General features: G+C 44.2%; 40 protein-coding genes (1 of these 40 cut by a window edge). 23 read left to right on the top strand and 17 right to left on the bottom strand.

What is annotated here, in order from left to right; genetic code table 11:
- Positions 1-2,718 (top strand): Calx-beta domain-containing protein (locus tag QTO06_RS09965; RefSeq protein WP_331407693.1); only part of this gene is annotated, 2,718 nt, incomplete at its 5' end.
- A gap of 51 nt (positions 2,719-2,769) precedes the next feature.
- On the opposite strand, the gene QTO06_RS09960 is transcribed toward QTO06_RS09965, so the two are convergent.
- Positions 2,770-3,963, bottom strand: a complete 1,194-nt coding sequence (locus tag QTO06_RS09960) for a class I SAM-dependent methyltransferase (protein ID WP_331407690.1) — start codon at positions 3,961-3,963, stop codon at positions 2,770-2,772.
- A gap of 185 nt (positions 3,964-4,148) precedes the next feature.
- Positions 4,149-5,552, bottom strand: coding sequence for a methyl-accepting chemotaxis protein (locus QTO06_RS09955; RefSeq protein ID WP_331407687.1), 1,404 nt, complete (start codon positions 5,550-5,552; stop codon positions 4,149-4,151).
- Between the two features lie 90 nt (positions 5,553-5,642).
- Between QTO06_RS09955 and yccX the strand changes: the two genes are divergently transcribed.
- Entirely contained in the window at positions 5,643-5,915 is a 273-nt protein-coding gene (gene yccX / locus QTO06_RS09950; protein ID WP_033007078.1) for an acylphosphatase, read from the top strand.
- Positions 5,916-5,960: 45 nt separating this feature from the next.
- Here yccX and QTO06_RS09945 read toward each other — a convergent pair whose 3' ends face one another.
- Complete coding sequence (locus tag QTO06_RS09945) at positions 5,961-6,290, bottom strand: TusE/DsrC/DsvC family sulfur relay protein (RefSeq protein WP_005443942.1); 330 nt, start codon at positions 6,288-6,290, stop codon at positions 5,961-5,963.
- A 395-nt stretch (positions 6,291-6,685) separates the two neighbouring features.
- Between QTO06_RS09945 and QTO06_RS09940 the strand changes: the two genes are divergently transcribed.
- Positions 6,686-7,060 carry a chromosome partitioning protein ParB gene (locus QTO06_RS09940; RefSeq protein ID WP_009706141.1) on the top strand — a complete coding sequence of 125 codons (375 nt, stop codon included), beginning with the start codon at positions 6,686-6,688 and terminating at the stop codon, positions 7,058-7,060.
- A gap of 73 nt (positions 7,061-7,133) precedes the next feature.
- On the opposite strand, the gene QTO06_RS09935 is transcribed toward QTO06_RS09940, so the two are convergent.
- From QTO06_RS09935 to QTO06_RS09915, 5 genes are all read right to left on the bottom strand, one after another.
- Positions 7,134-7,796, bottom strand: a complete 663-nt coding sequence (locus QTO06_RS09935; protein ID WP_005443944.1) for a Bax inhibitor-1/YccA family protein — start codon at positions 7,794-7,796, stop codon at positions 7,134-7,136.
- A gap of 354 nt (positions 7,797-8,150) precedes the next feature.
- Entirely contained in the window at positions 8,151-8,900 is a 750-nt protein-coding gene (locus QTO06_RS09930) for an amino acid ABC transporter ATP-binding protein (protein WP_005443945.1), read from the bottom strand.
- A 23-nt stretch (positions 8,901-8,923) separates the two neighbouring features.
- A complete protein-coding gene (locus QTO06_RS09925; RefSeq protein WP_005443946.1) occupies positions 8,924-10,021 on the bottom strand; it encodes an amino acid ABC transporter permease in 1,098 nt (365 codons plus the stop codon).
- Position 10,022: 1 nt separating this feature from the next.
- On the bottom strand, positions 10,023-11,228 hold the full coding sequence (locus QTO06_RS09920; RefSeq protein ID WP_020197441.1) for an amino acid ABC transporter permease: 1,206 nt from the start codon (positions 11,226-11,228) through the stop codon (positions 10,023-10,025).
- Between the two features lie 80 nt (positions 11,229-11,308).
- Positions 11,309-12,337 (bottom strand): amino acid ABC transporter substrate-binding protein, encoded by a 1,029-nt coding sequence (locus QTO06_RS09915; protein WP_009706139.1) that lies wholly within the window; start codon positions 12,335-12,337, stop codon positions 11,309-11,311.
- 461 nt (positions 12,338-12,798) lie between these two features.
- Between QTO06_RS09915 and QTO06_RS09910 the strand changes: the two genes are divergently transcribed.
- On the top strand, positions 12,799-13,719 hold the full coding sequence (locus QTO06_RS09910) for a precorrin-2 dehydrogenase/sirohydrochlorin ferrochelatase family protein (protein WP_331407681.1): 921 nt from the start codon (positions 12,799-12,801) through the stop codon (positions 13,717-13,719).
- Between the two features lie 136 nt (positions 13,720-13,855).
- On the opposite strand, the gene QTO06_RS09905 is transcribed toward QTO06_RS09910, so the two are convergent.
- Positions 13,856-14,338, bottom strand: a complete 483-nt coding sequence (locus QTO06_RS09905) for a YajQ family cyclic di-GMP-binding protein (protein ID WP_005443962.1) — start codon at positions 14,336-14,338, stop codon at positions 13,856-13,858.
- Between the two features lie 32 nt (positions 14,339-14,370).
- On the bottom strand, positions 14,371-15,423 hold the full coding sequence (locus QTO06_RS09900) for a 3-deoxy-7-phosphoheptulonate synthase (RefSeq protein WP_005446791.1): 1,053 nt from the start codon (positions 15,421-15,423) through the stop codon (positions 14,371-14,373).
- A 396-nt stretch (positions 15,424-15,819) separates the two neighbouring features.
- Between QTO06_RS09900 and QTO06_RS09895 the strand changes: the two genes are divergently transcribed.
- Complete coding sequence (locus QTO06_RS09895; protein ID WP_331407678.1) at positions 15,820-16,311, top strand: DUF4442 domain-containing protein; 492 nt, start codon at positions 15,820-15,822, stop codon at positions 16,309-16,311.
- Between the two features lie 22 nt (positions 16,312-16,333).
- Here the strand turns inward: QTO06_RS09895 and QTO06_RS09890 are convergent, their stop codons facing one another.
- Entirely contained in the window at positions 16,334-17,686 is a 1,353-nt protein-coding gene (locus tag QTO06_RS09890; protein ID WP_005443968.1) for a hypothetical protein, read from the bottom strand.
- A 183-nt stretch (positions 17,687-17,869) separates the two neighbouring features.
- Between QTO06_RS09890 and QTO06_RS09885 the strand changes: the two genes are divergently transcribed.
- Positions 17,870-18,706: a CvfB family protein gene (locus QTO06_RS09885; RefSeq protein ID WP_331407675.1), complete on the top strand. Its 837-nt coding sequence runs from the start codon at positions 17,870-17,872 to the stop codon at positions 18,704-18,706.
- Positions 18,707-19,042: 336 nt separating this feature from the next.
- Here the strand turns inward: QTO06_RS09885 and rsmF are convergent, their stop codons facing one another.
- The 4 genes from rsmF to QTO06_RS09865 form a co-directional block, all read right to left on the bottom strand.
- Positions 19,043-20,479: a 16S rRNA (cytosine(1407)-C(5))-methyltransferase RsmF gene (gene rsmF, locus QTO06_RS09880; protein WP_331407672.1), complete on the bottom strand. Its 1,437-nt coding sequence runs from the start codon at positions 20,477-20,479 to the stop codon at positions 19,043-19,045.
- A gap of 134 nt (positions 20,480-20,613) precedes the next feature.
- Positions 20,614-23,268, bottom strand: a complete 2,655-nt coding sequence (locus QTO06_RS09875; RefSeq protein ID WP_331407670.1) for an MlaD family protein — start codon at positions 23,266-23,268, stop codon at positions 20,614-20,616.
- Positions 23,261-24,508, bottom strand: coding sequence for a paraquat-inducible protein A (locus QTO06_RS09870; protein WP_331407668.1), 1,248 nt, complete (start codon positions 24,506-24,508; stop codon positions 23,261-23,263). Before QTO06_RS09870 ends, QTO06_RS09875 begins: the two co-directional genes overlap by 8 nt.
- A gap of 24 nt (positions 24,509-24,532) precedes the next feature.
- Positions 24,533-26,329: an ABC transporter ATP-binding protein gene (locus tag QTO06_RS09865; protein ID WP_269992590.1), complete on the bottom strand. Its 1,797-nt coding sequence runs from the start codon at positions 26,327-26,329 to the stop codon at positions 24,533-24,535.
- A gap of 92 nt (positions 26,330-26,421) precedes the next feature.
- Here QTO06_RS09865 and QTO06_RS09860 point away from each other — a divergent pair, with 92 nt between their 5' ends.
- The 14 genes from QTO06_RS09860 to rmf all read left to right on the top strand — a co-directional run bounded on the left by QTO06_RS09860 (position 26,422) and on the right by rmf (position 47,847).
- Positions 26,422-26,895: a GAF domain-containing protein gene (locus QTO06_RS09860; protein WP_005446801.1), complete on the top strand. Its 474-nt coding sequence runs from the start codon at positions 26,422-26,424 to the stop codon at positions 26,893-26,895.
- A 98-nt stretch (positions 26,896-26,993) separates the two neighbouring features.
- Positions 26,994-27,620: an RNA chaperone ProQ gene (proQ, locus tag QTO06_RS09855; protein ID WP_005446802.1), complete on the top strand. Its 627-nt coding sequence runs from the start codon at positions 26,994-26,996 to the stop codon at positions 27,618-27,620.
- 17 nt (positions 27,621-27,637) lie between these two features.
- Entirely contained in the window at positions 27,638-29,632 is a 1,995-nt protein-coding gene (prc, locus tag QTO06_RS09850) for a carboxy terminal-processing peptidase (RefSeq protein ID WP_331407661.1), read from the top strand.
- Positions 29,633-29,841: 209 nt separating this feature from the next.
- Entirely contained in the window at positions 29,842-30,507 is a 666-nt protein-coding gene (locus QTO06_RS09845) for a hypothetical protein (protein WP_009706130.1), read from the top strand.
- Positions 30,508-30,739: 232 nt separating this feature from the next.
- Entirely contained in the window at positions 30,740-33,346 is a 2,607-nt protein-coding gene (pepN, locus tag QTO06_RS09840; RefSeq protein WP_331407659.1) for an aminopeptidase N, read from the top strand.
- A 66-nt stretch (positions 33,347-33,412) separates the two neighbouring features.
- Positions 33,413-33,631 carry a DUF2835 domain-containing protein gene (locus QTO06_RS09835; protein WP_078607003.1) on the top strand — a complete coding sequence of 73 codons (219 nt, stop codon included), beginning with the start codon at positions 33,413-33,415 and terminating at the stop codon, positions 33,629-33,631.
- 199 nt (positions 33,632-33,830) lie between these two features.
- Positions 33,831-38,672 carry an NAD-glutamate dehydrogenase gene (locus tag QTO06_RS09830; RefSeq protein ID WP_331407656.1) on the top strand — a complete coding sequence of 1,614 codons (4,842 nt, stop codon included), beginning with the start codon at positions 33,831-33,833 and terminating at the stop codon, positions 38,670-38,672.
- Between the two features lie 551 nt (positions 38,673-39,223).
- The gene (gene pyrD / locus QTO06_RS09825; protein WP_331407653.1) at positions 39,224-40,234 is read left to right on the top strand and encodes a quinone-dependent dihydroorotate dehydrogenase; all 1,011 of its coding nucleotides are present in this window, start codon (positions 39,224-39,226) and stop codon (positions 40,232-40,234) included.
- A 164-nt stretch (positions 40,235-40,398) separates the two neighbouring features.
- Positions 40,399-40,941, top strand: a complete 543-nt coding sequence (locus QTO06_RS09820) for a cell division protein ZapC (RefSeq protein WP_005426674.1) — start codon at positions 40,399-40,401, stop codon at positions 40,939-40,941.
- A gap of 511 nt (positions 40,942-41,452) precedes the next feature.
- Positions 41,453-43,576 (top strand): bifunctional 23S rRNA (guanine(2069)-N(7))-methyltransferase RlmK/23S rRNA (guanine(2445)-N(2))-methyltransferase RlmL, encoded by a 2,124-nt coding sequence (gene rlmKL, locus QTO06_RS09815; RefSeq protein ID WP_331407651.1) that lies wholly within the window; start codon positions 41,453-41,455, stop codon positions 43,574-43,576.
- Positions 43,577-43,594: 18 nt separating this feature from the next.
- Positions 43,595-43,846 (top strand): glutaredoxin family protein, encoded by a 252-nt coding sequence (locus QTO06_RS09810; RefSeq protein WP_331407649.1) that lies wholly within the window; start codon positions 43,595-43,597, stop codon positions 43,844-43,846.
- Positions 43,824-45,743, top strand: coding sequence for an ABC transporter ATP-binding protein (locus tag QTO06_RS09805; RefSeq protein ID WP_038894160.1), 1,920 nt, complete (start codon positions 43,824-43,826; stop codon positions 45,741-45,743). The genes QTO06_RS09810 and QTO06_RS09805 overlap by 23 nt, the downstream gene beginning before the upstream one ends.
- 7 nt (positions 45,744-45,750) lie before the next feature.
- The gene (locus QTO06_RS09800; RefSeq protein ID WP_331407647.1) at positions 45,751-47,502 is read left to right on the top strand and encodes a DUF3466 family protein; all 1,752 of its coding nucleotides are present in this window, start codon (positions 45,751-45,753) and stop codon (positions 47,500-47,502) included.
- Positions 47,503-47,673: 171 nt separating this feature from the next.
- Positions 47,674-47,847 carry a ribosome modulation factor gene (rmf, locus tag QTO06_RS09795; protein ID WP_005532367.1) on the top strand — a complete coding sequence of 58 codons (174 nt, stop codon included), beginning with the start codon at positions 47,674-47,676 and terminating at the stop codon, positions 47,845-47,847.
- 135 nt (positions 47,848-47,982) lie between these two features.
- Here rmf and fabA read toward each other — a convergent pair whose 3' ends face one another.
- The gene (gene fabA, locus QTO06_RS09790) at positions 47,983-48,498 is read right to left on the bottom strand and encodes a bifunctional 3-hydroxydecanoyl-ACP dehydratase/trans-2-decenoyl-ACP isomerase (protein WP_010647877.1); all 516 of its coding nucleotides are present in this window, start codon (positions 48,496-48,498) and stop codon (positions 47,983-47,985) included.
- Between the two features lie 70 nt (positions 48,499-48,568).
- Complete coding sequence (locus tag QTO06_RS09785) at positions 48,569-50,209, bottom strand: Lon protease family protein (RefSeq protein WP_331407646.1); 1,641 nt, start codon at positions 50,207-50,209, stop codon at positions 48,569-48,571.
- A 211-nt stretch (positions 50,210-50,420) separates the two neighbouring features.
- Between QTO06_RS09785 and matP the strand changes: the two genes are divergently transcribed.
- The 3 genes from matP to QTO06_RS09770 all read left to right on the top strand — a co-directional run.
- Entirely contained in the window at positions 50,421-50,870 is a 450-nt protein-coding gene (matP, locus tag QTO06_RS09780) for a macrodomain Ter protein MatP (RefSeq protein ID WP_005440054.1), read from the top strand.
- Positions 50,871-50,880: 10 nt separating this feature from the next.
- Positions 50,881-51,192: a DUF3634 family protein gene (locus QTO06_RS09775; RefSeq protein WP_331407645.1), complete on the top strand. Its 312-nt coding sequence runs from the start codon at positions 50,881-50,883 to the stop codon at positions 51,190-51,192.
- A gap of 115 nt (positions 51,193-51,307) precedes the next feature.
- A protein-coding gene (locus tag QTO06_RS09770; RefSeq protein WP_331407644.1) for a hypothetical protein crosses the window boundary here: on the top strand, positions 51,308-51,332 show its 5' end (the start). 299 nt of this gene lie beyond the right edge of the window; only the first 25 of its 324 coding nucleotides appear in the window; its start codon is at positions 51,308-51,310; its stop codon lies beyond the right edge, outside the window.

The raw sequence follows: 51,332 nt of genomic DNA, 5'->3' as shown, positions 1-51,332 counted from the left end.
GTGCCTGCCAACGACACCACATACAGCATCACCGTTAGTACAACAGATGATGACTTGTTCGAAGGCCCTGAGACCTTTACGTTGTCCGGTGCAACGGCCGTACAAACTACGCCGGCAGAGGGTACAGGTACGATTGTTGATGATGGCAGTGGTCCTGGTCCCAATCCAGATGATGACCGTCCTACCGTGGCATCGATTAGCTCAACCACGGTAAACGAAGGCGACCCAGCGACACTTGATGTGACCATGAGTAATGCAAGTACAACAGATACTGTTGTCAGCATGACGCTCGCCGATGGCACCGCAGACGGTGGCGTGGATTACGCCGATACACAGGTGACGATCACTTACGCCGACAACAGCACTGAAATTGTCGCGGTAGACCCTGATGGCTCGTTCGATGTAACGGTTCCTGCCAATGACACCACATACAGCATCACCGTTAGCACAACAGATGATGACCTGTTCGAAGGCCCTGAGACCTTTACGCTGTCTGGTGCAACTGCTGTTCAGACCACACCAGCAGAAGGTACAGGTACGATTGTTGATGATGGTAGTGGTCCAGGTCCCGATCCAGATGACGACCGTCCAACCGTGGCGTCGATTAGCTCAACCACGGTTAATGAAGGTGATCCTGCGACACTTGATGTGACCATGAGTAATGCGAGTACAACAGATACTGTTATCAGCATGACACTCGCCGATGGCACCGCAGACGGTGGTGTGGATTATACCGATACACAAGTGACGATCACTTATGCGGACAACAGCACCGAAGTTGTCGTGGTAAATCTTGATGGTTCGTTTGATGTAACGGTTCCTGCATTGGATACGACATTTAGCGTTACGATGGAAACATTAAATGACGATATCTATGAAGGTGATGAAACATTCACACTATCGGGTTCGACGTCTGTTCAAACTACACCTGCGGTTGGTACGGTAACGATAGATGATGAAGCGGATCGACCAAGCGTTGCAGATATCACAGATATACAAGTTACCGAGGGTGAGGACGCGACCTTTAATGTCACATTAAGTAATGCGAGTACGGTCGCGATCTTAGTCAGCATGTCATTACTTGATGGAACCGCTTTAGCAGGGGATGATTTTAATGCGACATCCGTGACAATTACTTATGCTGACAATACGACCGAAGTGGTCAATGTGGCACCTGATGGAACGTTTGATGTCTCAGTTCCTGCAAACGATACGACATTTAGTGTCACCGTTAATACTCTTGAAGACCAAGTTTATGAGCAATCGGAAAACTTCACGTTGACTGGCGAAATTCAAGGCCAAAATGTCGCGGCTTCAGGTATTGGTACAATTCTTGACGATGACAACACTCCTCCAACCGTAGAAGATTTCAACATCATTATTGATTTGAATAACCCCGGTGAAGATGCGTTGATTGATTTTGGTCCTTATGCGCAGGACTTGGAAGATGACTTCGATCCTTTCGATGATAAAGAAACCAGCATTTGCATCACGACGCTCCCTGAGTATGGGTATCTTTACTACTTTGATGACCAGAATAATGAGGTTGTACTCGAAATAGGAGATGTTATCCCCGAATCAACAGAAGTGCGTTATGCGCTTACTGAAGACTTCTTCGACGAACAAAGTTTTGATTCACAAGACTTGTTGGATGAGTTTGATAAAGACTTTATCGCGGACACTGTTGACGTTAATGGCTTGAGTTTCTTTGGTGGAACCATCGATAGCAACGGAGATTTTGTTAACAACGCTCAAATCAAAGTGGACTTTGCAAACCAACAAGTTGGTTTGGTTGTTGTTTCTCCCGGAGAAACAGGACAAGGTGATGAGATCAGTACCAGTGAGTTCATTGCGATTGAGCTAGATGAAGGCCTCGAGGCCGAAGAAGCTCGCCTCGACCTAGCGAGCTTAAATGACCGCTTTAATAGTGGAGCTGCTTGGATCAATGTTTATTTTTACATGGATGGTGTCCTAGCAGAAACGCAGGTCATTCAAACCTCTGACATTGTGTTTACCGGTAATCAAGAAGGTTTTGCCACAGTGGCTATTACTAACGGTAGTTTCGACGAAATTCGCTTGTTCCCAGAGACGAACAGTGCGAGTGACAAAGCGAGTTTTACTCTCGTCGGTACTCAGATTACCAGCTTTAACAATGTGAACGACTCCTTTGATTACAAGGCAATAGATTCAGATGGTCTCACCAGTGCCGATACTGCAACCGTGGATATTGATTTTGCCAATGTGTCTGTTGATGCGGTCGAAGCGTTTGGTGTTCAAGTGGGAGCGTTGCAAGTTAATACGATTCAAGGAACCGACCAGAATGACAACTTAGTCGGAACGGACAGCAATGACATCTTGATCGGTGGACTTGGAGACGATGTACTCACAGGTGGTGGGGGTAACGATGTATTTAAGTGGACAGAAATGGATACGGCAACAGATACAGTCACCGATTTTGAAAGCGGAGATTCATTAGACTTTACGGACTTGTTTGATGACGTGAGTGAGAGTGATATATCGGTTCTGCTAGATGATCTGAGTTCTGGTGACTATGCTGGGCAAGTTGACGACATCTCAGTTTCTGTAACGGAAGATGGTGGAAACTCAACATTGACCATCAACAAAGATGGCCAGCAGCTTGAAGTTAACTTTGACGGCGCATCGGCGGCTGATATCGCAAACAGTATCATCACCAACCTCGAGCAATTGAGAGAATAAAAAAACGGAGCGAAAGCTCCGTTTTCTTTTTGAGTTAGTTTTAATCAGCGATTAAAGCACCTTACACGCAAAGCCTTTTAGGTAGAAACCTTCTGGGTAGGCCGTATCTGTTGGGTGATCGGCTGCTTGTTCAAAACGCTCTACAAACTTAACTTGGCGGTTTGCATCTACTGCGGCGTCGGCAATGATTTTTTGGAACAGAACCTGGTCCATTAAGCCTGAGCAAGAGTAGGTCAGTAGTGTGCCACCCGGGTTTAGAATTTGCATCGCCAACATGTTGATGTCTTTGTAGCCACGACATGCACCGTTTAGCTGTGCCTTACTTTCTGCAAACTTCGGTGGGTCCATGATCACAACATCGAACTTCGTACCTTGGTCACGGTATTCGCGCAGCAGTTTGAACACGTCAGCGTTTAGGAACACAGCACGCTTTTTCGAGATATCAAACTCGTTCAGCTCTGCGTTGAATTTTGCAGTGTCTAGAGCTGGTTGTGATACGTCTGCGTTGATAACGCGTTTTGCGCCGCCTTTTAGTGCGTACAGACCAAAACCGCCGGTGTAAGAGAAACAGTTTAGAACTTCTTTGTCTTTCACGTACTTCATCGCTTGTTGGCGGCTGTCACGTTGGTCTAAGTAGAAACCCGTTTTATGACCACCAACGATGTCTACGCTGATTTTCACGCCGTTCTCTTCAATCACCACTGTTTTCGGTGGCTCTTCACCGTGCAGTACGCCAGTGGTTTCTTTCAAACCTTCTTTCTTACGTACCACGACGTCTGAACGCTCGTAAACGTTGCAGTCTGGGAAACACTCAACCAAAGCATCAACAATCGCTTGCTTGTTGTATTCTGCGCCCGCACTTAGAAGCTGGCACACAAAGAAGTTTTGGTAACGGTCGATGGTAACGCCAGGCATACCATCAGACTCAGCTGCGATAAGACGGTAGCCAGTTAGGCCATCGCGCTCGATGATGTCTTCACGAAGAAGCTGAGCGTTGTTGAAACGCTTAACGAAGAAGGCTTTGTTGATTTCTTCTTTTTCAAAACTCCAAATACGAGCACGAATTTGAGAAGCTGGAGAATATGCCGCTTTAGCTAGCCATTTTCCGTCGTGAGTGAATACATCAACGGTTTCGCCAAGAGCAGGTTCGCCCTCAACTTTACTGATGCCTCGAGAGAAGATCCAAGGGTGCTTACGCTTAACCGATTTCTCACGACCTTTAACCAAATAGATAGCAGCTGTCATTTCTTTAGCTCTTGTTGAATTTTGAAAGGGGCGTATTGTCCGGGATGTTGCCCGCAAAAGCAATATCCATCGACAATCCAATCATTTGTAGAGGCTTTAATTATAAACTGATGAATGGAGTAACGGATGGGGATCTAGGTACAAAAAAGGGCCACCGAAGTGACCCTAGTTATTCGTTTTAGCGATTACGCTTTTAAGCCAGTCAGCAGTGACTCCATGGTGTCACTTTGAGCTCGAAGCTGCTCGACGTTTTGCGACGTTGTGCTGATCATCGTACATACATTGTTTGCTTGTATGCGGATCTCTTCAACGCTTGATGCAATATTGTCTGCCACCACGCCTTGCTCTTCAGCTGCTGTCGCAATTTGAATGCTGCTGTCTGAGATAGTTTGGTTCTTGTCTGCTAGTGAGCCGATCTCGTGATTCACTTCGGCCATCAGAGTTTGGCCTTCGTTCGCATTATGAACCGTGACTTCCATCAGTTTAGTCAGCGATTGGCTGTTACGTTGTAGCGCTTCAATCATTGCTTGAATCTCTACTGTCGCTTGTTGAGTGCGGCCTGCAAGAGCACGAACTTCATCAGCAACAACCGCAAAGCCACGGCCTTGTTCACCTGCACGAGCCGCTTCAATCGCAGCGTTCAAGGCAAGTAGGTTAGTTTGCTCAGAGATACCGTTGATGGTTGTGACCACTTCATCAATCTGCGCTGCGTTTGCATCTAACTCTTCAACCGCTTGAGATGCTGATTGGATCTCAGTAGAAAGGTTCGAGATAGAGTGAAGGGTATTTTCCACTTTCACCTGACCTGATTGCGCGACGCTGCGAGCATCATCAGTTTGTGTGCTTGAGTCATGAGCCAGCGTTGCCACTTCACGAATCGTGGAAGCCATCTGTTCTGTTGCACTTGCCAGTGAGTTAAGGTGCTCTTGTTGAGTATTTGAGATCTCAGAGCTGTTGTGAATCGAAAGGTTAAGGTCAGAGCTGATTTGCTGCATCAGTGCTACGGATTCTTGAATCGACTGAACCATCTTTTGTTCTCGATCCGCTACTTTGTCGATAGTAATCGCGATTTCGCTGAACTCATCACGAACACGGAAGAAATTCATACGCGCTGTTAGATCACCATCAGCCAGCGTGTTGAGAGCTTTGTTCATCGTAAACATCGCACCACCGATGAAAGTCATGATGTAGTAAACGCCAATCGCGATAATGAACAGAGTCACAAGAATAATACTGACTTGCGCTGTAGAAAGTGCGGTCCATAGAGACTGTTCATAGTTTGCAACTAGGCTAAATGCGCCATTCAATACAGAAACAGAGTCTGGGCCAGTACCAAGGGTAATTGTCTCCGAGCCAGCAATAAGGTTTGCAACTTGAGATTGCGAAAGGTTGCCAGCCTCAATAAGCCCCTTCATTAACATCAACTCTTCCTGATACAGACCTGAAATCATGGCGTCAGCGGCACTATTCAGGACTAAAGTGAGAATGACTAATGCAAGAAGAGGAAGGAAGAAGAGTAAATAGAACTTTTCTTGAATTTTTAAATGGATGAGATACTTATCAATCCAACGGAAGGGAATTTCTTTCATAATTATTATAACCATATAAAAACCCACTATCCTTAGTGGGGTAAATAGACGCAATTAATATATCACTCAAATATAGGGAGCGGTATACGGATGGTACTAAAGTGTGAGAAGTTTCTGATAGTAGGTCACGTACAAGGGGTAGGATTTCGATACCACACATCGCATCAAGGATTGAAGCTAGGTTTAACGGGGTACGCGAAGAACTTAAACAACGGAGATGTTGAAGTGATTGCCTGTGGCACTGAAGAGCAAATTGCAGCGTTTTCGAAGTGGTTAGAAGAAGGACCGCGGACAGCGAGTGTGGACAGTGTCACTCAGGAAAGTGTGTCTTACAAACCTTTCCGCGGATTTAAGATCTTATAGCTTTATAAGCTGTCATTTTGTAAGTGGTATTTTTAAACCAGAGCCTTACAAACATTTCGCTGGTTTAGGAAGGCCTGCCAATTTGGTTGCCTGTTTCGCTGGGCCTTTCTTAAATAGCTTGAACAGGTACTTGCTGTTACCTTTCTCAGGGCCGTGCGCCTTTTCCATCGCTTTCACAAGCATTCTTACCGCAGGTGAGGTGTTGAACTCCTCATAAAAATCACGTACGAAGTGAACCACTTCTAAGTGCGCATCGGTAAGCTCGATCTCTTCATCTTTTGCTAGAAGCTCAATCATGCCTTCTTCCCACTGAGTGTGGTCAAGTAGGTAGCCTTGAGCGTCGGTTTCAATTTCTTTGCCGTTGTAAACGAACATAGCTTTGTTTCCGCTAAGTAACCATTGATACGTATAGGGTAGCGTAGAGCGAAGCTTAGACTCAACAAAAGAATCTTTGAAGGCTTCTGAGCGAAGTAAATTTACACAATTAATACCAGATAAAGAAAGTCACGGTAGAAGAGGTTAATTGCGCTGATTATTCACAAGAATGTAAATTTATTCATCTTGTTAGAAAATTCTCGGGGTGAGTATCTGCGTATTTGCATTTTTACCCAAAGTTATTCATTTTTTAATGGCTTCATATGCTTAAGTGAGGCGTTGAAGAACAATGACTCACTTACGACGTTGTGTTTGTTCTCATGGGGCGATACTCTCTTGGTTTAATAAGTGACCTGCGTTCAGGTTAGAACTCAAATCATGACAAGGAGTTAGTCGTGTCGAAACAACGTTATATTGAGATTAACGATAACGTCAAATCCACTTGGTCTATCGAGCGTATTTGGAAGCTCGCAGAATCTTTACCCGTAGAAGAAATTGCAATTGATGACATCAAAGGTCCGAATGAGGTGACTTGGTTTAGTGAAGAGGGGCCGCTGCCAACCTGTCGTGAAATAGCGAAACATTGCCAACGCATCAACAATGCCGATTTGTCGTATCCAGTAATACTAACCAGTGATTATCGAGTCTTTGATGGCATGCATCGAATTGCCAAGAAAATCATGTTGGGAGAGGAAACCATACAAGTGAGACGGTTTAGAGAAAATCCAGAGGCTGACGAAGTTATCGAGTTGACGGTAGACCAAGCATAACAAACTGAATTACTTGCAAAGAAAAAGCCCGAAGTAGAACTTCGGGCTTTTGAGTTTTAATCAATCTAACGAATTAGTCGTCGTTCATGATGCCTAGGATGCTTAGTAGGCTGATGAAGATGTTGTAGATTGAAACGTATAGCGTAATCGTTGCAGAGATGTAGTTTGTTTCGCCGCCACGGATGATGCCTTGAGTAGTCATCAGAATTGCCATGGTAGAGAACACAATGAACAAGCTGCTAAGTGCTAGATGCAGAATAGTTGATTGGATGAAGATGCTCGCAATCATACCTACAACTAGAACGACAAATAGTGACAACATAAGGCCGCCCATCATAGATAGGTCGCGCTTAGTTGTTAGAGCGTAAGCAGAAGCTGCCATGAATGACAGAGCGGTACCGCCTAGTGCTGTTAGAACAACGTCGCCCATACCAGCGCCGATGTACATGTTTAGAATTGGACCAATGGTGTAACCCAAGAAGCCTGTGAATAGGAATGTAAACACTAGGCCCATGCTGTTGTTGCGGTTTTTCTCAGTCAGGAATAATAGACCGTAGAAACCAACCAACATCAGGATGATACCTGGACGCGGTAGATTAAATGCCATAGACACGCCAGCCACAAGAGCTGACCATAGTAGAGTCATAGAAAGTAGTGCATATGTATTACGCAGTACTTTGTTGGTTTGTAGAGCACTCTCTTGAGTAGTAGTGCGAGAAAACATAGGACTGTTCATAATCTTCCTCTATAAGGGACTGTCTTATCTTTAATATATAGACATATATGGGCCCGATAGTTCAAAAAATCAAGCCCGCCACATGTATATCTAGAACAAAATAATAATAGAAATAATGTGTTATGTATGTGGCAACTTGTAACACAATATTACCGCCTTGCATAGCGAAGAAAGGCTTACTATTCAAAGCTCTGAAGCGCAGCTCACGAAGTAGGTTGCAAGATTGCGCGAATTTACAACATCTTGAATCAACTGGATTTTCGTAACATGAGTGAGTAGCAACCGTTTAAACAAAGAAAAAGCGCTGATTTTGATGTCAGCGCTTTACAATTTTAGCTATGTACCCAACCCGTCTTAATGGTGAAGGATCTGAGCCAAGAAGTTCTGGGTTCGATCCGATTGCGGATTCTCGAAGAAGTCGACAGGGTTGTTCTCTTCGATGATTTCACCCGCATCCATAAAGATAACTCGGTCAGCCACTTCTTTAGCAAAACCCATTTCGTGCGTTACACACAACATGGTCATGCCTTCTTCCGCCAGTTCAACCATTACATCAAGCACCTCTCGCACCATCTCAGGGTCGAGTGCCGATGTCGGCTCATCAAACAGCATCACTTTAGGGCTCATACAAAGAGAGCGGGCGATTGCCACACGTTGTTGCTGGCCACCGGAGAGCTGGCCTGGATACTTGTCGGCTTGATCGGGGATCTTAACACGCTCTAAATACTGCATTGCGATGGCTTCGGCTTCTTCTTTTGGCATTTTCTTCACCCAGATAGGGGCAAGCGTACAATTCTCCAAAACCGTTAGATGAGGGAAGAGGTTAAAGTGCTGAAAACACATGCCCACTTCACGACGAACCGCTTCAATGTTTTTCAGGTCTTCTGTAAGTTCAGTGCCCGATACATAAATGCTGCCGGCTTGATGCTCTTCGAGACGGTTGATACAACGAATCATGGTCGATTTACCTGAGCCCGATGGTCCACAGATAACGATTTTTTCGCCTTTCTTTACGTCTAGGTTGATGTTCTTTAGTACGTGAAACTCACCATACCACTTATTCATGTCCTTCAACTGGATCATATAATCTTGTTGTTGCGTCATAATACGTCCTTGATCTTAGTGAGTTATCGTTTGTGACCGGTATGCAATTTGTTTTCAAGCCATATCGAGTAACGCGACATGCCAAAACAGAATACCCAAAACACTAACGCGACAAATACATAACTTTCGGTTGCGAAGCCTAACCACTCAGGGTCGGTGTTCGCAGCTTGTCCTATGCCCAGCACGTCAAACATACCAATAATAAGCACAAGACTGGTGTCTTTAAATAGGCCGATAAACGTGTTCACGATAGAAGGGATAGTAATCTTGAGTGCCTGAGGCAAAATGATCAGTCCCATCTTTTTCCAGTAGGTGAGGCCAAGAGCATCTGCTGCTTCATACTGGCCTTTCGGAATCGCCTGCAAACCACCACGTACCACCTCTGCCATATATGCCGCACTGAACATGACCACGCCGATAAGTGCACGGATGAGCTTGTCAGTTTCTGAGCCTTGAGCCAAGAACAGAGGCAGCATTACCGAGGCCATAAACAGAACGGTAATAAGCGGAACACCACGCCAAACTTCAATGTAAACGGTACAAATACTGCGGATGATCGGCATATCTGAACGTCGACCAAGTGCTAACGCCACACCAATTGGCAGAGAAACAACGATACCGACGAGTGCGATGATCAGCGTAACTAGTAGACCACCCCATTTGTGCGTCTCCACTACTTCGAGACCAAATACGCCACCATAAAGAAGTGCGGCAATAATGAATGGGTAAATGTTTACGAAGAACAACCAAATCCAAATGCGTTTTGGTGTTTTCTCGTAAGCAAGTAGTACAGTAAAGATCGCCAATGTGATGTAGAACAGGCGAGGGCGCCAGAGTTCAGCTTCTGGATAGAATCCATACATGAACTGTTCCCAACGCACGCTAATAAAAACCCAACATGCGCCTTCGCGTGTACAATCATCTCTTGTTGTTCCGACCCAATCAGCATTAATGAACGCCCAATCAACGATATTCCAGAGTGCTGAGAATACGATGTAAGCCAGAATCAGCGTCACAATCGAGTTGATTGGTCCATTGAATAGATTTTTGCGTAGCCAACCTACGACACCAACCGTATTTGCTGGCGGTGGGAGATCTGGCTGAAATTGATGTGTGCTCATATTATCTCTCCACCAGTGCCACTTTACGGTTGTACAAGTTCATCAACGCAGATGTAATCAAACTTAACGTCAAGTAAACGCCCATGGTCATCGCAATAATTTCTATTGCCTGTCCGGTCTGGTTCAACGTGGTACCAGCGAATACAGAAACCAAATCTGGGTAACCAATCGCCATTGCCAGCGAAGAGTTCTTGGTGAGGTTCAAGTATTGGCTCGTAAGAGGAGGGATGATGATACGCAATGCCTGAGGAATCACGACCAGCTTAAGCGTTTTTGTGCGTGGTAAACCAAGCGACATTGCTGCTTCAGTTTGACCATGACTCACAGCGTTAATACCAGAGCGAACAATCTCAGCAATGAACGACGCGGTATAGACGCTCAATGCCAACAGAAGCGCAGCCAGCTCAGGAATGATGCTGATGCCACCTCGGAAGTTAAAACCTTTTAACTCTGGATACTGCAAAGAGATCGGCATACCTGCGATGAAGTAAACAATCAAAGGAAGCCCAACAACTAATCCAAGCGCAATTCGGCCCATTGGTGTTTGCTGGCCTGTTAAACGCTGTTTATTGTTCGCCCACACATTAATCAAAACCGTCGCAATGACGCCAAAGATAAGTGCAGCAATAACCAACCCGCTTCCTGCTTCCATCACAGGCGCTGGGAAATACAACCCTCGTACATTCAAGAAGATCGCTTCACCAAGGCTCATACTCTGTCTTGGTGATGGGAGTGCTTGAAGAACGGCGAAATACCAGAAAAAGATTTGTAGAAGTAGTGGGATATTTCGGAACGTTTCAATGTATACCGCAGCTAATCGACTCACCAGCCAGTTGGAGGAGAGACGCGCGATACCCATAACAAAACCAATAACGGTTGCGAGGATAATACCAAGCACAGAAACCAGTGCGGTATTAAGAAGGCCAACGACAAAGGTGCGTCCATAAGAGAACGTTTCGTCGTATTCGATAAGAGTCAGGCCGATCCCAAAGCCTGCTTCTTGATTAAGGAAACCAAAACCTGTTGCGATACCACGAGCATCAAGGTTGGTCAGTGCGTTGTTGATAATTGTGTAAAAGAAAAATACCAGTGCGGCTACGGCAATGATCTGGAAAAGAGCGGAGCGAAAGGCTGGATTGTAAATCAGGCTCTTACTTCCGCTTGGTTTGGACATCGTACTTGGCGATGCATCATTCGTCGGTTTCATACAGCGATAACCTCAAACCCTTATTTATAGATTCACTCACGAAAAAGGGCGGCATAAACCGCCCTGTGATAATCGTTGTATTAGCGGATTGGTGGCGCGTACATGAAGCCGCCCGCATTCCACAGTGCGTTCACACCACGAGAAATTTTCAGAGGCGAACCTGTACCAACCGTACGCTCGAAGCTCTCACCGTAGTTACCGACTTGCTTGATAACTTGGTAGCCCCAATCGTCACGGATACCTAAACCTTTACCTTTAGGGCCGTCCACACCAAGAATGCGCTTGATGTTTGGATCTTTCGATTTCAACATCTCGTCTGCGTTCTTAGAGGTAATGCCGTACTCTTCTGCGTTCACCATCGCAAATAGAGTCCACTTCGCGATATTGAACCATTGATCGTCACCTTGACGCACAACAGGACCTAGTGGCTCTTTAGAGATGATTTCAGGAAGAACGGTAGCAGAAGAAGGGTCTTTCAAGTTCAGACGTAGCGCGTAAAGACCAGATTGGTCAGTCGTTAGTACGTCACAGCGGCCAGCATCAAAACCTTTAGAAGTTTGCGCGGCAGTATCAAATACCACTGGTTTGTATGCCATGCCTTGGTTACGGAAGTAGTCTGCAAGGTTTAGCTCGGTTGTTGTACCTGATTGAACACATACTGATGCGCCATCAAGCTCTTTTGCACTTGAAACGCCAAGGTCTTTCTTAACCATGAAACCTTGACCGTCGTAGTAGTTCACGCCGACAAAGTTCAGACCAAGAGCCGTATCACGGTGTAGTGTCCAGGTGGTGTTACGTGAAAGCACATCGATTTCACCCGATTGTAGTGCTGTGAATCGTTCTTTCGCAGTTAGGGGTACATACTTAACTTTCGTTTTATCCCCAAGAACGGCTGCAGCCAGTGCTTGGCAATATTCTACGTCGATACCTTCCCATTCACCTTTTGAGTTAGGGTTTGAGAAACCAGGTAGACCGGTACTAACGCCACAAGTAATAAAGCCTTGTTTTGTGACTTTGTCCAGAGTAGTGTCTGCTGCTTGAGCTGAAGTAGCCATCATGGCAGTAGAAGCCGCTACGACGGAAGCAAGAACTGTGAGTTTATTCGCCATTTGTATCCTTCCTGTATGATCCATGTTTAATCAGGAGCGACCTGATACAACGTGTCCAATTCGTTTGTGTTTTCGTCCTACATGACTGATTTTAGAAGAAACGGCCATCGTCAAATCAATCAGTTATAAGCGTAGGAAAGGATTTGCTAATTCTCAAACATATAATTTAAAAAGAGTTTTGGAGAGAAGTCACAAAGCGCCTTGCGATTTAGAATGACGAAATGTTAATTGTTTGTAAATAGTGCAACTGATTGTTGAATTGGTGCATCAGAACAATCGGTAAAAGAAGGAATAAAATAGAAGGATAAAAATTTGTTATTAAAAGTATCATTAGTGTAGGGCGGCTATGTCAGCCGAAAATTTGAACAAATATTATTTGTGAAGTCGAAACAAGGTGAAGTGATTGCCCCATTTTTGGTAGCATGAATTTCGATAGTTATTTGAAGTAATCATGGATTGAAATGCGATATTTTCCTCTGTTCTTAGATTTAGTGAATAAACCCGTACTGGTTGTCGGTGGCGGTGAAGTGGCGAGCCGCAAAGTTGAGGCGCTACTTAAAGCTGGTGCTGACATCACCATTGTGTCCCCAAGTCTTGTCGACTTTCTTGATAAACTTGCTCAAGAGCAGCAAGTACATTGGATTCAACGTTTTTATTCAAGTGACCTTGTCACAAAGTCTTTCATTCAAGTGTGGGCAACCACAGATAACCCAGAACTGAATCATCAGGTCTATAAAGATGCCAAAGAGTTGGGCATTTTAATCAACGTTGTAGACGATAAGCCTTACTGTGATTTCATTACGCCTTCAATGATTAATCGCGGACGCATTCAAATCGCTATCTCGAGTGGCGGCGCATCTCCTGTATTGATCCGTAACATTCGAGAAAAGTTAGAAGCGATTCTGCCACAAAACATGGGATTGATGGCGGAGTTTGCTAATTCAAAACGTAACTCGATTAAAGAAGCGCTGCCAAGCGTCGATTTACGTCGTAAGTTTTGGGAGAGCTATTTCTCTCATCCTGAAGTAGAAAACGCTCGAGATAATCGTGAGCTTGAAACCATTTATCAAGAAACCATGGCAAAACCTCTGGATGAAACGGGGAGCTGCACTTGGATTCAAGTGGATAAAGATGTAGAGATGCTGCCGATCAAGGCTGTACGATACATGCAGCAAGCAGAGTTGGCTCTTTACTCAACCAAATGCGAAGCAGATGTAATGGAACTGGTAAGAAGAGATGCGGAACGTGAGGCATTTTCTAGTGCGACTGAGCTTTCTGACATGCTTAGAAAGGCCAAAGAAGAAAAACTTCGAGTTTGTGTATTCATCCCTCAAGGAACAAATGAGTTTTCTCTCCTGCAAGGACAGGACCTTGTAATCTAATAAGAAGCGCACGTTCAGAGCTTCTTGTAATAGGTAGAGGTTCAAAACAGACATACAAAAACGCCGACGAACATTTCGCCGGCGTTTTTTATTCCACTGTTCCCGTTCTCTGTATTAAGAGAGTAGGAGAGCGCAATTAATCACGGAAGTTGTTGTACTGAAATGGGATGCCCATCTCTGCTTCACGGATCGTTGCAATCGTCGCTTGCAAGTCGTCACGTTTCTTACCCGTTACGCGCAGTTTGTCGCCTTGGATAGATGTTTGAACTTTAAGCTTCGCGTCTTTGATTAGTTTAACTAGCTTTTTCGCTGTTGGCGTATCAATACCTTGGCGGAAAGCAACGTTTTGGTGCCAGTTCTTACCCGTCGCTTCTGGATTTTTTGCATCCATAGCGTTCGCATCAATGTTACGCTTTGCCAAGTGGCTACGTAGGATGTCACGCATTTGCTTAAGCTGGAACTCGCCTTCTGCTGACACTTTTACATTTTCTTCTACTAGCTCAAAGCTCGCATTCACATTGCGGAAATCGAAACGAGTAGACAGTTCACGGTTAGCGTTATCAACCGCGTTACGTAGTTCAACGGTATCGATTTCTGAAACAATATCAAACGATGGCATGAAGATTCCTTGATTATCTTGTTATAGGGAAATTACTTACTGGATTTTACTGCGGCTGCCAGCATGTCTAGCATCGTTTCAGTATCATCCCAACCTAGACATGGGTCAGTAATCGACTGACCGTAAGTTAGGTTGTTAATATCAGTCATTGGCTGATTGCCTTCAATAATGAAGCTCTCTGCCATGATACCCGCAATGCGAGTGCTGCCTGATTTAATTTGTTCACAAATGTCTTGTGCAACATCAATTTGTTTACGGTGTTGCTTCTGACAGTTCGCATGACTGAAGTCTACAATCAAACGTTGTGGTAAGTCGAATTCAGCAAGTGCATCACACGCTTGTTTTACAGACGCTTCATCAAAGTTAGGACCTTTCTCACCACCACGAAGAATGATGTGACCATAAGGGTTCCCACTAGTGCGGTATACCGTCATACGTCCATTCTTATCTGGAGAGTAGAAGTAGTGTGATGCTTTAGACGCACGAATCGCATCAATTGCGATTTTTACGTTGCCGTTAGTACCGTTCTTGAAGCCTACTGGACAAGATAAAGCAGAGGCCATCTCACGGTGGATTTGAGACTCAGTCGTACGAGCGCCAATTGCCCCCCACGTAATCAGATCTGCAATGTACTGACCTGTGATCATATCAAGAAACTCAGTAGCTGTAGCAAGACCAAGCTTGTTGATATCCAGTAGCAGTTTACGTGCTTTATGAAGACCCGCTTCAAGTGCGTATGAGCCATCTAGGTTAGGGTCAGTGATAAGACCTTTCCAACCAACAACAGTACGAGGTTTTTCAAAGTAAGTACGCATTACGATAAATAGCTCGTCTTTGTACTTATCTTGGATATTCGCAAGGCGAGTTGCGTAGTCGATTGCCGCTTCAGTGTCGTGCACAGAACACGGACCAACGATAGCAAGGATACGGTCATCCTCACCAGTTAAAATCTTTTCAATTTGACGACGAGATTGAGCGATGCGATCAGCTACATCATCAGTGATTGGATGTACGCTGCCTAGCTCTGCGGGTGTCGGCATTGGACCCAAAGGTTGGGTTCTCAATTCATCTGTTTTTATAGGCATGTTATAGCTTTATTCTCTATTGCGAAGCGGTAAAGATAACGGAATTATAGTTAGGAATAAACCGTTTCACGGGATTCTTATCTGTTAAATACCGAAATGTATGTAATGTTGTGGCTATTCATTAATGATAGTTATGTATAAATGACAAAAACTGCTAAGGAGATCAATACATAGTCGTTTGAATTTATAACTACTTTTTCTATTCGATAACACGTATTTTTGCAAAAAGAAGCTTGGAGGCTAGGTACTCTGGGTGTTTCATATCGAACTTTAGAACTCGATAGAAAGAAACCGTTTGCGAAATTTCGTAGCTAGATCGATTTGTTATTAACAATTCTTTGACATTTTGATGCTTCATTGATTAACTGGTCAGACTAGTCTGGTAAGGAGACCAAGATGTTATCTGCTGTGCGCCGTGCAAATCTTTACTTAAACCTTTTTGGCTTTTCTAAAGTTCCACTTATCTGGTTGTGTAGACCAAAGATCCTTGCCATCGATGATAAACACGTTGAAGTTAAAATCCCATTAAAGCGAAGAACGAAGAACCATCTCAATAGTATGTATTTTGGTGCGCTTGCGGTTGGAGCAGATGTCGCTGGTGGCTTTCTTGCTATGAGTAAAGCAGAAGAGAAGGGAGAGCGTATCTCTCTTGCTTTTAAAGGCGTGACAGCAGAGTTTCTGAAACGTCCTGAAGGCGACGTGCATTTTGTGTGTCACGATGGTCCATTGATTGATGAAATGTTGCGAATGACATTAGAAACTGGTGAACGCATCAATCGAGATGTGAAGATCACCGCCTTGTGTCCGAGCATTAATGGTAATGAACCTATGGCCGAGTTTTCTCTTACGCTTTCCATTAAAAAAGCAGCTAAAAAACAAGCTGCTTAATTTCAGAATTCATATTGTGGGCTTAAACCAGTTCGATTTTCTCAAGAGAGACGATCTTTGAACGGTTAAGCACGACCTTCCAACGGTAATAAACAGGCTCATCAGTGTGGTTGTCTTCTTTGACAATCACATTGAGAAGATGACGTTTCTCTACCGACTCTTTACTTACTTGCCCATCATTCAAACGATAGACTCGGTTCGAGCTCTTATCCATTAAACGAATAATAGGGCGCAAACTAATATTCAACGTTTCGCGCGTTTGCTCGTAACCACTCAAAAACAACGACGTCGCCATCTCAGTCTTAGCATGGTAATGCAGAATTTGTTCTTCACGCTGAACCACACGCTTCTTACGAATGTTTTGAATACGATCCGGCAAACTTGAAAGCGAACGATAGTCTAGCCATTCCAGCTTACGGCCAACGACTTTCTTTGTCGTCGGGTCCATGTACTTCTTACGCCACTTTGGCTTACCTTTACGAATCCAACGCCACATTGCGTCACGCAAGTCGTCTTTAAAGATTTCACGTAGCGCATAGATAAACGACATCGCAATAATAAAAGACGCTGAAATCTCACCTAGGTAATCTCGCGCAAGGATAACGGTACTTGTCACAACGACCATCACAAGACCCGTCGCGATACCTTTGATTGCACGTTTGATGTTGTTACCCATCGACATCGTTTTTTCACGCAAAACAATTGGGTGCTCAATCAAACGTCTCAATAAGCGCATTTTGTTCGACAGACGTGTCACATCCTCAACGACGCTCGCTGAGTTGTAGTTATTCAACTTACGATGCGCTTGCTCTTTTTCACACAGAGTAATCAAGCGTTCTTTGATCGTACTGTAATCGCCTTCACGAGGAAGGTGGGCGACAAGGGATAGGAACTTTTGCTCGGTGTACCAAGACAAGTAATTATCAATGTTAACGTAGTAACGCTTGAGGTTTTCTTCGTAAGGGATCGAACGACGCAGACGCTTCAGGATGTCGAGCGTCAATTCAATAACCTCATCCACTTCTTCTGCTGTTACGCTGTCACTATCATGTTTATTTAACGCAGCGACGGCTTTATCAAGCGCAATAACGTATTGATACGCGAACAAACTCAAACTGACGCGGTACTGGCGATTGGACAGACGGCCACGTTTAGCAAGACGGCTGTGCACCAAAGGCAAAAGCACCTCTGTACTGTAGTAAGAACGTTTTTGCGTGATTGAAGTGTAGTAGAACTCGGATTCGCTGATGATGTCGGAATTTAAACCCAACTCTCCGGGTACGAAAACATAGATATCAAGGTCGAGCGTTTTACTCTTTGCCAACGCATGGCTAATTTTTAAAGTTACCGAGTCTTGTTTGTCGACAGTGACCAAGGAAAGCTCCTGATTTTGCTAAAGCATCCTATATCCAAAAGCGTCCGTTCATTGAAATAACTTAAGGGCGGGCTAGGATAAATTGTTGAACGAACACAGCATAACAGAGAGGTTTGGTTTTCTCTCTGATTTTCTTGTTAGTTTGGGTATAATTCCCAGTAAATTTAAAAAGAGACAAACTCAATGATTAAAATTGGTCAAATTAACAGCTTAGAAGTCACTAAAACGGCTGATTTTGGCGTATTTTTGGATGGTGATGATTACGGCTCTGTCATGCTGCCTAATAAATATGTACCAGAGGGTACAAACGTAGGCGATCATATTGACGTATTTCTTTACTTTGATTCAGAAAGTCAGCTAGCTGCGACCATTGATAAACCCATCGCTCAAGTTGGCGAGTGGGGCCTAATGCAAGTTGAAGGTGTGAGCAGCACTGGTGCATTCGTCAATTGGGGTATTAAAGAAAAAGATCTTCTTATCCCGTTTAGTGAGCAACGTGCTCGCTTTACTGCTGGTCAAAACATTCTGGTTTACGTATACACAGATAAAGCATCTGGTCGTATCGTAGGTACAACCAAGTTCAACAAGTGGCTGGATAAAACGCCAGCAAACTATGAAGTGAACGAAGAAGTTAGCCTCATCATCGCAGAGCGCAGCCAACTTGGTTACAAGGCGATTGTGAACGGTGAGCACTGGGGCATGATCTTCCCATCTGACGTATTCGGAAAGCTGTTTATCGGTAAAAAGCTAAAAGGTTACATTAAGCAAATTCGAGAAGACGGTAAGATTGACTTAGCGCTACAAAAAGTTGGTGTCGCTAAGATGGACGACCTATCTAGCAAGATCGTTGAGTTACTAGAGAAGAAGGGCGGGTTCTTGCCTCTTAACGATAAATCTTCTCCAGAAGCGATTTTTGACGCATTTCGCACGAGTAAAGGCACGTTCAAAAAGACCATCGGTGGTCTATACAAAGCAGGCAAAATCGTTATTGAGAAAGACGGAATTCGTCTCGCTGAATAAAGACTAAAGATGCAATTTGGCTGGTGGATCGCGTCTTAGTCGAAAAGATTTGAACGCGAATTGAAAAGTACCAGCCAAAAAAATGGCCCAAACTCGTCCTTATTTTGGGCCTAGGGGAAACGGCTCCTTTATAGAGCCTGCGCTAAACTTTTTGACCAACACATATTGTCGGTTAAACATAGAGAGAAATGCCGTTTCAAAGCGATGCTTTGATAACTTCAGTTTAGTACAGCGCACTCGGATCGCTAGTGAACCCAGTTCCAATCATGCTTTAGAACCAAAAAGCCATCGTAAATACGATGGCTTTTCATTTATTTATAGCATTTCACTTTGCTACTAAAATAAGTTCTTATCTCGCACTAATTCGCGTGGAAGACCGTTTTTGATGCGGTTGCTTACCCATTTCCCAAGGCCAATAATGGCACCTTCGTACTTTACAAGAACTTCGCCTTTACCCGTCTTCATCCCAGCTGGAATGTTTTGAGGACGAACATCACGACCCATATACCATTCACGCGATTCTTCGATGGTTAGTTCAATCGCATTACTCTCATTACCTGTAGCCAGAGTTGTCGCAACTTGGTGCTGCCAGCGGTAACCGTTTTTATGCGCTTCAGCAATCTTGATGCCCATGCGAGAGAAACGCAGTTCGCCAATCATCGGTTCTAGTGCGTCTGGGAAAAGCCACACATCTTTTTCACGAATCCAAACCGTGCTGTCTTCAGGCAGTTTGATGTCCATTGCGTTTTGTAGTTGCTTAGCGATCTCTGCAGATTCTTTGTTTGATGCTTTTGCAAATGGGAATTTACCCATGCGCTTCTTCACTTTTGGCGCTTCTACTGCTGCAAGCTTACGAATTCGAGCGACGAAGAAGCCTTCACAGTCATAAACTTGAGGGAAGATGTGCAAGAACCCTTCTTCGGTCAGCGCAGCTTCTGCATTTTCAAACAGATCTTTCAAGCTTTCGAATTCAACAGCGTCACCAAATGTTTCTTTTAGATGATGACAAACTTGCTGGTTCTCTTCAGTGCTTAACGTACAGGTTGAGTAAACCATCACGCCACCTGGTTTTAGGGCATGGAACGCACTTTCAATAAGATCTTTCTGCGTATCGGCAATTTCAATGACTGACGCTTGCGTCCAGTTCTTCATTGCATCTTCATCTTTACGAACCGTACCTTCACCAGAACACGGCGCATCGAGTAGAACGGCGTCAAATTGCTCTGGGAGCCAGCCACCAAACACACGACCGTCGAAGTTGCTTAGTGCAGCGTTACGCACGCCACAGCGCTCAATGTTTGCATGAAGTACTTTTACTCGGCTTGCCGCGTATTCATTTGCAACCAAAACGCCTTCGTTATTCATCAACGCAGCAATTTGTGTTGTTTTTGAGCCTGGTGCAGCCGCAGTGTCGAGAACCGCGTCGTACGATTCATTATTCATAAATAGGGCAGAGACAGGCATCATCGAGCTGGCTTCTTGAATGTAGAAAAGCCCTGACATGTGTTCAGCGGTGTTACCAAGTGGTACAACCGATTCATCCGCATCAATCCAAAAGCCCGTTTCACACCAAGGTACAGGAGAAAGCTTCCAGCCTTTTGCTTCTGCGCGCTCTAAAAACGCTTCAACGCTGATCTTAAGCGTGTTTACACGAATACTTTTTCGCAGTGGCTTTTGGCACGACGCGATAAAGTCTTCCATGTTGAGGTGAGCAGGGAGGATAGTTTGGATTTTTTCCAAAAAAGCTTCTGGGATGTAAACGTTAGAATGCAAAGTGAAATCTCGATTGCAGAATTTGCCGCAAATGATATACGAAAGCGAACCAGAAACGAATAGTCACAAAGGTTTGAGCAATAAAAAAGAGCAGCGATTGCTGCTCTTTAAGTCGTTATGGTAAATCTATCGCATTATGGTTTTGGTATTGCTGTGCGCCACTGTGTCCAGCTTTCTTCCGCTTGCGGGTATAAGTAGAAAGATTGACCGCGTTTCGCCGCTGGCGGGATTTTCGATTGCTCAGGAGTAGAGAACGCGATACCGCCACGCACTAGGCTGTCAAAAGTTCCTGCCTTTATGTTTGCGCCACCAAGTCCGATGGAAACATCGACGCCAGAGACATTCCAGAACACACTGTTTTGACGAACTAAGTAGGCATACTCTGGTTGAATCTCGATTTTCGTTACCACTCGATCCGCAAATTCACCCAAACTCACATCCGTCACAGTACCGACTTCCATTTGACGATATAGGATAGGGGTACCAACTTGAACCGAACCACGCTGTTCACTCTGTAGTGTGAAAGAAATACCTTGTTCAGCTTGCTGGCTTTTCGCTAATTCAAATTTGAATTTCGCTGCGCCATTACCCGGCTCGACACTGATAGATTTCGACACCAAAGCGCCCAAATTCTTTACACCACCTAAGCCAATTTCCGGTTCTGTTAACCAGAAGTGTGACCCGGTAACGGCAATGTTGTCGACGTATTCAGGAAGGATACGAGCCGTAACCTCAACCATTTCTCGATGGAAGTTTGGAACAACCAAGGTAACTTCACCGACCTTAACGCCTTGGTATTTGATAGGCGTTCCTTTCGCTACTTCTTGGCTGCCATCGGTTTCAAGGGAAATCACACGGCCAAACTTACGCGCTTGGTTTTGGTCATTGTAAAGCTTCCAACGCTGGCCAATTTTATTCTCAATTCCCGGAATGGAATCAAACGCGATACCACCTTTAATGAGAGTTTTAAGAGGGTGCGCCTTCACACTAATGCCCGCGAGGGAGGCGTCAATTTCAACACCTGAGCGGTTCCAGAATACGGTTTGATCCGTCAAAAGGTGCGCATAACGATTTTCAATTGTCGCTTTTACAATGACACCACCGTCGACCAAATTGAAATCGGAAATACTACCCACAGGTAAGTTACGGTAGAGCAGAGGGCTACCTTTAGAAATCGGTGGCAACTCAGATGCAAAGAGAGTCAGCGTTTTTGACCCTGTTTGGTTGTATTGCGCAAGAGCCGCCAAAGAGGCACTTTGGAACAGTTGGTACTCTTTTTGGACCTTTTCTTGCCCTTGACTCACAAAGCTAATTGAACCCGTCAGAAGCTGTTTAGCAGGCGGAACGGTAACGCTAAGTCCAGATTCAGTCAGCTCTGCAGAAGCACTCCCAGTGACATAAAAGCGGTTATTCGATTTGATCAGATGTTTGTATTCATTGTCGATTAGGACATCCATGAATACTTCATGCTTCGCGGCCAGTGCTTTTGCTTCATCCAGCAAGCCGACTTTTATAATCGAGCCAACCACAATACCTTTGTAAAGCACGTTTGCACCGCTGTCTAAACCAAAAGAGTTGTCTGAGACGAGGCGAATGGCAATCGACTTCTGTTGTTGTTGGTTGAACACATTTTTACGAATAGCGGTAAAGCGTCTTGAACGTTCACCTTCGCCCGGTACGATAGTTAAAAAGTTACCGCGCACAAGGTTTGCGATGTTCTCTACACCAGATAATGAAACTTTTGCTTCTTCAAGAACAAAGCGGGTTCCTGACGTTAGCATATCGCTAAACGCAGGCTGAATGGCTGCAGAAGCCAGAATCACTTCTCGACCTTCAGAAAGTTTTAAATCGGTGATTTGGCCAACTTCTAGGCCGCGATACATAATAGGTGCACCTTCGCCACTGATTTTATTATCATCAGGAAGGGCGATTTTAATTAGGATACCTCGGCCCGCTGTTTTCAGGTCTTTGTATAAACGGAATTCGGTATTCTCTTTGACTGGTTCACCGTCGTCTGGAGAATCTACCGCAATCGCACCGCCAAGTAGGGCACTCATGCTTTCAAGCTGAACATCGACACCATCGAAACCGATACTCGCACCGATACCACTCACATTCCAGAAACGGCTTCGGCTGTTAATGATGTGTTGGTACTGCTCTTGAATGTTTGCTTGGATAGTGATGGATTTTGCGTCTTCATTTAGCTGATAGCTGAACACTTCACCAATCGGGATCTTTTTGTAGACAATCTGAGAACCAATAGAAACGCCACCCAAGTCTCGGCTCTTCAATTTAATGTTCAAGCCTTGTGTCACGCGCAAATCCGTTGGCGCAGACTCAAGCGCATGGAAGGTCGTCTCGAACTTCTCGCCGTCACCCGGTTGAATAGAGATGTAGTTACCAGAAACAAGAGCATCAAGACCAGACACGCCAGTTAAACTCGCTGTCGGTTTGACCAACCAAAAACGTGTTTTGTCGTTCAGTAATTTAGCGGCTTCTGGATAGATGTCTGCGTCAACATAAATGCTGCCCAAGTCTTCAGACAAGTTGATATCTCGTACCATACCGACTTCTAAACCCTGATAGCGAATGGTGGTTCGCCCAGCGACTAAACCAGCTGCATCGGAGAAGTAGATTTGCACGCGTTGCCCGGCGTCATGAATCGATTTCACCACGAGCCAACCGGCTAACACCATGGTCAAAATCGGCAACAGCCAAAGGGGAGAGATACCTTTACTCCTCTTTACCTCTGGCACATATGACGTTTGAGAACTGTTCTGATCACTCATTAATTGACTCTTTTTCTGATTGTGTTAGGGCTTGGTCCCAAATAAGCCTTGGGTCAATGCTCTCCGCCGCGAGCATTGTAAGTACGACGACAACACCAAACGCAACTGCGCCATAACCCGGTGTGAAGTCGAGAATTTGTCCACGATCGACCAATGTCATCATGATAGAAATAACAAATAAATCCATCACAGACCATTTACCGATCCATTTTACTGCAAAGTAAACCATCATTCGTTGTCTTCTGAACACCGAACGTTTGAATTTGATACATAACAAGATGTAGGCAAGGCCAAGAATCTTAGCGACAGGTACGACGATACTCGCTACAAAAATGATGATAGCAATGCCGTACATACCGTTGTTCACCAATCCTGCAACACCAGAGAAGATCGTATCTTCCAGACGTTTCCCGTTTGTCAGCAGAATGGAGATAGGAATTAAGTTAGCAGGGAAGATGGCGATCGTTGCAGCAATCAAGTAAGCCCACGTCTTCTGAATAGAATTTGGTTTGCGATGATACAGTTCATGATGGCAACGACGACAACGTGAGCCTTCTGGTTGTGAAAGATGGCATTCATGACAATGAACATCTTTATGCTCGAAGTCGAAACTGAGCTCAGATGCCCATGACTCCCAGTAGCGACGGACGCTAATGCGAGAAATCAACAAAACAGTGAAGATTTGCAGTAGGACGAGGCCGATGAGTCCCGGTCCAACAAAAATATCTGAGTAATCTTGCAGCTTGAAACAGGAGATAGCGATACTGACAAGGAAAACGTCCAACATCACCCAGTGTTTGAGATGTTGAATCAACCATAGTGAAACACGAAGCCCTTTGAACCAGCGCTTATGTAATGACCAATGCGCTGTCACTACCGAGCTACATACGATTAATGGAGCCAACGAGCTACAGAATAGAATAAGAATAGAGAGAAGAACGAACCCTTCTTGAAACAGTGTGATCATCCCTGATGGCAGCGTTGCAGGAATCATCACTCCAAACAGACGAATACTGATGAAGTTAAAAAAGTGCGAAGGAATAAAAAGCAGAATACAAGTGACAGCGATTGCTAGGTTGCCAGATAAACTCGGACTACCACCACGGTATAGTTGTGTACCGCAACGAGGGCAGTGTGCATTTTTACCACTAGGCAGATCGACAATATCGACAGGTAATTCGCAACCTTGGCACAATCGAATGCTACTCGGTTGCATGGCGTGTTTAGACAGAGAGGTCACAACGACCTCTCTAAACTGAATGCTTTAAGCGTGGGACTGAATGCCACCATATAAGGTTTGATATAAGCCTTCTTGCTCAACGAGCTCACCATGGGTACCTGTTTGCGTCACTCTTCCATCTTCAAGCACATAAATCAAATCTGCTTGCTTCACCGCCGATAAGCGATGGGCGACAATAAGAGTCGTTCGACCGCGTAAGAATTCCGTTAACGCCTTATGCAAAGCCGCTTCAGTTGCGGTGTCCAGTGCTGACGTTGCTTCGTCTAGGATAACAAATTGTGGGTTGCTCAGCACCATACGTGCAATCGCTAAGCGTTGACGCTGACCGCCAGATAGGCGAATACCGTTACGACCAATTTGAGTATCCAATCCGTGGTTAAGTTGCGAAATTACGTCTTGAAGCTGAGCGACTTCTAGTGCTCGCCATAATGACATTTCATCAAAGTCACCACCAAGGGTCAGATTATGCCTTAAGGTGTCATTAAATAGTATAGGTTGTTGTAAAACCACGGCAATTTTGTCGCGTATTACTTCAAAGCTGATGTCTTCCGTTAACTCATCATTAAAACGGATAGAACCAGAATTCTGACGGTAAACGCCGATCAATAATTGAATCAAGGTTGATTTACCACCACCACTTGCACCCACAAGCGCCACTTTCTTACCAGCAGGAATGTGCAACGAGAGATCATCCAACACCTTGTTTTCATTGTTGTATGAAAAATCAACATGTTTAATTTTTACATCAACCTCTCGATTTTCTTTGAAAGGATTTACTTTCGAAACAGGTCTATGTTCTTCTTCCAATTCGAGTAGATCATTAATTCGCTTAAGTGCCGCTTTTGCGCTGTACCAAGAGAATTGGATACCCAATAGTTCTTGAACAGGAGACAACATAAACCAAAGGTAACCAAACACCGCGAAAATTTGACCAATGGTAAGGTCACTGAACATTACCATTAGCATTGCAACCGCACGGAACAACTCGAAACCGATTAAAAACAGAAGGAAAGAGACACGTCCCGCAGCCTCTGATTGCCATGCGTACTTGTCAGCATCGATACGAACTTGGTCAGCGCTACCTTTTAATTGCTGGAGAAACTCTCGCTCTTTATTAGCCGCTCGTAGTTGATAAATGCCGTCAAGAGTTTCGACTAAGCGGTTCTGGAAAATCTCAAATGAATGGTTTTCTTTGCGCTTAAGGTGCTTAACCATACTTCCCAGCTTACGTGAGAAGTAAATGACAATAGGGTTGACGAGAAGAATAAACAGACCCAGACGCCAATCGAGCCAAAGTAGCACGATAGCTGTACCAATCACCGTCAGTAGGCTGATAACAAATTTAGCTAATGTAGAACCAATAAATTTATCAATGGTCTCAATGTCGGTGATAAGGTGAGCGTTGATGCCACCACTGCCTTTTGTTTCGTACTGTCGAATGCTAATACGACCAAGCTTGTCGATCATTTTACTTCGCATTTCAAAGGTGATTGTCTTTGAAACCAAGGTAAATTGTCGGCTTTGAAGAATATTAAACCCTTGGCTTGCTGCCCTCATCAGCACAACCAAGAACAGAGTAAAGAAGATATAACCCGTAGGTGTGTGCCACGCTTCAGGTAAAACCGCGTTCATTGCTGCTAAGCCCGATGCCGGTTTGTCCAATAAGACTTCATCCACCATGAGAGGCATAAGAAGAGGGATTGGAACACTAATCAAGGTCGCAAGTACAGCTATCAAGTTCGCTAGAATCAGCTTGGACTTGTGCTTTTTCACTTGTGTTATCAACCAAGAACGGCTAATAGTGTCGTTTTTCGGATTCATTGTAATTGAGAATAAGTCCTATTAAAAAGTAGGGCTGCATTTTAGCGCCATACCAACAGAATGGAAGCCTAAATAAAAAGTAGGAAGTTAATATGAACATAGAACAATACCAAAGACTTACCAAGCAAGCAGTTGCGCTTATCGAATCAGAGAAAGACTACATCGCAAATCTTGCCAACATCAGCTCTCTTCTATTTATGGAACTTGAAGACCTGAATTGGGCGGGTTTTTACCTAACGAAAGGTGATGAGTTGGTGCTCGGTCCTTTCCAAGGTAAGCCTGCTTGTGTTCGTATCCCAATGGGACGAGGCGTCTGTGGTACTGCTGCACAAACTAACAGCGTACAAAGAGTATACGATGTGCATGCATTTGAAGGTCACATTGCTTGTGATGCAGCAAGTAATTCAGAAATTGTTATTCCTTTTACTATCAATGGGGAAGTGGCTGGCGTGTTGGATATTGATAGTCCAAATATCGGTCGATTCAATGAAATTGATGAAGAAGGCCTCACTCATTTTATGGCTGAAGTAGAAAAGCTGCTTAATTCGCACGCTAACGACGCATAAATTCGCCCTCGAGTGTGGTTTTTCCTTGGCATGTCACTATAATACGAGAATATTTTTTCTTAATGCTTCGCGGAAATCCGCTCAAACCAGGAACCCTCATGACTGAAAAGTTAAAAAACAGCAAAGAAGTTATCGCATACATTGCTGAATGTTTCCCTAAGTGCTTTACTTTAGAAGGTGAAGCAAAGCCTCTGAAAATTGGTATTTTTCAAGATCTTGCGGAACGTCTAAATGAAGACGAAAAAGTAAGCAAAACTCAGCTTCGTGCAGCGTTAAGACAGTACACTTCATCATGGCGTTACCTACACGGCGTAAAACCAGGTGCAGTACGTGTTGATCTAGATGGCAACCCATGTGGTGAGCTAGAAGAAGAACACGTAGAACACGCTAAAGCGACACTTGCTGAAAGCAAAGCGAAAGTTCAGGCTCGTCGTAAAGAGCAAGCTCAAAAAGCTCGCGAAGAGGGTAAGGCGAAAGCGAAACCTGCGGCTAAAAAGCCACAACAGCCTCGTCGTGCTAACAAACCAAAAGTACAAAAAGAAAGTAAGCCTGTAGAAACACGCGCGCTAAACGCTGATGAAATCACAATCGGCAACGCAGTTAACGTGAACATGGGCAAAGGAAACATGGCAGCGACCATTGTTGAAGTCAATAAGGATGATGTACGTGTTCAACTTGCTAACGGCCTACAAATGGTTGTGAAAGCGGAGCACTTGCGCGCATAAGGGAGATACTCCTACGCATGAATTGCCGTTCAAAAGTGACACTGATTGCTGCTAGCTTCTGGCTAGCAGCATCAGCTCAGGCTCTAGAAGCCAAACTAAACAAAGATGATTTGCCGGTTCTTGCACCTGAAGTTCAGCATGAAACAGCCAGCAAACGAGTAACTTCTCGATTTACCCGCTCTCATTATAAGCATTTCAATCTAAACGATGATTTCTCCAAAGCGATCTTTGAGCGCTACGTAGAAATGCTTGATTACAATAGAAATATTTTTACTCAAGCCGATATCGACTCTTTCAAAGATTGGTCCGTCAGCCTTGATGATCAGCTTAAAGCTGGTAATAACAAGATTGCATTTGATGTTTATAATCTTTCGATGCAGAAGCGTTTTGATCGTTTTGCCTACGCATTGACTCTACTCGATAAAGAAATCAAGTTTAATACTGATGAGTTTATTGAACTGGATCGTTCTGAAGCCGCATGGCCCAAGGATGAAGCTGAGTTAAATGAATTATGGCGAAAACGCGTTAAGTACGATGCTCTTAACCTTAAAATGACTGGTAAAGAATGGCCAGAAATCAAAGAGGTTCTAGCGAAACGTTACAACAACGCGATGAAACGCATCACGCAAACTCGCAATGAAGACGCTTTCCAACTTTACATGAATGCATTCGCTCGTGAAGTTGATCCACATACTAGCTACCTATCTCCACGAAACGCGGAACAGTTCCAATCAGAGATGAATCTGTCTCTTGAAGGTATTGGGGCTGTGCTTCAAATGACCGACGACTATACAGTTATTCGTTCATTAGTTGCCGGCGGTCCAGCATCTAAGAGTAAACAGCTAGGTGAGGGCGACCGCATTATCGGTGTTGGTCAAGATGGCGAAGAAGTTGTCGATGTGATCGGTTGGCGTCTTGATGACGTCGTTCAGTTAATCAAAGGCCCTAAGGGAACCAAAGTTAACCTACAAGTCTTGCCAGAGGGCAAAGATGCAAAGAGTTACGTTGTCACTATTGTTCGTGACAAAGTTCGCTTAGAAGACCGCGCGGTTAAATCTGAAATCATCGAAAAAGACGGTAAAAAGATTGGTGTTCTTGAAGTTCCAAGCTTCTACGTTGGTCTCTCGAAAGATACAGATAAACTGCTTGCTGAACTGAAAGCCAAGAATGTTGATGGCGTGATCGTTGATTTACGAAACAACGGTGGTGGTGCACTGACAGAAGCAACTGCTTTAACAGGTCTCTTTATTAAAGAGGGCCCGGTTGTTCAAGTTCGTGATAGCTACGGACGTATCAAAGTAAATGCAGATACCGATGGCCAAATAAGTTACGACGGCCCGTTAACTGTATTGATCAACCGTTACAGTGCTTCAGCGTCTGAGATCTTTGCGGCAGCAATGCAGGATTATAACCGTGCGATTATTCTTGGCGAAAACTCTTTCGGCAAGGGTACCGTTCAGCAACATCGTTCACTGAACCATATCTACGATCTTTTCGATAAAGAGCTTGGTTATGTTCAATACACGATTCAGAAGTTCTACCGCATTGATGGTGGCAGTACTCAGAACCGTGGTGTTGCACCAGACATCGCTTACCCAACACCAGTTGAGCCAAGCGAAACAGGTGAAAGTGTTGAAGATAACGCGTTGCCTTGGGACAGTATTGATAAAGCAAAATATCAAACGTTCCCAAGCAATGACGCTCTTGTGACTCAACTGACTGAACTTCACAACAAACGTATCGCAGATGAAATGGAATTCCGCTTCATCAAAGAAGATATCGAGAAGTACCGTAAAGAGAAAGACGATAACTTATTGTCTCTTAACGAGAAAGTTCGTGAAGATGAATCGGATAAAGCCGAGGCTCTACGTCTAGAGCGCATCAATGAACGTCAAGCTGCAATGGGTAAAGAACCATTCAAAACGCTTGATGATGTGCCAAAAGATTACGAAGCACCAGACGTTTATCTAGATGAATCCGTTGCTGTTATGGTCGATATGCTGAAAAGCTAATAATTCAGTCATAATGACTAACAATTCTGTGTATTAAGAGCGAGTCATAGCGACTCGCTCTTTTTTTATGTGTATTTACCACTATGTTCAAACTGAATTCGGTGAATCCTACGCTTAATTTTTATCAACAAATTACGTGATTTAGATCAAATATTTCGCGAAAACGAGATCTAGCACCTAAGCTAAAAGAAAACGATAAGGATACCGTTATGAAATGGTTCATTATTTTGCTTAGCTTTTGCTGCTTTAGTGTTTCTAGTGCGGAAACCAACAAGGAAGACGAACTCAGCCACTTCGACACCCCGTTTTTGATCGGCGACTGGTATCTGATGAATCCCAACCCGGAAGAATCATCAGAGAACTTCCGTGCTATCAAATTAACCCTGGGTTCTGATTACACCTTCTCGATCGATATACAGAAAAAAGACTATTCAATAGACCATTGGGAAGGGATGTATAACGCCAATGAAGACACCATTGTTCTTGGTTTGAATACAGACGAACCGCAAATTTATGCATATCGAAACAATCACAACACACTAGATTTGAACGGTGTGACCTTTACAAAGGGACTATCAAATGCGCTTGCTGGCATTTGGTCCAGTTCACAAGTCGGTGGCGATGGTATGCTCGCCAATAACATCAATCAGATGGATTTGATTCTGCAACCTGACTTTGTGTTCATGTTCCGTGTCGCGAACGATGAAGGTGAGGAGTCTGTTAAGCAGGGCGTGTTCTATACCGAGGGGGAACATTTGGTTCTTTTGTATGAAAACGGTGAACATGGTACGCGTTATGTACTCAATCAAAATGAGCTTACGATTAAGGATTCCAACGGTGATATGTACGCGGTTCTCAACCGAGTGACACCCTAAATGATTCATCATCATTATTTCACGCTAGCTTATTAATAGTGAAATGTTCTGATGTTGATTGAATGTTAAACAGAAAGCGGAGCTAAGCCACTAAAAGCTCCGTTTTTTTATAGAAAGACTTGTATTCTGATACCACAACCCCTACAAATAGCTTATATCGTGATACCAGTAAGAGGTGTTTGAGCCTCTAGTCCTGGTATTTTTGTGGTTCTATATACAAGGATTTATGGACATGTCTCAAGCACCCCAAGCGAAATATCGCAAAGATTACAAATCGCCATCTCATGCCATCACGGACATTGACTTGACGTTTGATCTTTATGACAACGACACGATCGTTACAGCAGTATCAAAAGTAGTTCAAAAGGGTGAATCCACCACATTAGAACTTGATGGTGAAGGGCTAGAGCTGCGCTCCGTAAAAGTAAACGGTGAAGATTGGGCTCACCATGAAGTAAAAGAAGCCTCTTTAGTTCTTGCAGATTTGCCTGCGGAATTTGATTTAGAAATCGTTACTAAGATCGACCCGGAAGCAAACACGGCACTTGAAGGTCTTTACAAATCAGGTGGTGCGTTCTGTACGCAGTGTGAAGCAGAAGGCTTCCGTCGCATTACTTACTACCTAGACCGTCCAGACGTTCTTGCGAAATACACAACAAAAGTGGTCGCAGACAAAGCCGTGTATCCATACCTATTAAGCAATGGTAACCGCGTTGCTGAAGGTGAGGCAGCAAATGGTCGTCATTGGGTGCAATGGCAAGATCCACATCCAAAACCAGCTTACTTGTTCGCATTAGTAGCAGGTGATTTCGATGTACTACGTGATAAATACACAACCACATCAGGTCGTGAAGTAGACCTAGAAATCTTTGTCGACAAAGGCAACCTAGATCGTGCTGGTCATGCGATGACTTCACTTATCAACTCAATGAAGTGGGATGAAGACCGCTTTGGTCTTGAGTATGATCTAGATATTTACATGATAGTGGCCGTTGATTTCTTCAACATGGGCGCGATGGAAAACAAAGGTCTAAACATCTTCAACTCGAAGTTTGTCCTTGCGAATGAAAAAACCGCGACTGACCGCGAATACCTTGGTATTGAGGCGGTAATCGGTCACGAATACTTCCACAACTGGACGGGTAACCGTGTTACTTGTCGTGACTGGTTCCAGTTGAGTTTGAAAGAAGGCCTAACGGTATTCCGCGATCAAGAGTTCTCATCTGATCTTGGTTCACGTGCAGTAAACCGCATCGACAACGTTCGCATTATCCGCGGTCCTCAATTCGCAGAAGATTCAAGCCCAATGTCACACCCAATTCGTCCGGATAAAGTTATTGAAATGAATAACTTCTACACGCTAACCGTGTACGAAAAGGGCAGCGAAGTGATCCGCATGTATCACACACTACTTGGCGAAGAAGGTTTCCAAAAAGGTATGAAACTGTACTTCGAGCGTCATGATGGTACTGCAGCAACGTGTGAAGATTTCGTTTCTGCAATGGAAGATGCAACGGGCGTTGACCTGAAGCTATTCCGCTTATGGTACAGCCAGTCGGGTACGCCAACACTTCGTGTAAACAGTGAATACAATGCGGCAGCAAAAACTTACGCACTAACGGTTGAGCAATTTACTGAAGCAACGCACGACCAATCAGAAAAACAAGCTCTACATATTCCATTCGATATTGAGCTATACGCGCAAAACGGTGACGTGATTCCACTGGTTATCAACGGTGAATCGGTACACAACGTTCTGGACGTGAAGCAAGACAAGCAGACTTTCGTATTCGAAAACGTTGCTGAACAACCAGTGCCATCATTGCTTCGTGAGTTCTCTGCACCGGTTAAATTGGAATACGATTACAGCGATGATGAACTGATCTTCTTGATGAAGCACGCAACGAACGATTTTGCGCGTTGGGATGCAAGCCAAATGCTGTTAGCGAAGTACATTCGTCAAAACGTAACCAACGTTCAAGCGGGTGGTGAGGTTAAGTTGTCTGAAGACTTAATCGATGCATTCCGTGGCGTGTTACTTGATGCGAATCTTGAGCCAGCGTTTATTGCACAAGTTCTGTCTTTACCTTCAATTAACGAAATCACTGGTTGGTACAAGCAGATTGATATTGATGCGGTAGATACGGTATTGAATAACATTACAGTGTCACTTTCTAAAGAGCTAGAAGATGAACTGAGTGCCACTTACCACGCATTGAACCAAGCAGAGTACAGCATTGATCACGACGCTATTGGTAAACGAGCTTTGCGTAACCAATGTCTGCAGTTCCTAGCTCATACAGAGAAGGGTAACGAACTAGCGAAAGCGCAGTACGAGTCATCAAACAACATGACAGACACGATCGCGGCAATGAGTGCAGCGAACAATGCACAACTTGAATGTCGTGAAGCCCTAATGGCGGACTACAGTGACAAGTGGAAGCACGATGGTCTGGTAATGGACAAATGGTTTGTTCTTCAGGGCAGCAACCCAGTTGAAAACTCACTTGAGAAAGTGAAAGAAACCATGAGCCACGAAGCATTTAGCTTGAAGAACCCGAACCGTACGCGTAGCTTGATTGGTTCTTTCTTAAACGCAAACCCATTGCGATTCCATGATAAATCAGGCTCTGGCTACCAGTTTGCTGGTGAGATCCTTCGTCAGTTGAACGATACCAACCCACAAGTGGCGTCTCGTATGATCGATCCTCTATTGAAGTTCCGTAAATACGATGAAGGCCGCCAAGCGCTTATCCGTGCAGAGCTTGAAAAGCTTAAAGCGATGGACAATTTAGCGAAAGACCTATTCGAGAAAGTGACTAAAGCACTAGACGAATAATCGACAAAAGAATAGGGTGGTCGTTATGATCACCCTAGTTTTTTGTTCTGACAATAATCCATTCTAATGAACCAGTATTACTTCTCTCTCAACATCTCTTATCAAACATTTCTTTCACACTATTCCGGTGCCGCAAGTTCGGTACAAGTCATTACTGACAATGGTTTAAGAGTGCAACTAGATGCATCAAAATTTAGACCATTTCTTAGTCAATTAGGCGTTAGAGGTCGTTTTAGACTCACAACTGACCAAAATAATAAGTTTCTAAAGTTAGAAACTCTGTGATGCCTGATATTCCTAGTGAGTTAAACAGGAATCTTAGTCACATAATCAAACATTTCACCTCTTACCACTGCGAATTTTTGTTAAACATTTGTAATTATGCTTTTACAATAAGTGCATGCATTACCTATGCTTAATTTCGAGGCTAAAACCCGAAGTTAAGTCCCCCTACAAAACAACAATTCTAATGTGGAGTGTGAATATGACCGCGCGTGAAAATGTAGTGCCGGTTCTGCTTGAAAAGGTATACCAACTAATTCAAGACAAACTCGAGCTTTCTCACCAACCGCTTGTAACTAAACTTGCTCAACACTTATTTAGCAATATTGCTGATGATGACTTGATTCAGCGAAATGAATCCGACCTTTATGGTGCCGTTGTTAGCCTGTGGCATCATATCAATGAAAAGAAACCAGAAGACATTTCTGTCAGGGTATTCAACCCAACTGTCAGCCGCCAAGGTTGGCAATCAACACACACTATTGTTGAAATTGTTGTTCCGGACAGCCCGTTTTTGGTGGATTCCATCAAGATGGCGTTAACGCGACTTGACCTTGTTTCTCACTTGATGCTCAACAACCCAACGCAACTAGAACGCGATAAGAAAGGGCAAGTGACGGACGTAAATGGCGAGGACGGAGTTCTTCAATCTCTATTCCACATCGAAGTAGATCGTTTAACCAGTAAAGATGAAATGCAAGCGCTGAAAAATGAACTGCTAACCATTTTATCAGACACGCGCTTAGTCGTTGATGACTGGAAGCAAATGGTTGAAAAACTTAAGATCGTTACCAACGACCTTGAGAAGAATAAAGATCGTGTTTCAATGAAAACGGATCGTTTAGATGAAACGATCGAATACCTACGCTGGTTAGGGGATCATAACTTCACCTTCATGGGCTATAAGGAATATGATCTTGTTAGTGTCAATGGTGACACTGAACTCCAGCCGGTCAAAGAGAAAGGCCTTGGCATGTTTGCTGATGAAAGTCGCGTTCGCAGCATCAAGCTTTCTGAACTGTCAGACTCTGCGCGTCTTGAAGCGAAAAAACCTTACGCGCTGATCATCACTAAGGGCAACCAAGCATCTCGTATTCACCGCCCAGCGTACACTGACTACATTGGCGTTAAGAAATTCGACAAGAATGGCAAAGTGATTGGTGAGCACCGTTTCACAGGTCTTTACACTTCTGCGGTATACAACCAAGCCGTACAAAGCATTCCTCTGATCCGCGAGAAAGTGGACCGCATTCTAGAAGCGAGTGGCTACCGTAATGGATCGTACTCCTACAAAGCACTGCACAACATTCTAGAAAACTACCCACGTGATGAACTGCTTCAAGCTCGCGAAGAAGAGCTACTAGAAGTTGGGACGGGCGTCGTACAAATGCAAGATCGTGACTTGTTACGTCTATTTGTTCGTAAAGACCCGTTTGGTCGTTTCTTCAGCTGCATGGTTTATGTGACAAAAGACCGTTACAACACCGAGCTTCGCCGTCAAACACAACGCATTCTTAAGCAGTACTTTGGCTGTGAGCAAGAAGTTGAATTTACTACCTTCTTCTCAGAGAGCCCGCTGGCGAGAACCCATTATATTGTTCGTGTAGACAATAACAACATTGATGTAGACGTGAAAAAGATTGAGCAGAACTTAATGGAAGTATCGACTTCATGGGATGATCGCCTAAAAGAATCCATCATTGCTAATTTCGGTGAAAGCAAAGGTCTTCCGCTTTCGAAAGAGTACATGAGCGCATTCCCACGTTCATACAAAGAAGACATGATGCCAGGTTCTGCAGTTGCAGATATCGAACGTCTAGAAGCGTTAAGCGATGACAACAAACTCGGCATGCTGTTCTACCGTCCGCAAGAAGAAGCGGCAGAATCGAAGGCGGTCCGTTTAAAGCTATACCACCGTGACGAGCCGATTCACTTATCCGACGTGATGCCAATGTTGGAAAACCTAGGCTTACGTGTGATCGGCGAATCACCATATGAGATCGAAACCAACAATGGTCAAACGTTCTGGATCCTTGATTTCTCAATGCTGCATAAGAGCGACAAAACCGTTGATCTTCGTGAAGCTCGCGATCGTTTCCAGCAAGCATTTGCTGCGATTTGGGCAGGTAATTTAGAGAGTGATGGCTTCAACCGCTTGTTGCTAGGCGCTTCACTGTCTGGTCGTGAAATTTCTATTCTTCGTGCATACGCTCGCTACATGCGCCAAGTTGGCTTCCCATTCAGTCAACAATACATTGAAGATACCCTTAGCCATTACCCTGACTTAGCAAGAGGTCTGGTGAATCTATTTGCTAAGCGATTCGATCCAAAACACAAGGGCAGTGAGAAAGGTCAGAACGATCTCATTAAGAAGATTACTGAAGAATTGGATCGTGTGGAAAGCTTGGATGATGATCGTATTATCCGTCGCTACATGGAAATGATCACAGCAACGCTTCGTACTAACTACTACCAGTTGGACGAAGATAAGCAGCCAAAACCTTGGTTATCATTGAAGATGAAGCCAAGCGAAATACCAGATATTCCTCAACCTGTACCTGCATTTGAAATCTTCGTATACGCACCGGATATCGAGGGTGTACACCTACGTGGCGGTAAAGTCGCACGTGGTGGTCTGCGTTGGTCGGACCGTCAAGAAGACTTCCGTACTGAGATTCTTGGACTAGTTAAAGCACAGCAAGTTAAGAACACAGTTATTGTCCCTGTGGGTGCAAAAGGTGGCTTCGTATGTAAACGTCAGCACACTCTAACTAACCGTGATGACATCTTTGCTGAAGGTCAGCGTTGTTACAAACGCTTCATTCGCGCGCTTCTTGATGTTTCCGATAACATCATCGAAGGTGAAGTTATTCCGCCGAAAAGTGTTGTGCGTCACGATGAAGACGACCCATACTTGGTTGTCGCAGCCGATAAAGGTACAGCGACGTTCTCTGATTTGGCAAACTCTGTATCGGACGAGTACAGCTTCTGGCTAGGTGATGCGTTTGCATCAGGCGGGTCTAACGGATACGACCACAAAGCAATGGGTATCACTGCGAAAGGTGGTTGGGAGTCGGTGAAACGCCATTTCCGTGAGATGGGCATCAACTGTCAAACCACTGACTTCACAGCAATTGGTGTTGGTGATATGGCAGGGGACGTGTTTGGTAACGGCATGCTGCTATCTAAGCATATTCGTCTGCAAGCTGCGTTTAACCACATGCACATCTTCATTGATCCAAATCCAGACTCAGCCACCAGCTGGGAAGAGCGTAATCGCTTGTTTAATCTACCACGATCAAGCTGGGAAGATTACAACGCCGAGTTGATCTCTCAGGGCGGTGGCATTTTCTCACGACGTTCTAAATCGATCCAACTAACGCCAGAAATCCAAAAAATGTTGGGCACGAAGAAAGCGTCTCTAGCGCCAAACGATCTGATTAAGATGATCCTGCAAATGGAAGTGGATCTGCTTTGGAATGGTGGTATCGGTACTTACGTTAAAGCTTCTAGCGAGACACACACCGATGTTGGCGACCGTGCAAATGACGTACTCCGTATCGATGGACGTGATTTAAAAGCGAAAGTCGTTGGTGAAGGCGGTAACTTGGGTATGACTCAGCTTGGTCGTATCGAGTACGCAACCACTGGTGGTCGTGTAAATACCGACTTTGTTGACAATGTTGGCGGTGTAGACTGCTCGGACAACGAAGTGAACATTAAGATCTTCTTGAATGGTTTAGTATCGAATGGCGATCTAACGGTTAAACAACGCAACCAGATTCTTGAATCGATGGAAGACGAAGTGGGCGAAATCGTATTGGACGATGCATACCGTCAATCTGAGTCTATTTCGGTGACTGAACAGCAAGGTGTTGGCATCGTTAAAGAGCAAATCCGCTTTATCCATACAATGGAGAAAGCAGGGTACTTGGATCGTGCTCTTGAGTACATTCCAGACGATGAAACCTTGATTGAGCGAGAGAAACAAGGTCTTGGTCTGACACGTCCTGAACTTTCAGTACTCGTAGCTTACGGTAAGATGGTTCTGAAAGAGCAATTGGTTGCTGACGAAATCGCAAATGACGAATTCCATGGAAAACAACTGGTTGCTTACTTCCCAAGTGAGTTACGCCGTAACTACAAAGATCAAATGGTAAACCACCCGCTGCGTGCTGAAATTATCGCAACAGCGCTGGCAAACCAAATGGTTAATGAAATGGGCTGTAACTTCGTGACTCGTCTTCAAGAAGAGACGGGGGCGAGTGTGGTTGATATTGCGAACGCTTACAGCGCGACGCGTGAAATCTTCGAACTGGAAGATATTCTTAAGCAAACCCGTGCACTTGATAACGTTGCAACTGCAGAAGCACAGTATGAGATCATGTTTTATGTACGTCGCGCATTGCGCCGTATCTCTCGTTGGTTACTTCGCAATCGCAGCGGTAAGAGCACAGTAACTGAGCTCGTGGCGCTATATAAAGACGATGTTCACACTATTACTGAAACGCTAGACACTATGCTAGTTGCATCAGAAGTGGAAGAGCATAACGAACTTGCTCGGAAATGGATTGAGCGTGGAGTAGAAGAGAAACTTGCGCACCACGTAGCTCGTCTCTCTAGCTTACAATCAGCACTGGATATTTCGACAGTAGCAAGCGAAACGGGTAAAACGGTTGAGCAAGCCTCGAAGCTTTACTTCAATCTTGGTGACCGTTTATCACTTCACTGGTTCTTGAAACAGATCAATAGCCAAGCGGTTGATAATAACTGGCAAGCTCTTGCTCGTGCAGCATTCCGTGAAGATCTTGATTGGCAACAACGCCAACTGACGGCTCAAGTTCTAACTTGTGGTTGCTCAACAGAAGATCTAGACGTGATGCAAGCACTCGAAGATTGGATGACAACGAATGAGCTGTCATTGCATCGTTGGGAGAGTATCTTGAATGAATTCAAAGTTGGTTCCGTCCATGAATTCGCCAAGTTCTCTGTAGCACTTCGAGAATTGGTTCTACTTAATCTGAATTGTTCTTCGAACGAATAGCGCAAGTGACTTTGACAAAGGCCTCGCAATAGCGGGGCTAATTATATGGTCCGCCTCACTCTCAAGCCCTACGCTTAGAGTAGGCTCTCAGAACGAGGTGAACCATATGTCTACTCTGATACAAAAAATAGCACCTAGTTGCTTTGGGGCTTTTAAGGATAATCTGGCGCGGATATCATCGTGGAGCGGGGAAGTTAATGTTCCCAACGAGGACTCCGAATACATTAGCGCAAACCAACTCCGTTATTACTAAAATTGTAGTTGCAATAACGGGGCGGACCATACATTTTTATGTTTAAACCATTAAAATTCATCACAAATAGTGACACTGTAACGTTAATTTTAAGTTTTCATGACGTGAAATCGTTTGCTTTTAATGAAAAAGCTAACAATTTTGTATAGGAGATCTGGCGCTAATTAACTGTTTTTATGAGCAAAACTAAAATGAGACGTACTATTTTGCTGAATTCACTCATTTTCATTGAATTGCATTGAAAAACAGTAAATAATATTGACCCGTTTACACGGGGCTTTTTTCTTTCGGAGGCACAATGCTTTACCGTCTAGCCAGAACTGGCTTTTTCCAACTTGATGCCGAAAAGGCACATGATCTTGCAATCAAAAACTTCCAACGCTTTAACGGCACTCCTCTCGATCTTTTCTATCGTCAACAATTACCAAATCGTCCAGTAGAATGCATGGGGCTTACATTCCGCAACCCAGTGGGCCTTGCTGCTGGTTTGGACAAAAACGGTGAATGCATCGAAGCGTTCGACGCTATGGGCTTTGGTTTTGTCGAAGTTGGTACTGTTACGCCTCGTCCGCAACCAGGTAATGACAAGCCACGTTTGTTCCGCCTAGTTGAAGCGGAAGGTATCATCAACCGCATGGGCTTTAACAACCTAGGTGTGGATCATCTGGTTGAGAATGTGAAAAAGGCAAAATACAACTGTGTTCTTGGTATCAACATTGGTAAGAATAAAGACACACCAATTGAGAACGGGGCAGAGGACTACCTGATTTGTATGGAAAAAGTGTACGAGTACGCCGGTTACATCGCCGTGAACATTTCGTCACCAAATACACCAGGACTTCGTTCGCTTCAGTACGGTGAAGCGCTAGATGAACTGCTATCTGAACTCAAAGCGAAACAAGCTGAACTTGCAGAGAAACACGGTAAGTACGTACCACTTGCGCTAAAAATTGCACCGGATTTGAGCGATGACGAAATCAGCCAGATTTGTGAGTCTCTAATTAAGAGCAATATCGATGGCGTAATTGCCACAAACACAACGTTGGATCGTACAGTCGTTGAAGGTATGAAACATGCACATGAAGCGGGTGGCCTAAGTGGACGTCCGGTTCAATCTCGCTCAACAGAGGTTGTTCGTAAACTTCACCAAGAACTTGGCGATAAACTTCCGATCATTGGTGTCGGTGGTGTTGACTCTTACGTTGCTGCGAAAGAGAAAATGATGGCTGGCGCTCAACTTGTTCAAGTTTATACAGGTTTCATCTACCACGGCCCAGGTCTCGTACGCGATATTGTTAAAAATCTATAGTACAATCGCTAAATCGTTGAGAAATAGACGCTTGTTACTAAAAAAAGAGGAATTCGTTTCCTCTTTTTTTTTGTCCGTTCGTTTGTAAAATTTAAAAATCATGAGTAGGTAATTAAGCGTCTTACCTCTTATTACTGTTTAACTAGTCACAAGAGAACGGAATAATGCTTAAACCCAGCGACAAATGGAATTGGTATTTTGACGAGCAGAAAGCTTGCCTAATGCTGGATTTAGGGGAGGAGATGATTTTCCAAACCAATCTATGCCGTAAGCTGTTGGTCAATTGTGCCTTCTCAGACAATGAATTCACCGTTGATGACGCAAGCGCGTTCCAAACGTACAACGAACGAATCCGTTGTCTCGACATCAACGAATACCGTCAAGCCGAACTTACGCTTTATTGCGTAGCCGCGAAACGCTTTCACAAGCCAGTCCAGCCAAAGAGCTGGTTCTTCGATGCCCAATGCGATGGACACGAGCCAGAAGAAGGGGATATGGTCTTCCTAACAAACCGATATTCAGAAGGTGTGTTCGTCGTCCTAGAGCCAGGTGAAACATCAAGCCTGTGTGCTTATGTTGGACAGGAAGAGTTCCTACTAGACGGCAACAAAACGCTCCAGTTTGGTCAACCGATTAAAGTAATGCATGATCGCATGGTCTGTGCTAATCACTTATTCATGATGGCACCGATGGCGATGGTGGGTTAATTTCCTTTTGATTTTTTCTTTAATTTCGTTCCTTTGTTTGCATTAATCGACCGTACTAGGTCGATTTTTTTTGCCTAGAATTTTCCAAATCTCTCCTAATACACGCTCCAAACTCACCCTTAGGTGAGGGGATTTCGTATCTCATATATGAAGCAGCTCACTTTTATTTCACTTTTTTCATTTTAGCGTTTCCTTAAATTAGGCAACTTGGCGCCTAATATTTCACCTTTTATTCCCCTATATATTCATTTTGTAAGTAAATTACACACATAGGGTGGGTTTGGTATAGACCAAACTTACAGTAAATAAGCATTCACTTCTTCTATAGGGCTTGTTTTTATTAGGTAGTGAAAAAGAGACTTATTTCTTAATGAAAGGTGTTGTGTTTTGACTTTCAGCAGGAAGGGTTGGTGATGGATTGCGCTAACAAATCGAAAAAGCCTTTAAAAACGAGGCATTGATCGTAAAGTCAGGTATAATCAAAGCCATTTTTTATCGACGAAAGAACACTATGAATCAATATCTCGCGGTAACTTCAAATGGCATGGAAAACTTGCTTGTTGAAGAACTGACTAAACTAGGCATTGAAAACGCCAAACCAGTACAGGCTGGCGTAAAATTTAAAGCAACGAATGAACAGATTTACCGTTGCTGTTTGTGGAGCCGCTTGGCGTCTCGATTTGTACGTGTTTTATCGGAGTTTACCTGTAACGACGACATGGACCTTTACCTGTCAACGTCTGCAATCAACTGGGTAAACCAATTCCATAGCTCAAAGCGCTTTGTGGTTGACTTCAATGGCACTAACCGCGAAATCCGCAACAGCCAATATGGTGCAATGAAAGTAAAAGATGGCATCGTAGACTGCTTTGAGAAGAAAGGACTTCCTCGTCCAAATATCAGCAAAGAGCGTCCAGATATCCGTGTTCATGTCCGTCTACACAAAGATAAGGCAATCCTTGGTGTGGACATGGTGGGTAGTGGTCTTCATCAACGTGGCTACCGTCCAGAATCTGGTCGAGCTCCGCTGCGTGAAACACTAGCAGCAGCTATCGTAATGCGTTGTGGCTGGAATGGTTCTCAACCACTTCTAGATCCAATGTGTGGTTCTGGTACGTTGCTGATTGAAGCGGCAATGATGGCAGCGAACATGGCACCTGGCGTTAAGCGCAAACAGTGGGGCTTTGAAGCACTAGAAGACTTTGAACCAGAGCTTTGGGCAGAGATTAAATCAGAGGCAAATGTACAAGCTCGACGTGGTGTCAAAAAAGTTGACGCTAAGTTTTTCGGCTTCGATAACGACCCGAAAGTACTGAAGGTTGCACAAGACAACGCTCGTAGAGCTGGCGTGGAAGAGCTGATTACATTTGCACAAGGTGATGCAGCAACTATTACTCGTCCAGCTGGTTTCGAAGCCGGCGTTATCGTTTCTAACCCGCCTTATGGTGAGCGTCTTGGTACTGAGCCGGGTCTGATTGCCCTATACACAGCATTTGGTGGCCAACTAAAAGCAGAGTTTGGCGGTTGTAAAGCGTCTATCTTCTCTAGTTCAGATGAGCTACTAAGCTGTCTGCGTATGCGTGCGGACAAACAGTTCAAATTGAATAATGGTGCGTTACCGTGTCACCAAAAGAACTACAGCATTGCAGAACGCAGCGCTGACGAAGTGAAAGGCGCGGACACTAGCGTTCAAATCGCACCTGACTTCTCAAACCGTTTGAAGAAAAACATTGGTAAGATCGGTAAATGGGCTCGTAAAGAGAAGCTGGACTGTTACCGTATCTATGATGCAGACCTTCCAGAATACAACGTAGCGATCGACGTTTATGGCGATCAAATCGTGATTCAAGAATACGCGGCACCTAAGAACATCCCTGAGGAAAAAGCTAAGCGTCGTTTGACGGACATTATCCGTGCAACAATTCAGGTAACAGGCGTAGAAGCGAACAAAGTTGTATTGAAAGTTCGTGAGAAGCAGAAAGGCCGCAGCCAATATCAAAAACTAGGTCAAGTTTCAGAGACACTTGAAGTGAACGAGTATGGCGTGAAGCTGATCGTAAACCTTCACGATTACCTAGACACTGGCTTGTTCTTGGATCATAAGATCACTCGTCGTCGTCTTGGCGAAATGGCACAGGGTAAAGATTTCCTTAACCTGTTTGCTTACACTGGTAGTGCAACAGTGCACGCAGCCGTTGGTGGTGCTCGTTCTACAACTACAGTAGATATGTCTAACACGTACCTCAATTGGGCGAAAGACAACATGCAGCTAAACGGTTGTGTTGGTCGCCAGCATCGTTTTGAGCAAGCTGACTGTCTCCAGTGGCTTGAGAATGCCAAAGGTGAATACGATCTTATCTTTATTGATCCACCGACGTTCTCTAACTCTAAACGCATGGAAACCTCGTTCGATGTGCAACGCGACCACATTAAGCTTATGACAAACCTTAAGCGTCTGTTGCGTGTTGGCGGTACGATTGTTTTCTCGAACAACAAACGTCACTTCAAGATGGACGAAGCAGGGCTTGCAGAACTGGGCTTGAAAGCGCAGAACATTTCTTCTCAAACTCTGCCTTTGGATTTCTCTCGTAACAAACAGATTCACAACTGCTGGCTGGTTACTCACGCAGAATAGGGACGGAACAGTAAAAGGATGTTGAACGTGCTAACACTTTACAGCACTGAAGGATGCCATCTCTGTGAGATGGCGTTTGACCTCGTTGGTCAGATTGGCCTCGCCGAACAAACTCACATCGTCGACATTACGTTCGACGATGTTCTCTTTTCTCGTTACGGCGTCACGATTCCCGTATTAAAATATCAAGATTCTGAGTTGAACTGGCCGTTTGACTTAGAACAACTCACACATTGGTTGGATAATAATGGCATTACTTACCATTCATAACGCGCAACTTGCATTTGGTGACCACCCATTGCTAGATAAAGCAGAGTTCGCTCTTCAAGAAAACGAACGCGTTTGTTTAGTTGGTCGTAACGGTGCAGGTAAGTCCACGTTAATGAAAGTGCTTGCCGGCGACATTTTGTTGGACGATGGCAAGATTCAAATCACTCAAGACGTAGTTGTTTCTCGACTTGAACAAGATCCACCACGCAATCAAGAGGGTACGGTTTACGAATACGTATCTGGCGGTTTAGCTGAAATCGGCGAACAGCTGAAGATCTACCATGATCTTCTCGATCTTGTAGCTCAGGACCCAAGTGAAAAGAACATTAATCGTCTTGCTAAAATTCAAGAACAGTTGGATCACCTAAATGCTTGGCGCTTTGATGACCGTGTCAAGAACGTTCTGGGCGCTTTAAAGCTAAGTCCAGAAACCAAACTGACGGACTTGTCTGGTGGTTGGCAACGCAAAGCCGCTCTGGCTCGTGCACTTGTTTGTGACCCTGATGTACTGCTTCTTGATGAGCCTACTAACCACCTTGATGTTACAACCATCGAATGGTTAGAGAACTTCTTAAAAGACTTCAAAGGCTCAATCATCTTTATTTCTCACGACCGTGCGTTCATCAAATCGATGGCGACACGCATCGTTGACTTAGATCGCGGTCAATTGGCTTCTTTCCCTGGTAATTATGATCAGTACCTGAATGACAAAGAAGAGATGCTTCGTGTTGAAGAAATGCAAAATGCAGAGTTCGACAAAAAGTTAGCTCAAGAAGAAGTATGGATTCGTCAAGGGATTAAAGCACGTCGTACCCGTAATGAAGGTCGTGTTCGTGCCCTTAAAAAGCTTCGTGAAGAACGTCGTGACCGTCGTGAAGTGCAAGGTAAAGTTAACCTTAACATCGACGATGCTTCACGCTCAGGCAAGATTGTGTTTGAAGCAGAAAATGTTTCTTTTGCATTCGAAGGTAAAAAGATCGTCGACAACTTCAGCTTCAACATCATGCGTGGTGACCGAATCGCCCTGATTGGTCCTAATGGCTGTGGTAAAAGTACGGTTCTGAAATTACTTCTAGGCCAGCTAGAGACACAAGGTGGTCGTTTACATTGCGGCACAAAACTTGAAGTAGCTTACTTCGACCAGTACCGCGAAATCCTCGATCCTGAAAAGACGGTTATCGATAACCTAGCGGATGGTAAGCAGGAAGTGATGGTGGGCGGCCGTCAGCGTCATGCATTGAGCTACCTGCAAGATTTCTTGTTCGCCCCAAAACGTGCTCGTACGCCAGTTAAAGCGTTATCAGGCGGTGAAAAAAATCGACTGTTGTTAGCGCGTATCTTATTGAAACCTAACAACTTGCTTATTCTGGACGAACCAACCAACGATTTGGACATCGAAACGTTGGAACTTTTAGAAGAAATGCTTGCCAATTATCAGGGTACGTTACTGCTAGTGAGTCACGACCGTGAGTTCGTAGACAATACAGTAACAACCAGCTGGATTTTTGAAGGTAACGGCGTAATTGAAGAGTTCGTTGGTGGTTATCACGATGCTAAACAGCAGCGTGATCAAGTTCTTGCTTCACGCAGTCAGGTTGAAAAAGCAACGAAGAAAGAGAAAGTGGTTGAGGAAACTCCCAAAACTACGCAACCTAAGAACAATTCGAAGAAGTTATCGTATAAGCTGCAAAGAGAATTAGAGGCTCTTCCAGCTAAACTAGAACAATTAGAGTCGGATATTGAGACGCTACAAGAACAAGTGAATGACCCAGAGTTCTTCACTAAATCTGTAGAACAGACTCAACCGGTATTGGAACAGCTCGCTGCTGTAGAGCAGGAGTTGGAAATCGCGTTCGAGAGATGGGAAGAACTCGAAGCAATGCAACAGGACAGTTAAGAATTCCATGAATTGTAGTAATAAATTCAAACTAACCGCCGTCGCGATGATGGTTGGTACAGCAATGAATGCCAATGCAGCATTGTATCAAGTGGTTGAAGTAGAGCCGGAAGTTAATGGCGACGTTCTAGATTACCAGACCGCTTACGGTGTGGCTATTCAACAGGGTGATGTTGAAAACCCTGGGACAAACGCGCCATTCGCTCTAGGTTGTTTTGATGCAGGAGCGAACTGTACTTCAGACCAGTTTAAATTAGCAATTGAGACTCGTGCCGAACCAATTTCTGTTGGACAAGCGGTGGATGGAGTAAGTTACAGAGAAGAGGTTCCATTTGCTATGGATTCTAGCTTCTATACTGTTGATAATACATCTGATGCTGGCGATGATGAAGACTTCAAACGCTACTGTTATAATGAACTTGGTTATTCAACTTGTGACTCATGGGCAGCGTTAAACTGGAAGCCATGGCAGAAAGAGAAGTTTTATAAAGACTACGAGGCTTCAAATGCTTTGGTCGTAGTCGAAGGCAAACCTGATGCTTACAACAATAAGTATAACAATGTAATCAATAGCTTAACTGAAAACCTATCGGTTATTGGCAACCAAAGTGTTGTTAATGAAAATGATTCAACACTAGAGACAAGGAACACAGTTGTTGCGCCTGAACTACCAAATATTATAACGGAGGAAGGGCAAGCTAGCGTTGTAGAAAGTCACGCGTGGAACACTAATGGTACATTTACTGTTGGTAGTGTATCTCGAAAAGCTACCAATACTAATGGTACCCACCATACATCAAAAGCAGCGATATGGGATGACACTGGCCTTGTATCAGAATTAGCTTGGCCAAGTAACCAAGCAGAAGATGGTGAACGATTAGCTCAAGGCAGTATGCGTGATCTTAAGGCTGATGGTTTAACCATTTATGGTGTAGGCTACAACACTTATTCTGATAACAACTATATGAATGCAACAGTGTTTATTGGTTCTTTAGAAAAAGAAGGCTCCCTAGAAAACGTTGAATGGGTTAACAAATCTGTTGATGGTGCGCAACAACGAATTGATGATGAAACTGTACATACGAACTCTCGTCTGACCGACGTTAATGATAATTTCGTTGCCATAGGAGAAGCAAAGCGCTCTGGCCGCTATCCGATGCCAACTGGTTCGTACCCAAATCGTTTGTTTATCGTGAAAGATATTAGAGAAAGCTCACCCAAAGCATTTTACCCAACAAGTGGAATCTTCTTTAACGGCGCTGGCGGGTTAATGGGCAGCATCAACGCATCAAATGAGGTAGTGGGTCAACTTGACGCTGAGAGCTCGCGTGAAGACGAGGGTAAACCTCGCCGTAAACGTGGCTTCATTTACCCATATAGTCCGGATGGAACAGATTCAGATAGGTCCAAAACCCTATTTGAAGGTAAAGCGTGGTTTTTAGACAACCTAACAAATGGCGGTGAGTTTTCCCAAGAAAATAATGCATTCCGTATCATCAATGCTACAGACATCAATGATGCTGGCGTTATCTCGGCAACCGCGATGAAGTGTGAAGGCGGCTATAAGAGCACACAACATAACGCGTCGTGTGATGGGACAGAAAAAATCGTTGCAGTTAAGCTTATGCCTATCGCTGGTGCGACTTCTGCAGATATTCAGAAACGAAGTATTGAAGAAGAGTCCTCAGAACGCCAAGGCGCTGGTCTTGGTTGGTTGGCTTTGACCATACTGGGCTTCTTCGGGTTCCGTAGAAAATAGTCAGTAATTTTTAAATCAAGCAGCGGCTCACAGAAATGAGCCTCTGCTTTTTTTATGCCTTGAGAAAATGCGTAATTTGATCGACTCTTGCAAGTGGAGTCATAAAAACTCCATTAAAGTTTCACAGTAACAGTAGTACGTTTGTAAATGGACCTGTATGAGGAATTAACTATGAAGAGACAAAAGCGTGATCGCCTAGAACGAGCTCAATCTCAAGGCTACAAAGCTGGGTTGAATGGAAGGTCTCAAGAGGCTTGCCCATATCAACAAATTGACGCTCGGTCGTATTGGTTAGGTGGTTGGCGTGATGCCAGAGATGAAAAACAATCTGGCCTCTACAAATAACTCTCCACATACAAACAGAAGGATTTGAAAGGGCTCGTTAAGGGCCTTTTCTGCGTTTGATAGATGGGAGTATAGTTATCTAGATAAAGAAAAGACCCCTTAAAGGAGCCTTCTAAAATAATTCAGAGTAGGAGACTAGAAGCTTGAAGTGTCTTGGAACAAGCCTACTTTCAGATCTTTTGCTACGTAGATTTCTTTGCCATCTACACAGACACGACCATCAGCTAGACCCATTACCAATTTACGGTTAACAACACGCTTCATGTGGATCTCGTATGTCACTTTTTTAGCTGTTGGTAGGATTTGCCCCGTAAACTTCACTTCGCCAACACCTAGAGCGCGTCCTTTGCCTTTACCGCCAACCCAGCCTAGGAAGAAGCCAACAAGTTGCCACATAGCATCAAGGCCAAGACAGCCAGGCATTACTGGGTCACCAGGGAAGTGACAATCAAAGAACCAAAGATCTGGAGTAATGTCCAATTCTGCTAGGATCAAGCCTTTACCGAAATCACCTTCAGTCTCAGACATTTTTGTGATGCGGTCCATCATCAACATGTTTGGTGCTGGTAGCTGAGGGCCTTGTGGCCATAGTTCGCCTTGGCTAGAAGCTAGAAGATCTTCACGGGTGTATGAATCACGTTTGTTTTGCATTATCAATTACTCCAATTTTTGATAGCTGCATCTTAGTGAACACGTGTACGCTAAACAACTCCGATCAGTACTAGACAAACCAGTTTTTGATGCGCTCCACAATTCCTTCTGGATGCTCGTGTCTTTCAAAGTTTTCAATACGTTCGGCTATCTTACCGATGATGCTGTCGTCTTCACCTCGGAATGGCTTGGACATCAAAAGAGGAATCGCTTCATCAACAGTAGAAACAGACCAAATGTGGAACTCACCATTCTTAATGCTTTCTATGACATCTTTATGTAACGCAAGGTGCTTTAGGTTAGTTTTCGGCATAATCACTCCTTGCTCACCTGTGAAACCTTGATGCTTACACACTTGGTAAAAACCTTCGATCTTTTCATTCAAGCCACCGACGGCTTGCACACGACCAAATTGGTCTACAGCGCCTGTCACTGCAATCTGCTGATTAACGGGAGATTCAGACAGGGCACTTACCAAACAGCAAAGCTCCGCTAAAGAGGCGCTATCTCCATCTACTTCACTGTATGATTGCTCAAAAACAATTGACGCAGAGTAAGGTAGAGGCTCATCTAAATTCAACGCCGAGCTCACAAATGCTTGCATGATCATCATACCTTTAGCGTGCAGGTTGCCACCAAGCTCCGCTTTACGCTCAACATCTGAGATATCACCATCACCGAAGTGAATAACACAAGAAATACGCGCAGGTTCACCATAAGAGACCGGATGTCCAGCCATGTCAATAACAGTAAGACCGTTAATTTGGCCTACTTGTTCGCCAGTCGTTTCAATGATCACTTGTCCATCAAGAATGTCATCAACTGCACGCTGTGGTAGGTACGACTCGCGGTAATATTTATCATCAATAGCCTTATCAATATCATCAAATTCGATCACAGAAGCATTTGAATACTGACTAGCAAGAGCCAGCAATTGGCTGTGCCACATGACACCGAGCGGTAGATAGTGTTGATCTTCTGTGTAACGCATCCCTGCAAGAATTAATCTTCTGAACGCTTCATTGCTCAATGCAGGATGCTGGTACTCCTGGCAAATCCAGTTTACCAAACTAATGTAATTCCTCAGGTTTTCTTGAGATAGGTGGATATCTTCTTCAACCTCTGTATACATCGTCAGACCTGCAGAGAAGTCTTCATCGACATACTCGATTTCAGCCAACTGGTTTCGGTCACCGGTAATGATCAGTTTTACATTGTATTCTTGCGGCGCAAAAGGCGATGAAGCAATTCGATTTTGAGTAAGATTAATTGGAGCAAAGCTTCCACCTTGAACCGCAGCTTTGATGTTTGGCCAGCGTGCAGCATTCGCAAGCACCAAGTTCGCAGGAATAACAAGATAGCCGCCATGTGCTTTGGAAAGTAAGCCAGATTCAAACGTCGCTTGACCATCTTGGTTTACACTGTAGCGATCAAACAGCTCTTTAGCATCGAGTGACTCTGTTGCAACAACAGGTGCTGAGGTTTTAGCCTCCAACACTTCGCTAATGAAACCTCGGTAAATCGCATTATCAGTGCAATTCACCAATAAAATGCGAGTTAATCCTTGTACACGCGTAAATCGCTCAGTGGTTGCTTCAAGCCTCGGCTGAAGGTCAATGAAAGGCTTTGCTGGGAGAGAAGTGGCGTTGCGTAAAATCTCTTCGTACTGTTCAAAAGAAGGGGTGACATCTTGCCAGTTAACTTGGTTCATTCAAATTCATCTTAATTTAGTCTTAGGGGCATTATAGCGAAACGGCGATCAACTCCCTAGCGACAATTTGACCAATCCAAAAATTCTGCAAATTCAGTTGATTAAACCTTCGACAAATGAGTGATCAGCATCGATACTTTTATGAGTTTTAATTGCTGAATTCGTGCATCTGGGTTACGCTGTCACCATATGCGCATTAAGGGTCGGAAGGATGAAATATCAGCAGCTTGAGAATTTAGAATGTGGTTGGAAATGGAAGTACCTCATCAAAAAATGGAAAGATGGTGAAGCCATCACTCGATACATTGATACGAGTGAAGCTGATGCTGCTATTGCCGAACTACGAAAGTTAGAGCATGAGCCAACACAAGTGCTAACTTGGATAGAAAATCACATGTCAGAAGAGCTTGATAATAAGCTCAAACAGGCAATTCGTGCAAAGCGTAAACGTCACTTTAATGCTGAGCAAGTACATACGAAAAAGAAATCAATTGATCTTGATTACCGAGTGTGGGAAAAGCTCTCAAACCGAGCCAATGAGTTAGGGTGTACATTATCAGATGCCATCGAATACCTTTTATCAGAAGCTTCACGAAGTGAGAAAGCAAGTATGAAGGTATCATCTTTGAAAGAAGATTTGAGTAAATTGTTGTCCAGCTAAGGAGTATCAAATGCTTTATGTAATATTGATTGCTGCTGTTGTCATTTTTTGGCTTATCGCTGTAGATAGACCCGTCTTAAAGGTTAAATTCGAGAAAGGGCACATATCTAATGTGAAAGGTCATATTCCACCTTCTTTTAAACACAACCTGCAAGACATCGCTGAGCACGATCCCTTTGATGGTGAGATGAAAGTCTACAACCAACGTACTGGCATGCGTTTAACCTTCTCTAAAAAAGTCCCTAAGAAAGTTCAACAGCGCATAAGAAACGTATTCCCTCACCAAGGTTTTAAGTCGACTAAAGGCAAGAAACGAGCTTAAGCATATTGTCAGTTACTTATTCATGTTAAACGGGGCGCATTAATTGCGCCCCGTTTTTATAGTAACTAAGTCAGTGAGTTAGAGTTTTAGCTTTGACGAACTAAAAGGTAACTCCATGCGATACACTGTCACGTTTTTGC

The sequence above is a fragment of the Vibrio sp. M260121 genome, from assembly GCF_036533715.1.
Lineage (GTDB): Bacteria > Pseudomonadota > Gammaproteobacteria > Enterobacterales > Vibrionaceae > Vibrio.
This window is presented reverse-complemented; position numbering and strand designations above follow the sequence as displayed.

Bases quoted from the DNA above. Each gene is read 5' to 3' on its own strand.
- QTO06_RS09960 (WP_331407690.1), bottom strand. From the start codon at position 3,963: ATGACAGCTGCTATCTATTTGGTTAAAGGTCGTGAGAAATCGGTTAAG.
- QTO06_RS09955 (WP_331407687.1), bottom strand. From the start codon at position 5,552: ATGAAAGAAATTCCCTTCCGTTGGATTGATAAGTATCTCATCCATTTA.
- yccX (WP_033007078.1), top strand. From the start codon at position 5,643: ATGGTACTAAAGTGTGAGAAGTTTCTGATAGTAGGTCACGTACAAGGG.
- QTO06_RS09945 (WP_005443942.1), bottom strand. From the start codon at position 6,290: ATGTTCGTTTACAACGGCAAAGAAATTGAAACCGACGCTCAAGGCTAC.
- QTO06_RS09935 (WP_005443944.1), bottom strand. From the start codon at position 7,796: ATGAACAGTCCTATGTTTTCTCGCACTACTACTCAAGAGAGTGCTCTA.
- QTO06_RS09930 (WP_005443945.1), bottom strand. From the start codon at position 8,900: ATGACGCAACAACAAGATTATATGATCCAGTTGAAGGACATGAATAAG.
- QTO06_RS09925 (WP_005443946.1), bottom strand. From the start codon at position 10,021: ATGAGCACACATCAATTTCAGCCAGATCTCCCACCGCCAGCAAATACG.
- QTO06_RS09920 (WP_020197441.1), bottom strand. From the start codon at position 11,228: ATGAAACCGACGAATGATGCATCGCCAAGTACGATGTCCAAACCAAGC.
- QTO06_RS09915 (WP_009706139.1), bottom strand. From the start codon at position 12,337: ATGGCGAATAAACTCACAGTTCTTGCTTCCGTCGTAGCGGCTTCTACT.
- QTO06_RS09910 (WP_331407681.1), top strand. From the start codon at position 12,799: ATGCGATATTTTCCTCTGTTCTTAGATTTAGTGAATAAACCCGTACTG.
- QTO06_RS09905 (WP_005443962.1), bottom strand. From the start codon at position 14,338: ATGCCATCGTTTGATATTGTTTCAGAAATCGATACCGTTGAACTACGT.
- QTO06_RS09900 (WP_005446791.1), bottom strand. From the start codon at position 15,423: ATGCCTATAAAAACAGATGAATTGAGAACCCAACCTTTGGGTCCAATG.
- QTO06_RS09895 (WP_331407678.1), top strand. From the start codon at position 15,820: ATGTTATCTGCTGTGCGCCGTGCAAATCTTTACTTAAACCTTTTTGGC.
- QTO06_RS09885 (WP_331407675.1), top strand. From the start codon at position 17,870: ATGATTAAAATTGGTCAAATTAACAGCTTAGAAGTCACTAAAACGGCT.
- QTO06_RS09875 (WP_331407670.1), bottom strand. From the start codon at position 23,268: ATGAGTGATCAGAACAGTTCTCAAACGTCATATGTGCCAGAGGTAAAG.
- QTO06_RS09865 (WP_269992590.1), bottom strand. From the start codon at position 26,329: ATGAATCCGAAAAACGACACTATTAGCCGTTCTTGGTTGATAACACAA.
- QTO06_RS09860 (WP_005446801.1), top strand. From the start codon at position 26,422: ATGAACATAGAACAATACCAAAGACTTACCAAGCAAGCAGTTGCGCTT.
- proQ (WP_005446802.1), top strand. From the start codon at position 26,994: ATGACTGAAAAGTTAAAAAACAGCAAAGAAGTTATCGCATACATTGCT.
- prc (WP_331407661.1), top strand. From the start codon at position 27,638: ATGAATTGCCGTTCAAAAGTGACACTGATTGCTGCTAGCTTCTGGCTA.
- QTO06_RS09845 (WP_009706130.1), top strand. From the start codon at position 29,842: ATGAAATGGTTCATTATTTTGCTTAGCTTTTGCTGCTTTAGTGTTTCT.
- pepN (WP_331407659.1), top strand. From the start codon at position 30,740: ATGTCTCAAGCACCCCAAGCGAAATATCGCAAAGATTACAAATCGCCA.
- QTO06_RS09835 (WP_078607003.1), top strand. From the start codon at position 33,413: ATGAACCAGTATTACTTCTCTCTCAACATCTCTTATCAAACATTTCTT.
- QTO06_RS09830 (WP_331407656.1), top strand. From the start codon at position 33,831: ATGACCGCGCGTGAAAATGTAGTGCCGGTTCTGCTTGAAAAGGTATAC.
- pyrD (WP_331407653.1), top strand. From the start codon at position 39,224: ATGCTTTACCGTCTAGCCAGAACTGGCTTTTTCCAACTTGATGCCGAA.
- QTO06_RS09820 (WP_005426674.1), top strand. From the start codon at position 40,399: ATGCTTAAACCCAGCGACAAATGGAATTGGTATTTTGACGAGCAGAAA.
- rlmKL (WP_331407651.1), top strand. From the start codon at position 41,453: ATGAATCAATATCTCGCGGTAACTTCAAATGGCATGGAAAACTTGCTT.
- QTO06_RS09810 (WP_331407649.1), top strand. From the start codon at position 43,595: ATGTTGAACGTGCTAACACTTTACAGCACTGAAGGATGCCATCTCTGT.
- QTO06_RS09805 (WP_038894160.1), top strand. From the start codon at position 43,824: ATGGCATTACTTACCATTCATAACGCGCAACTTGCATTTGGTGACCAC.
- QTO06_RS09800 (WP_331407647.1), top strand. From the start codon at position 45,751: ATGAATTGTAGTAATAAATTCAAACTAACCGCCGTCGCGATGATGGTT.
- rmf (WP_005532367.1), top strand. From the start codon at position 47,674: ATGAAGAGACAAAAGCGTGATCGCCTAGAACGAGCTCAATCTCAAGGC.
- fabA (WP_010647877.1), bottom strand. From the start codon at position 48,498: ATGCAAAACAAACGTGATTCATACACCCGTGAAGATCTTCTAGCTTCT.
- QTO06_RS09785 (WP_331407646.1), bottom strand. From the start codon at position 50,209: ATGAACCAAGTTAACTGGCAAGATGTCACCCCTTCTTTTGAACAGTAC.
- matP (WP_005440054.1), top strand. From the start codon at position 50,421: ATGAAATATCAGCAGCTTGAGAATTTAGAATGTGGTTGGAAATGGAAG.
- QTO06_RS09775 (WP_331407645.1), top strand. From the start codon at position 50,881: ATGCTTTATGTAATATTGATTGCTGCTGTTGTCATTTTTTGGCTTATC.